At 70.5% G+C, this 56,398-nt stretch carries 49 protein-coding genes (2 of these 49 cut by a window edge); 23 read left to right on the forward strand and 26 right to left on the reverse strand.

Features of this window, described 5'->3' with window-relative positions; genetic code table 11:
• From ACFWXQ_RS33335 to ACFWXQ_RS33345, 3 genes are all read left to right on the forward strand, one after another.
• Nucleotides 1-235, forward strand: partial view of a response regulator transcription factor gene (locus ACFWXQ_RS33335; protein WP_383949309.1) — the final stretch only. It extends 503 nt beyond the left edge of the window; only the last 235 of its 738 coding nucleotides appear in the window; the start codon falls outside the window, past its left edge; its stop codon occupies nt 233-235.
• A 386-nt stretch (nt 236-621) separates the two neighbouring features.
• Nucleotides 622-1,686 (forward strand): ATP-binding protein, encoded by a 1,065-nt coding sequence (locus ACFWXQ_RS33340; RefSeq protein ID WP_200401516.1) that lies wholly within the window; start codon nt 622-624, stop codon nt 1,684-1,686.
• Between the two features lie 296 nt (nt 1,687-1,982).
• On the forward strand, nt 1,983-5,786 hold the full coding sequence (locus tag ACFWXQ_RS33345) for a multifunctional oxoglutarate decarboxylase/oxoglutarate dehydrogenase thiamine pyrophosphate-binding subunit/dihydrolipoyllysine-residue succinyltransferase subunit (RefSeq protein ID WP_386269823.1): 3,804 nt from the start codon (nt 1,983-1,985) through the stop codon (nt 5,784-5,786).
• 82 nt (nt 5,787-5,868) lie between these two features.
• On the opposite strand, the gene fxsT is transcribed toward ACFWXQ_RS33345, so the two are convergent.
• The 6 genes from fxsT to ACFWXQ_RS33375 form a co-directional block, all read right to left on the reverse strand.
• Nucleotides 5,869-8,886 carry an FxSxx-COOH system tetratricopeptide repeat protein gene (gene fxsT, locus ACFWXQ_RS33350; protein WP_383947902.1) on the reverse strand — a complete coding sequence of 1,006 codons (3,018 nt, stop codon included), beginning with the start codon at nt 8,884-8,886 and terminating at the stop codon, nt 5,869-5,871.
• Nucleotides 8,887-8,955: 69 nt separating this feature from the next.
• Nucleotides 8,956-10,245 carry an aKG-HExxH-type peptide beta-hydroxylase gene (locus ACFWXQ_RS33355; RefSeq protein ID WP_383947906.1) on the reverse strand — a complete coding sequence of 430 codons (1,290 nt, stop codon included), beginning with the start codon at nt 10,243-10,245 and terminating at the stop codon, nt 8,956-8,958.
• Between the two features lie 362 nt (nt 10,246-10,607).
• Complete coding sequence (locus ACFWXQ_RS33360; protein WP_383947908.1) at nt 10,608-13,736, reverse strand: SAV_2336 N-terminal domain-related protein; 3,129 nt, start codon at nt 13,734-13,736, stop codon at nt 10,608-10,610.
• Between the two features lie 5 nt (nt 13,737-13,741).
• Nucleotides 13,742-14,761, reverse strand: coding sequence for an AAA family ATPase (locus tag ACFWXQ_RS33365; RefSeq protein ID WP_383947935.1), 1,020 nt, complete (start codon nt 14,759-14,761; stop codon nt 13,742-13,744).
• Between the two features lie 169 nt (nt 14,762-14,930).
• A complete protein-coding gene (locus ACFWXQ_RS33370; protein WP_383947911.1) occupies nt 14,931-17,000 on the reverse strand; it encodes a trypsin-like peptidase domain-containing protein in 2,070 nt (689 codons plus the stop codon).
• Nucleotides 16,997-17,407, reverse strand: a complete 411-nt coding sequence (locus ACFWXQ_RS33375; protein ID WP_307521506.1) for a CU044_2847 family protein — start codon at nt 17,405-17,407, stop codon at nt 16,997-16,999. Before ACFWXQ_RS33375 ends, ACFWXQ_RS33370 begins: the two co-directional genes overlap by 4 nt.
• 218 nt (nt 17,408-17,625) lie before the next feature.
• On the opposite strand from ACFWXQ_RS33375, the gene ACFWXQ_RS33380 reads away from it, so the two are divergent.
• The 3 genes from ACFWXQ_RS33380 to ACFWXQ_RS33390 all read left to right on the forward strand — a co-directional run bounded on the left by ACFWXQ_RS33380 (nt 17,626) and on the right by ACFWXQ_RS33390 (nt 20,953).
• Nucleotides 17,626-17,811: a DUF6104 family protein gene (locus ACFWXQ_RS33380; protein ID WP_267027230.1), complete on the forward strand. Its 186-nt coding sequence runs from the start codon at nt 17,626-17,628 to the stop codon at nt 17,809-17,811.
• A 903-nt stretch (nt 17,812-18,714) separates the two neighbouring features.
• Entirely contained in the window at nt 18,715-19,821 is a 1,107-nt protein-coding gene (locus tag ACFWXQ_RS33385; protein WP_383947914.1) for a hypothetical protein, read from the forward strand.
• Between the two features lies 1 nt (nt 19,822).
• Nucleotides 19,823-20,953, forward strand: a complete 1,131-nt coding sequence (locus tag ACFWXQ_RS33390; protein ID WP_383947917.1) for a helix-turn-helix transcriptional regulator — start codon at nt 19,823-19,825, stop codon at nt 20,951-20,953.
• A gap of 393 nt (nt 20,954-21,346) precedes the next feature.
• Here ACFWXQ_RS33390 and ACFWXQ_RS33395 read toward each other — a convergent pair whose 3' ends face one another.
• The 4 genes from ACFWXQ_RS33395 to ACFWXQ_RS33410 form a co-directional block, all read right to left on the reverse strand.
• Nucleotides 21,347-21,937, reverse strand: coding sequence for a Clp protease N-terminal domain-containing protein (locus ACFWXQ_RS33395; protein ID WP_383947920.1), 591 nt, complete (start codon nt 21,935-21,937; stop codon nt 21,347-21,349).
• Nucleotides 21,937-22,146 carry a helix-turn-helix domain-containing protein gene (locus ACFWXQ_RS33400; RefSeq protein ID WP_010984411.1) on the reverse strand — a complete coding sequence of 70 codons (210 nt, stop codon included), beginning with the start codon at nt 22,144-22,146 and terminating at the stop codon, nt 21,937-21,939. Before ACFWXQ_RS33400 ends, ACFWXQ_RS33395 begins: the two co-directional genes overlap by 1 nt.
• A gap of 106 nt (nt 22,147-22,252) precedes the next feature.
• A complete protein-coding gene (locus ACFWXQ_RS33405; RefSeq protein WP_362086417.1) occupies nt 22,253-23,218 on the reverse strand; it encodes a zinc-binding dehydrogenase in 966 nt (321 codons plus the stop codon).
• 439 nt (nt 23,219-23,657) lie between these two features.
• Nucleotides 23,658-24,881, reverse strand: a complete 1,224-nt coding sequence (locus ACFWXQ_RS33410; RefSeq protein ID WP_383947924.1) for an NADP-dependent malic enzyme — start codon at nt 24,879-24,881, stop codon at nt 23,658-23,660.
• Between the two features lie 670 nt (nt 24,882-25,551).
• On the opposite strand from ACFWXQ_RS33410, the gene ACFWXQ_RS33415 reads away from it, so the two are divergent.
• Genes ACFWXQ_RS33415 through ACFWXQ_RS33425 form a run of 3 tightly spaced genes read left to right on the forward strand, consistent with a single transcriptional unit; the run spans nt 25,552 to nt 28,292 of the window.
• On the forward strand, nt 25,552-26,514 hold the full coding sequence (locus tag ACFWXQ_RS33415) for an ABC transporter substrate-binding protein (protein WP_383947926.1): 963 nt from the start codon (nt 25,552-25,554) through the stop codon (nt 26,512-26,514).
• Nucleotides 26,515-26,547: 33 nt separating this feature from the next.
• The gene (locus tag ACFWXQ_RS33420; protein ID WP_383947929.1) at nt 26,548-27,492 is read left to right on the forward strand and encodes an amino acid ABC transporter permease; all 945 of its coding nucleotides are present in this window, start codon (nt 26,548-26,550) and stop codon (nt 27,490-27,492) included.
• A complete protein-coding gene (locus ACFWXQ_RS33425; protein WP_383947932.1) occupies nt 27,489-28,292 on the forward strand; it encodes an amino acid ABC transporter ATP-binding protein in 804 nt (267 codons plus the stop codon). The genes ACFWXQ_RS33420 and ACFWXQ_RS33425 overlap by 4 nt, the downstream gene beginning before the upstream one ends.
• A 608-nt stretch (nt 28,293-28,900) precedes the next feature.
• Here the strand turns inward: ACFWXQ_RS33425 and ACFWXQ_RS33430 are convergent.
• Nucleotides 28,901-29,659 carry a class I SAM-dependent methyltransferase gene (locus ACFWXQ_RS33430; protein ID WP_383949056.1) on the reverse strand — a complete coding sequence of 253 codons (759 nt, stop codon included), beginning with the start codon at nt 29,657-29,659 and terminating at the stop codon, nt 28,901-28,903.
• Nucleotides 29,660-29,757: 98 nt separating this feature from the next.
• Between ACFWXQ_RS33430 and ACFWXQ_RS33435 the strand changes: the two genes are divergently transcribed.
• Complete coding sequence (locus ACFWXQ_RS33435) at nt 29,758-30,387, forward strand: CGNR zinc finger domain-containing protein (protein ID WP_383949053.1); 630 nt, start codon at nt 29,758-29,760, stop codon at nt 30,385-30,387.
• Here ACFWXQ_RS33435 and sodX read toward each other — a convergent pair.
• Nucleotides 30,291-30,725, reverse strand: a complete 435-nt coding sequence (sodX, locus tag ACFWXQ_RS33440; RefSeq protein ID WP_200395911.1) for a nickel-type superoxide dismutase maturation protease — start codon at nt 30,723-30,725, stop codon at nt 30,291-30,293. The two genes, ACFWXQ_RS33435 and sodX, sit on opposite strands and share 97 nt — an antisense overlap.
• A gap of 144 nt (nt 30,726-30,869) precedes the next feature.
• Here sodX and sodN point away from each other — a divergent pair, with 144 nt between their 5' ends.
• Nucleotides 30,870-31,265, forward strand: coding sequence for a superoxide dismutase, Ni (sodN, locus tag ACFWXQ_RS33445; protein WP_200395912.1), 396 nt, complete (start codon nt 30,870-30,872; stop codon nt 31,263-31,265).
• Between the two features lie 187 nt (nt 31,266-31,452).
• Entirely contained in the window at nt 31,453-31,866 is a 414-nt protein-coding gene (locus tag ACFWXQ_RS33450) for a helix-turn-helix transcriptional regulator (RefSeq protein ID WP_383949048.1), read from the forward strand.
• A gap of 66 nt (nt 31,867-31,932) precedes the next feature.
• On the opposite strand, the gene ACFWXQ_RS33455 is transcribed toward ACFWXQ_RS33450, so the two are convergent.
• The 4 genes from ACFWXQ_RS33455 to ACFWXQ_RS33470 all read right to left on the reverse strand — a co-directional run bounded on the left by ACFWXQ_RS33455 (nt 31,933) and on the right by ACFWXQ_RS33470 (nt 34,619).
• Nucleotides 31,933-33,183, reverse strand: a complete 1,251-nt coding sequence (locus ACFWXQ_RS33455) for an RNA polymerase sigma factor (RefSeq protein ID WP_383949046.1) — start codon at nt 33,181-33,183, stop codon at nt 31,933-31,935.
• Nucleotides 33,180-33,593, reverse strand: a complete 414-nt coding sequence (locus ACFWXQ_RS33460) for a YciI family protein (protein WP_383949044.1) — start codon at nt 33,591-33,593, stop codon at nt 33,180-33,182. The genes ACFWXQ_RS33455 and ACFWXQ_RS33460 overlap by 4 nt, the downstream gene beginning before the upstream one ends.
• A 126-nt stretch (nt 33,594-33,719) precedes the next feature.
• Complete coding sequence (locus ACFWXQ_RS33465; RefSeq protein WP_383949041.1) at nt 33,720-33,974, reverse strand: hypothetical protein; 255 nt, start codon at nt 33,972-33,974, stop codon at nt 33,720-33,722.
• A 60-nt stretch (nt 33,975-34,034) separates the two neighbouring features.
• The gene (locus tag ACFWXQ_RS33470; RefSeq protein ID WP_383949038.1) at nt 34,035-34,619 is read right to left on the reverse strand and encodes a dihydrofolate reductase family protein; all 585 of its coding nucleotides are present in this window, start codon (nt 34,617-34,619) and stop codon (nt 34,035-34,037) included.
• Nucleotides 34,620-34,738: 119 nt separating this feature from the next.
• Between ACFWXQ_RS33470 and ACFWXQ_RS33475 the strand changes: the two genes are divergently transcribed.
• Nucleotides 34,739-35,335 carry a TetR/AcrR family transcriptional regulator gene (locus ACFWXQ_RS33475; RefSeq protein WP_383949036.1) on the forward strand — a complete coding sequence of 199 codons (597 nt, stop codon included), beginning with the start codon at nt 34,739-34,741 and terminating at the stop codon, nt 35,333-35,335.
• Between the two features lie 82 nt (nt 35,336-35,417).
• On the opposite strand, the gene ACFWXQ_RS33480 is transcribed toward ACFWXQ_RS33475, so the two are convergent.
• The 3 genes from ACFWXQ_RS33480 to ACFWXQ_RS33490 all read right to left on the reverse strand — a co-directional run bounded on the left by ACFWXQ_RS33480 (nt 35,418) and on the right by ACFWXQ_RS33490 (nt 39,307).
• A complete protein-coding gene (locus ACFWXQ_RS33480) occupies nt 35,418-36,053 on the reverse strand; it encodes a GNAT family N-acetyltransferase (protein ID WP_383949033.1) in 636 nt (211 codons plus the stop codon).
• 550 nt (nt 36,054-36,603) lie between these two features.
• A complete protein-coding gene (locus ACFWXQ_RS33485; protein WP_383949031.1) occupies nt 36,604-37,752 on the reverse strand; it encodes a family 2 encapsulin nanocompartment cargo protein polyprenyl transferase in 1,149 nt (382 codons plus the stop codon).
• Between the two features lie 148 nt (nt 37,753-37,900).
• Nucleotides 37,901-39,307 (reverse strand): family 2B encapsulin nanocompartment shell protein, encoded by a 1,407-nt coding sequence (locus ACFWXQ_RS33490; protein WP_200395921.1) that lies wholly within the window; start codon nt 39,305-39,307, stop codon nt 37,901-37,903.
• Between the two features lie 279 nt (nt 39,308-39,586).
• Here ACFWXQ_RS33490 and ACFWXQ_RS33495 point away from each other — a divergent pair, with 279 nt between their 5' ends.
• From ACFWXQ_RS33495 to ACFWXQ_RS33505, 3 genes are all read left to right on the forward strand, one after another.
• Nucleotides 39,587-39,820, forward strand: a complete 234-nt coding sequence (locus ACFWXQ_RS33495; protein WP_383949028.1) for a hypothetical protein — start codon at nt 39,587-39,589, stop codon at nt 39,818-39,820.
• A 134-nt stretch (nt 39,821-39,954) separates the two neighbouring features.
• A complete protein-coding gene (locus tag ACFWXQ_RS33500; protein ID WP_186001135.1) occupies nt 39,955-40,545 on the forward strand; it encodes an N-acetylmuramoyl-L-alanine amidase in 591 nt (196 codons plus the stop codon).
• 67 nt (nt 40,546-40,612) lie between these two features.
• The gene (locus ACFWXQ_RS33505; protein WP_383949025.1) at nt 40,613-41,554 is read left to right on the forward strand and encodes a 1-aminocyclopropane-1-carboxylate deaminase/D-cysteine desulfhydrase; all 942 of its coding nucleotides are present in this window, start codon (nt 40,613-40,615) and stop codon (nt 41,552-41,554) included.
• Between the two features lie 14 nt (nt 41,555-41,568).
• On the opposite strand, the gene ACFWXQ_RS33510 is transcribed toward ACFWXQ_RS33505, so the two are convergent.
• The gene (locus tag ACFWXQ_RS33510) at nt 41,569-43,164 is read right to left on the reverse strand and encodes a Na+/H+ antiporter (RefSeq protein ID WP_383949022.1); all 1,596 of its coding nucleotides are present in this window, start codon (nt 43,162-43,164) and stop codon (nt 41,569-41,571) included.
• Between the two features lie 61 nt (nt 43,165-43,225).
• Between ACFWXQ_RS33510 and ACFWXQ_RS33515 the strand changes: the two genes are divergently transcribed.
• From ACFWXQ_RS33515 to ACFWXQ_RS33525, 3 genes are all read left to right on the forward strand, one after another.
• On the forward strand, nt 43,226-43,486 hold the full coding sequence (locus ACFWXQ_RS33515; RefSeq protein ID WP_383949019.1) for a UBP-type zinc finger domain-containing protein: 261 nt from the start codon (nt 43,226-43,228) through the stop codon (nt 43,484-43,486).
• Nucleotides 43,487-43,737: 251 nt separating this feature from the next.
• The gene (locus ACFWXQ_RS33520; protein WP_055512819.1) at nt 43,738-44,151 is read left to right on the forward strand and encodes an anti-sigma regulatory factor; all 414 of its coding nucleotides are present in this window, start codon (nt 43,738-43,740) and stop codon (nt 44,149-44,151) included.
• Between the two features lie 17 nt (nt 44,152-44,168).
• Nucleotides 44,169-45,296 carry a SigB/SigF/SigG family RNA polymerase sigma factor gene (locus ACFWXQ_RS33525; protein WP_383949016.1) on the forward strand — a complete coding sequence of 376 codons (1,128 nt, stop codon included), beginning with the start codon at nt 44,169-44,171 and terminating at the stop codon, nt 45,294-45,296.
• Between the two features lie 132 nt (nt 45,297-45,428).
• On the opposite strand, the gene ACFWXQ_RS33530 is transcribed toward ACFWXQ_RS33525, so the two are convergent.
• Nucleotides 45,429-45,875: a hypothetical protein gene (locus ACFWXQ_RS33530; protein WP_383949013.1), complete on the reverse strand. Its 447-nt coding sequence runs from the start codon at nt 45,873-45,875 to the stop codon at nt 45,429-45,431.
• 134 nt (nt 45,876-46,009) lie between these two features.
• Between ACFWXQ_RS33530 and ACFWXQ_RS33535 the strand changes: the two genes are divergently transcribed.
• Both ACFWXQ_RS33535 and ACFWXQ_RS33540 read left to right on the forward strand, forming a co-directional pair.
• Nucleotides 46,010-46,978, forward strand: coding sequence for a diacylglycerol/lipid kinase family protein (locus ACFWXQ_RS33535; RefSeq protein ID WP_383949010.1), 969 nt, complete (start codon nt 46,010-46,012; stop codon nt 46,976-46,978).
• 318 nt (nt 46,979-47,296) lie between these two features.
• Entirely contained in the window at nt 47,297-47,554 is a 258-nt protein-coding gene (locus tag ACFWXQ_RS33540) for a WhiB family transcriptional regulator (RefSeq protein WP_016639615.1), read from the forward strand.
• Between the two features lie 258 nt (nt 47,555-47,812).
• Here ACFWXQ_RS33540 and ACFWXQ_RS33545 read toward each other — a convergent pair whose 3' ends face one another.
• Nucleotides 47,813-49,279: a sensor histidine kinase gene (locus ACFWXQ_RS33545; protein ID WP_383949059.1), complete on the reverse strand. Its 1,467-nt coding sequence runs from the start codon at nt 49,277-49,279 to the stop codon at nt 47,813-47,815.
• A gap of 410 nt (nt 49,280-49,689) precedes the next feature.
• Complete coding sequence (locus ACFWXQ_RS33550) at nt 49,690-50,322, reverse strand: TetR/AcrR family transcriptional regulator (protein WP_383949008.1); 633 nt, start codon at nt 50,320-50,322, stop codon at nt 49,690-49,692.
• Nucleotides 50,323-50,418: 96 nt separating this feature from the next.
• On the opposite strand from ACFWXQ_RS33550, the gene ACFWXQ_RS33555 reads away from it, so the two are divergent.
• Nucleotides 50,419-51,171, forward strand: a complete 753-nt coding sequence (locus ACFWXQ_RS33555) for an SDR family oxidoreductase (protein WP_383949006.1) — start codon at nt 50,419-50,421, stop codon at nt 51,169-51,171.
• Between the two features lie 292 nt (nt 51,172-51,463).
• On the opposite strand, the gene ACFWXQ_RS33560 is transcribed toward ACFWXQ_RS33555, so the two are convergent.
• Nucleotides 51,464-52,561: an SIS domain-containing protein gene (locus ACFWXQ_RS33560; RefSeq protein WP_383949003.1), complete on the reverse strand. Its 1,098-nt coding sequence runs from the start codon at nt 52,559-52,561 to the stop codon at nt 51,464-51,466.
• Nucleotides 52,562-53,111: 550 nt separating this feature from the next.
• Between ACFWXQ_RS33560 and nagB the strand changes: the two genes are divergently transcribed.
• Nucleotides 53,112-53,897, forward strand: coding sequence for a glucosamine-6-phosphate deaminase (gene nagB, locus ACFWXQ_RS33565; RefSeq protein WP_383955532.1), 786 nt, complete (start codon nt 53,112-53,114; stop codon nt 53,895-53,897).
• Between the two features lie 135 nt (nt 53,898-54,032).
• Here the strand turns inward: nagB and ACFWXQ_RS33570 are convergent, their stop codons facing one another.
• Both ACFWXQ_RS33570 and ACFWXQ_RS33575 read right to left on the reverse strand, forming a co-directional pair.
• Entirely contained in the window at nt 54,033-55,607 is a 1,575-nt protein-coding gene (locus tag ACFWXQ_RS33570) for a glycoside hydrolase family 3 protein (RefSeq protein ID WP_383955529.1), read from the reverse strand.
• 7 nt (nt 55,608-55,614) lie between these two features.
• Nucleotides 55,615-56,398: the 3' portion of a carbohydrate ABC transporter permease gene (locus tag ACFWXQ_RS33575; RefSeq protein WP_383955526.1), read on the reverse strand. The gene runs 47 nt beyond the window's last position; the window shows 784 of its 831 coding nt (coding positions 48-831); its start codon lies beyond the right edge, outside the window; the stop codon is at nt 55,615-55,617.

The following is a 56,398-nucleotide window of genomic DNA, read 5'->3' on the forward strand; positions in this document are numbered from 1 at the left end:
CTCCGAGGACGTGCATCTCACGCCCACGGAGTTCGACCTGCTGGTCTGCCTGGCGAACACGCCGCGCGCGGTGCTCTCGCGCGAGCAGCTGCTGGCCGAGGTGTGGGACTGGGCCGACGCGTCCGGCACCCGCACTGTGGACAGCCACATCAAGGCGCTGCGCCGGAAGATCGGCGCCGAGCGCATCCGTACGGTTCATGGCGTGGGCTACGCGCTGGAGACCCCGACACCCTAGAGTCGGGCACCCTGGTTGAGGGGGCGGAAGTGATGAGCAGTATCGGTGCGTGGCGCAGGAGCGTGCTGGCGGGTGCGGGTTCCCGTTCGCCGTTCGGCAGGCGACCGGGCCCGGGCAGGCGCTCGGGTACGGGTTCCCACACCGGCTCGGACTCGGGGCCGCATGCCGGCTCGGGTACGGGTGCGTTCGTCGGCCCCGGTCCGGATTCACCGCCCCATACCGGTGTCGGTAGCGGTATCAATGCCGGTACCGGTTCGGGCTCGGTGTCCGGTTTGAGCCCGGCGCCCGATTCGAGCGTGGCTTCCGGGACGGGCCCCGCCTCCGCGGCGATGCCGGCCACCGGTACCGCTTCCGCGGCCGTGTCGGCGACGGACACCTGGGGCGAGATGCGGCCCTTCTCGATCAAGACGAAGCTCGGCGCTCTGGTCGTCGTCTCGGTCTTCATCACCACCGGTCTGCTGATGATCGCGGTGCGCACCGAGACGGAGCTGCGCTTCATCACGGTCTTCTCGGTGATCGCGACCCTGCTGATCACCCAGTTCGTGGCGCACTCGCTGACGTCCCCGCTGGACGAGATGAACACCGTGGCCCGGGGCATCTCGCACGGCGACTACACCCGCCGGGTCAGGGGCGCCGACCGCCGCGACGAACTGGGCGACCTGGCCCAGACGATCAACCGCATGGCCGACGACCTGGAGGCCCAGGAGCGCCAGCGCAAGGAACTCGTGGCGAACGTCTCCCACGAGCTGCGCACCCCCATCGCCGGACTGCGCGCGGTCCTGGAGAACGTGGTGGACGGTGTCTCCGCCGCCGACCCCGAGACGATGCGTACGGCCCTGAAGCAGACGGAGCGGCTGGGGCGGCTCGTGGAGACGCTTCTCGACCTCTCCCGCCTGGACAACGGCGTCGTACCGCTGCGCAAGCGCCGCTTCGAGGTGTGGCCGTACCTGTCCGGCGTGCTGAAGGAGGCCAACATGGTCGCCTCCGCGCGCGCGGGCATCGCCTCGGGCTCCGGCAGTCACACGCGTACGGACGTCCATCTGCACCTGGACGTCTCGCCGCCCGAGCTGACCGCGCACGCGGACCCGGAGCGGATACACCAGGTCGTCGCCAACCTCATCGACAACGCGGTCAAGCACAGCCCGCCGCACGGCCGCGTCACCGTGAAGGCCAGGCGCGGCGAGGGACACGAGTCGCTGGACCTGGAGGTCCTGGACGAGGGGCCGGGCATCCCGCGCTCGGAGTGGCACCGGGTCTTCGAGCGGTTCAACCGCGGCGGCGTGGCCGCCCCGCACGGTCCCGGCAGCGACGGCGGTACGGGCCTCGGGCTCGCGATCGCCCGCTGGGCGGTGGATCTGCACGGCGGCCGGATCGGTGTGGCCGAATCCCCGCGTGGCTGCCGGATCCAGGTCACTCTTCCGGGCGTGCCTTCGCTTGACAGGTTGACGTAGGGTTCAAATCGAGAGCCCAAGATCCATGTGTGAAACGTGTGATCGGGCAGCAGGACACGTGTCATCGCGCGGTCCTCGTACGGAGGCTCGGCCTTTCGGGGCCGCAGTCCTGACCCGACGTGTCGGTTCCGCATCGGAACCTCGCTTGTTTCCCGCCATTTCCACCACCGAAACACGCTTTTCGATGTGACTTACGCGACGATGACCAGGCCCGGCCTGACCTACGCGGTCCGGGAGGCGTAGCCTTTATTCCCGCTGTCCATCACCTTGTGAAGCGGAAGAGGGCGGTTGCCGCCGTGTCGCCACAGTCCCCCAGTAACTCGAGCACCTCGACCGAGGACCAAGCCGGGAAGAACCCCGCTGCTGCGTTCGGTCCCAATGAGTGGCTCGTCGACGAGATCTATCAGCAGTACCTCCAGGACCCGAATTCGGTAGACCGAGCCTGGTGGGACTTCTTCGCCGACTACAAGCCGGGCGGCGTAGCCGCCTCGGCCCCGTCGGGTGCCGCGGCCGCGGGGGCCGCGGGTACCACCACGGTCCCTCCGGCCGCACCTGCCGCGCCCGCGGCTCCGGCCCAGGCCGCTCCGGCCCAGGCCCCGGCCGCACCCGCGGCGCCGCAGCCCGCGGCCGCCGCACCGGCGAAGCCCGCCGCCGCTCCTGCCGCGGCTCCGGCGAAGCCCGCCGCGGCCAAGCCGGCCGCCGCGAAGGCCGCACCGGCGTCGGAGGCTCCCGCGGGCCCGGAGTACGTGACGCTGCGCGGACCGAGCGCCGCGGTCGCGAAGAACATGAACGCCTCGCTGGAGCTGCCCACGGCCACGTCCGTGCGCGCGGTCCCGGTGAAGCTGCTCTTCGACAACCGCATCGTCATCAACAACCACCTGAAGCGTGCCCGGGGCGGGAAGATCTCCTTCACCCACCTCATCGGCTACGCGATGGTGCAGGCCATCAAGGCCATGCCGTCCATGAACTACTCCTTCGTGGAGAAGGACGGCAAGCCGACGCTGGTCAAGCCGGAGCACATCAACTTCGGCCTCGCCATCGACCTGGTGAAGCCCAACGGCGACCGCCAGCTGGTCGTCGCGGGCATCAAGAAGGCCGAGACGCTGAACTTCTTCGAGTTCTGGCAGGCCTACGAGGACATCGTCCGCCGCGCCCGTGACGGCAAGCTGACGATGGACGACTTCACGGGCGTGACCGTGTCGTTGACCAACCCGGGCGGCCTCGGCACCGTCCACTCGGTCCCGCGTCTGATGCCCGGTCAGTCGGTCATCATGGGCGTCGGCTCGATGGACTACCCGGCGGAGTTCCAGGGCACGTCCCAGGACACCCTGAACAAGCTCGGCATCTCGAAGGTCATGACGCTCACGTCGACCTACGACCACCGGGTGATCCAGGGCGCCGCGTCGGGCGAGTTCCTGCGCATCGTCGCGAACTACCTCCTCGGCGAGAACGGCTTCTACGACGAGATCTTCGAGGCCCTGCGCATTCCGTACGAGCCGGTCCGCTGGCTCAAGGACATCGACGCCTCGCACGACGACGACGTCACGAAGGCCGCGCGTGTCTTCGAGCTGATCCACTCCTACCGGGTCCGCGGCCACGTCATGGCCGACACCGACCCGCTGGAGTACAAGCAGCGCAAGCACCCCGACCTGGACATCACCGAGCACGGGCTCACCCTGTGGGACCTGGAGCGCGAGTTCGCGGTCGGCGGCTTCGCCGGCAAGTCGATGATGAAGCTGCGCGACATCCTCGGCGTCCTGCGCGACTCGTACTGCCGCACCACCGGTGTCGAGTTCATGCACATCCAGGACCCGAAGCAGCGCAAGTGGATCCAGGACCGCATCGAGCGCTCGAACACCAAGCCGGAGCGCGAGGAGCAGCTGCGCATCCTGCGCCGGCTGAACGCGGCGGAGGCCTTCGAGACCTTCCTGCAGACGAAGTACGTCGGCCAGAAGCGCTTCTCCCTGGAGGGCGGCGAGTCCGTCATCCCGCTGCTCGACGCGGTCCTCGACAGCGCGGCGGAGTCCCGCCTCGACGAGGTCGTCATCGGCATGGCCCACCGCGGCCGCCTGAACGTCCTGGCGAACATCGTCGGCAAGTCGTACGCGCAGATCTTCCGCGAGTTCGAGGGCAACCTCGACCCGAAGTCGATGCACGGCTCCGGTGACGTGAAGTACCACCTGGGCGCCGAGGGCGTGTTCACCGGTCTGGACGGCGAGCAGATCAAGGTCTCGCTGGCCGCCAACCCCTCGCACCTGGAGGCGGTCGACCCGGTCCTGGAGGGTGTCGTCCGCGCCAAGCAGGACGTCATCAACAAGGGCGGCACGGACTTCACGGTCCTGCCCGTCGCCCTGCACGGCGACGCGGCCTTCGCGGGCCAGGGCGTGGTCGCGGAGACCCTGAACATGTCGCAGCTGCGGGGTTACCGCACCGGCGGCACGGTCCACGTGGTCATCAACAACCAGGTCGGTTTCACGGCGGCGCCCGAGTCCTCGCGCTCCTCCATGTACTCGACCGACGTGGCCCGCATGATCGAGGCCCCGATCTTCCACGTGAACGGCGACGACCCGGAGGCCGTGGTCCGCGTCGCGCGGCTGGCCTTCGAGTTCCGTCAGGCGTTCAACAAGGACGTGGTGATCGACCTCATCTGCTACCGCCGCCGCGGTCACAACGAGTCGGACAACCCGGCCTTCACCCAGCCGCTGATGTACGACCTGATCGACAAGAAGCGCTCGGTGCGCAAGCTCTACACCGAGTCGCTGATCGGCCGGGGCGACATCACCCTGGAAGAGGCCGAGCAGGCCCTCCAGGACTACCAGGGCCAGCTGGAGAAGGTCTTCACGGAGGTCCGCGAGGCGGCGAACGCGCCGGCCGAGGCCCATGTCCCGGACGCGCAGCCCGAGTTCCCGGTGACCGTCACCACGGCGGTCTCCCAGGAGGTCGTCAAGCGGATCGCCGAGTCCCAGGTCAACATCCCCGAGCGCGTCACCGTCCACCCGCGTCTGCTGCCGCAGTTGCAGCGCCGCGCGGCGATGGTCGAGGACGGCACGATCGACTGGGGCATGGGCGAGACGCTGGCCATCGGCTCCCTGCTCCTTGAGGGCACCCCGGTGCGCCTCTCGGGCCAGGACTCCCGCCGCGGCACCTTCGGCCAGCGCCACGCGGTGCTGATCGACCGGGAGACGGGCGAGGACTTCACCCCGCTCCAGTACATGTCCGAGGACCAGGCCCGCTACAACATCTACGACTCGCTGCTCAGCGAGTACGCGGCGATGGGCTTCGAGTACGGCTACTCGCTCGCGCGGCCGGAGTCCCTGGTCATGTGGGAGGCGCAGTTCGGCGACTTCGTCAACGGCGCCCAGACGGTCGTGGACGAGTTCATCTCGTCGGCGGAGCAGAAGTGGGGCCAGACGTCGGGCGTCACCCTCCTGCTCCCCCACGGCTACGAGGGCCAGGGCCCGGACCACTCGTCCGCGCGCCCGGAGCGCTTCCTCCAGATCTGCGCGCAGAACAACATGACGGTCGCGATGCCGACCCTCCCGTCGAACTACTTCCACCTCCTGCGGTGGCAGGTGCACAACCCGCACCACAAGCCGCTGGTGGTCTTCACCCCGAAGTCGATGCTCCGCCTCAAGGCGGCCGCGTCGAAGGCGGAGGAGTTCACGACGGGCGGCTTCCGCCCGGTCATCGGCGACGCGTCCGTGGACCCGTCGGCGGTCCGCAAGGTCGTCTTCACGGCGGGCAAGGTCTACTACGACCTCGACGGGGAGCGCATCAAGCGCGGCTCCACGGACACGGCCATCATCCGCATCGAGCGCCTGTACCCGCTCCCGGGTGCCGAGCTCCAGGCGGAGATCGCCAAGTACCCGAACGCCGAGAAGTACCTGTGGGCCCAGGAGGAGCCAGCGAACCAGGGTGCCTGGCCGTTCATCGCCCTCAACCTGATCGACCACCTGGACCTGGCGGTCGGCGCGGACGTTCCTCACGGGGAGCGGCTGCGGCGGATCTCCCGCCCGGCGTCCTCTTCACCGGCCGTGGGCTCGGCGAAGCGGCACCAGGCTGAGCAGGAGCAGTTGGTGCGGGAGGTGTTCGAGGCCTGACGGCTTCGCCACCGCGCAAGCACAAGGCCCGGCCCCGAGTCTGAGGACTCGGGGCCGGGCCCTTTTCCGTTGTCCGCCGTCCTCAGCCGAGATACGCCTCGAAGTCCCAGTAGGGCCGGGTGCGCTGGCGGGCCGAGATGGTGTGGGGGTGCTGGGCGCCCAGGGTGCGGGTGAGGGAGAGCAGGCCGTCCTCCTCCAGCTTCCCCGCCTCCTCCTGCTCCCGTGCCGCACGCAGATCCGCGGAGAGCGCCACCTGGCAGGAGAGGGTGAGCGGGTGCTCCTCGCCGAGCGAGTGCCGGGCGCGGCGGAGGGTGTCGCGGCTCAGCTCGACGGCGTCGGAGATACGGCCGTTGAAGTTGCGCGCGCTGGCCGCGTTGAGCGCACAGCCCAGCACCCAGGGGTGGTCGGGGCCGAGCGTGGCGGTGAGTCCGGCGAGCGCGGACTCGAACATCGACATGGCCTCGGCGCGTTCGCCGGCGGCCTGCATGACCAGGCCGGTGTTGGTGAGCATGCCGGTCGCGACGGGGTGTGCGGGGCCGAGGAGAGCGCGGTAGCCGGCTTCCGCCTCCGCGATCAGATCGCGTGCCTGGCTCAGGTCGCCGTGCTCCCGCAGGAAGTTGCCGTAGTTCGTCAGGAAGGACAGCGTGCGGTAGTGCTCCCGGCCGTGCAGCTGGACCAGTTGTTCCAGGAGGCTGACCATCGAAGGCCCGACGTCCTGCGTGTGGCCACCCTCGCGGCGACGGCACATGGCCAGTTGGGCGCGTGCCTCCAGGGTCTGCGGATGCTGTGCGCCGAGCACCTGCACGTGGAGCCTGACGACCGGCTCCTGGCGCGCGAGGGCGTCGCGGTAGCGGCCGAGGAGACGCAGACTGTGGGTGACCGCGTTGCCCGAGCTGAGGGTGTTGATGTGCCGGGCGCGCAGGACGCTCTCACGCCTGGCGAGGGTCTCCAGGTCGAGTTCGTACGCGTCCGTGTACCTGCCGAGGAGCCGGAGCCCGACGCCGAGATTGTGCCGGGCGACGAGGGTGGGCAGCTCGTGCTGGCCGAGCAGTCGACCCGTACCGTCAAGGACCTCGCGCTGCAGTTCGTACGCCTCCTCGTACCGACCGAGGTGGCGCAAGCTGGTGGCCACAGCACCCTTCGTGGTCAGCTCGCCGAGTTCATTGCGCTGCGGCGCGGACTGCAGCTTCTCCAGGACGCCACGGTCCAGTTCGTACGCATCGCGGAATCTGCCGCTGGCCCGCAGAATGTGGCCCTCTTGGTTGATCAGGTCGAGCATGGGCTGGGCCAGCCGGTCCATGGAACGGTCCCAGCGGTCGTGGATCCGCTGAGCCAGATCCAGTCCGGCGTTGAACTCCCCGCTGCGCAGGCAGTAGCGCAGGCAGTTGAGGACGGCCTCCTGCACCCGGGGGATGTCGCTGCCCAGCGCGCCGGACGGTTCCAGGTGCGGAAGCAACTCCGCGTATCGAGGCCAGTTCCTGCTGTCCACGGGGTTGCCCGGGTCGGCCTCCGCGAGGAGGGTGCGGACGGCACTGCGGTGGATGGCGCGGCTGTCTTCACTGGCCAGTTTGGAAACGATGTCGTGAACCAGCCGGTGCATGTGCACGGACTCCTGGTGCGGGCCCATCTCCGCGCCGGCGGGGCCGCGGGTCTCGCGGGTGAGCACCGAGTAGTTGACCAGCGTGTCCAGGGCCCGGGTCCAGGCGGGCAGGTCGGTGGCCATCCATCGCAGTTCCTCAGGGAGATCGGCCTGCGGGTAGGCGCGAATGAGGCCGAGCGGGATGCGTCCGGGTGCGAACGACGTACACAGGCTCAGCACGTCGATTGCCTGCGGCTGCGAACGACGCAGCCGGTTGAGCAGTATCGACCAAGAGGTCATGGACGACTGCGGGAAACCCTCGCCGGTGGCGGGCTCGTCGACGGTCGACAGCTTGCGTTCGCGGACCATCCGCAGATACTCGGGCACTTCCATGCCGGACTCACCGAGCCAGGAGGCGGCCTGTACGAGCGGCAGCGGAACGTCGCCGAATTCCACGGCCACCTCGTCGGCCTCCTCCGCGGTGATGTGCGGGGCGCGGCGCATGAGGTAGCCGGTGGACTCCGCGCGCAGGAAGGCGGGAATCTCGAGGATTTCCGTGTGCTCGCTCCAGCCGCGGTTGCGGGAAGTGACCAGTACGTGCCCGGGTCCCTGCGGGAGCAGCGCGTCGATGCCGTCGGTGTCGTCCCAGCCGTCGAAGATCAGCAGCCAGCGGGAGTGCGGCTCCCCGCGCCGCAGGGCGTCCCGCACGGCACGAATGCGCTCGCCCGGCTCGCTGCCGCTGCGCAGACCGAGTTCCACGGCGAGTTCGCCGAAACGGTCACGCTGGATGTTGCGGTCGTCGGAGTTGATCCACCACACCATGTCGTAGTCGGGGCTGAAGCGGTGGGCGTACTCGGCGGCCAGCTGGGTCTTGCCGATCCCGGACATGCCGAGCAGTGTGCAGGCGGCGGCACCGCGCTCGGCGTCGGCGAGACGTTGGTGGAGGTTGGTGAGGAGATCGTCGCGGCCCGTGAACCGCGGGTTGCGACGAGGGACCTCTCCCCAGATCTCGGCGCGTGTCTCCGGATAGCGGAGCCGGGTGGGTGCCGCCCTCGTTGTACGACGCCGCTCCAGGCCGAGCCGGCTCAGCAGACGTTCCTCGGCCGCTTCCTCGCTCAGGCCCCACATGCTGGCCGGTTCGAGGACCGCGGTGGCCGGAAGCAGCGGTCGGTTCGTGAGATTGACGGCGGCGAAGCGGTCCGCGTGCGCGGCGACGAAACCGCGCAGGGCGTCGTTCCACTCACCCGCGGGGCGCGGGCCGAGCTCGAAGAACCAGTCGTTGAGGACGAGAAGCACCCGTCCGCTGGACAGCAGCAGGTCACCGAGCGAGTCCTCGAGCGGGACCTCACGAGGCGGGTCCCAGCGCTGCTGGGTGGCCCGGTTGCCGTGCCGTTCCAGACACTGAGCGATCCACGCCGCCCACGAGCGGTGGTAGCCCGGGAAGACCACCAGGAAGTGCTCCGGTGCCGCTGAGCCGCGGTCTGCCGCGCTCTCCCCGCCCGACCGCCGCTGTTCCGCCATCCCAAGCTCCCTGCTCCCGCTGTGTCGCACTCATTCACGTACCGAACGCGACCGATCTTGCACCCAGTGTCACCTGCGGATCCGGGCCGCCACGCCGAGACTCGCATGATGCCTGCCCATCTCCCGGGCGAACTCCCCTCCCGCAAAGGTCAGTTCATCGGATTCAAGCAGGATGGACAAGGCCTCGCTGACTCTCCCCCGATACGACTCGAACTGCTCCGCGGCCCGCTGCCGCCACTCTCCGGGAGTGGCAGGCCCATTCCATGCCCGCCACCAGAGATCGGTGAGAGCCAAGTGCGCGTACGCCCCCTGGAAAACCCCCGGGATGGGGCGCGGGTCCGGCCGCCATCCCACGCGGTGCAGGGTGTCCCCGTCCGGACGGAACAGGGGTATGAGCTCATGGAGGGAAGCCAGCTTGTTGTGATGGGCCTCGTGCACCAGGACTTCCGTCAACTTCGGTGCATCAGAGGGCAGTTGAGCGAGTACGGCGCCGGGAGCGGCCCGGAGTGTGGCGCTCATCGCGGCACCGCCGACGCTTTCCGACAGTGCCAGAGGTACCACGGCGCGCAGCACCGCCATGGTCTCGGCAGCACGCCCGGGGTGGGTCGCCGAGAGCAGCTCATGAGCCTCGCGCCAGCGTTGCGCCCAGAGCCCGTGGGCGGAGAGCGGCCGCTCAGCCGCGGGTAACGCCGCAGGGCCGATCCCTCGTGGCAGCACCCGGTAGGGGTCCAGGTCGTCGAGTACGACCACGCTGCCGGGCAGTACACGCAACGCGGACCAGCTCGGCCCGCCACCGAGCGGGCGCGATGCACCCGGCCGGTTCCGGGCCGCAGGGCTCAGCAGTTCCACTCCATCGCCCGCTCCGTCCGTGATCCGAACCAGCCCGGCGTGGCTGCTCAGGAGGGCGCGGCCCGACAGGCAGCGGAGCATACCGAGGCCAGGCAGTGTCAAGGTGCCTGCCGGCAGTGTCAGCGTGCCGCTGACCCGGCAACCCGCGCGCACGGCGGCGGCGACAGCGACACCGCCCAGGTGGGCCAGATGCCTTTCGAAGGCGGGGCCGTCGGGCGCCGCGAGCGCCGCGGAGAGCCACGCCCCGATCATCGGGTAGTCAAGGAGGTCACGGACCGCTGCGGCATCGGTTCGCTCCGCACGTTCGAGCAGCGCCCAGTCGCTCTTGAAGCGTTGGCGCACAGCAGGGGACAGCAGGGTGCTTCGCCGTTCGACAAGGACGAGCAGCGACTTGAGAAGGAGCAGTCGACGCGCGTGGAGTCCGGCACGCAGTGCCGCCGTACCGGCCGGCGAAGGTCGGGTACTCGCCAGCTCCGTGAAGACCTCCGAGGCGATGGCCGACGGAGTCATCCCGCTTTTTCCTCACCCCGTGACGAGTCCGTGCATCCGACCGGAAACGAACGCACAGCAAGCTCTCTTCGCACCCGGGCCGGATCGCTGCCGGTGTGCCAGACGTCCCCGAACTCACCTGGATCTCGCAGTACTTGATCGACAGCAGCGACGAGCCCCGGATCATCCATGGCACGCAATGTCCGCAGGTCGACGTCGGTGAGGTCGGGCAGGGCCACCGTCCGTCCGGTGTCCCGGCCAGGGTCGGCCGCCCGATTCCTCTGCTCCCCCACCCTCGGCTCCTCCCTGCCGACGCCCGCCCCGCACGGCCGCAACGGCTGCCCAGTTCTTCCCGACGCTTGGGAATCAGAAACCCTTACCGATCAACTCCGGTCATGCGCCGCGCGGTTGAGCCGCTCCTCGGACCAGGGATACCAGGGCGGCGAGGCGCGGCTCCACTCGTCGTCCGGCAGGGGCCGCCGCCCGCTCGGCGAAGCCGTTCGCGCGGCGAGTTCCTCCGCCGCCGTGCGGGTCGACTCGACGTCGTCCCAGTCGACTTCGGTGAGCACTCCGACGAGCCGCTGCCACTGGTCGCGGGCCGCCCGGTAGGCCTCGCCGGCCGCGGCGGGGCGTCCCATGAGGGCGAGGACCGCGGCGCGGCCGTGCAGCGCGCGGGCGGCCGTCACCGAGCCGGGGTCGTCGCCGTGGGCCCGCCTGGCCTCGCCCGCCGCGGCCTCGTACGCCTGGAGCGCGTCGGCCAGGACGGGCGCCCCGGCGCGGTGCCACAGTTCCAGGCGCACCCGCCCCAACTGGAGCCAGGACTGGGCCTGTACGCCGTCGCCGGCGGCGGACCGGACCGCCTGGCCCAGCAGATGCCGGCTCTCGTACAGGTCCGGCAGGAAGCCCAGATGGCGGAACCGCTGTGCCAGCGCGCTCCCGATGAGTCCCTGGAGTCTGCCGCGCTGGTCGGACCGGGCGGGCAGGGACTTGAGGGCCTCGCGCAGGACGTTCTCGGCCCGGTCGACGATGCCGGTGCCGTCCGGACGGGAGGCGCGGCGGAGCAGTGACTCGCCCCAGACGGTGAGGAGTTCGCAGCGCCGGACACTGTCCGGCGGGGCGAGCATGGCGGCAGTCTCGTACGCCTCGTCGGCCGCCGGGTGGTCGCCCGCGGCGTCGTGGAAGGCGGCCCGGGCGGCCAGGCAGGACAGGCGCAGGGCCGGGTCGTCGGCCGCGGCGCGTTCGGCGCGTACGAGGGCGTCGTGGGCCTCGGATCCGTCGCTCCCGGCGGCGTGCAGGGCGCGGGCGAGATCCAGCAGGGCCGGGCCGCGTACGGCGTCGGAGGCGCCCTCGCTGTCCAACAGGGCGCATCCTTCGCGGAGTTCGGGGACCGCCTCGCCGGGCCGGTCGAGGTCGAGCAGCAGTCGTCCGCGGCGCAGCAGCCTCGCGCGGCGCAGGGGTGCGGGCCAGGGGCCGTCCGGGTCCGGCGGGACGTCGGGGCCGCCGAGAACGCCGAGTGCGGCGGTGAGGTGTGCGGTGTCGGCGGTGAGGCGCCACAACTCGTGCCGGGACGCGGCGAGTTCCAGCGCGGCCTCGCTGCGGTGGGGGCTGTCGGCCGGTGCCGTGCGGTGGGCGCGGGTGAACTCGGCGACGGCGGCGTTCAGGAGTTCCGCGCGGCGGTCGCCGGTGCGCGCGGCCGCGGTGCCGGCCTCCGCCCGCAGGACCCGGCCGAGGAGCAGATGGGCGCGTACGGCGTCGGGGAGGCCGGTGCCGCCCTGGCGTACGGCCGCTTCGGCCTGTTCCTTCGCGCGGCGCAGGACGGTCGGGTCGGCCAGTGCCTGCCACTGGCCGAGGAGCCGCTCGGCCTCGGCGAGGGGTACGGGCGTCTCCAGGTCGGGGAGGTAGAAGCGCAGGACGCGGGCGGGGATGCGGGCGAACAGTTCGGCCTCGACATCGCCCTGGTCGTCCTGGGGGCCCTCGCCGTCGGTGACGCCGGTCGCGGTGACGGTGGTGGCGTGGTCGGCGAGGCGGGCGGCGGCGAACGCGGCGAAGTTGCGGGTGCCCTTGCCGAAGTGGCGTTCCACGTAGGCGGAGCAGTGTTTGAGGACGAGTCCGGCGGTGTCCTGGTCGAGCGAGCCGAGCAGCAGGTCCTGGATGCGGCCCGGGTAGACGAAGCAGGGCTGTCGTTCGGTGCCGGGCAGTTGCCTGAGCAGGCCGCCCAGGAGGACTTCGGCCAGTTCCATGGGTCCGGTGTCCGGGAGCATGGCCCGCTGGACGAGTTGCATCACGGGCAGGGTGAGCGGGGCCGCGGCGAGGTACACGGCCAGCCGGACCGCGCCGGGCGAGGCGCCGGCGCGGAAGGCGCGCAGGAGTTCGTCGTCACTGCGTGGGGCGGGGGGCTGCGCGGGCAGGCTCTGCGCGGGGGCGGGGGTGGTCCAGGCGGCCCAGGCCCGTTCGCTGGTGGGGCCGGTGCCGGACAGGAGGCGGGAGAAGGCCTCGAAGGCCTCGGGGGTCGGCTGGAGCACCGGCACGGGGCGGGCTCCGGCGGCGGGCTCGTCCCAGGGTTCCTCGTCGGGCAGGAAGGTGGTGCGTCCGCCGGTCTCCGCCTGCCTGACCAGCAGGCCCGGTTCGGCGGGCAGTGCGGTGCGGCCCCAGAGCCGGGGCGGCAGCGGCTGGACGACGGCGAGCGGCGAGGTGCGGGGCCAGCCGTGCAGGAGCCGCTGTGCGCTGCCGTTCTGCCACAGGGGGCCCACGCAGTCGCTGATCACGAGGGTGAGCCAGCGGCCCGTGGGGTCGTGGAACTCGTCGGCCGAGCGCAGCCGGGTGTGGTGGCTCGGCCCGGCGGTGGTGCCGATGAGCGGGATGCCACCGTCGTCCGCGTACAGGTGGTGGACCCGGACGCTGCCGAAGGCGCCGGACTGCTGGCAGGCCTGGCGCAGTTCCTCGACCAGTTGGCCCCATACGGCCATCGCGGGGCCGGTGTCCATCAGGAGCTGGATGTCGCAGCGCCGGCGGCGGCCCGGGCGGCGGACGGGCACCAGGACTCCGCTGGCGGCCGCGTGGTCGGCGGTCGCCTCCTCGTCGATCGCTCCGTCCCGGGGCGGGGCGGCGGGCCCCCGGTAGCGGCCCAGGGCGCGCAGCGCCTGTTCGAGGCCCAGCAGGCCCGGCAGCGCGGTGGCCGCCGGGGCGCGTACCGGGAAGACCTGCCGGGCGCCGTCGGCCTGCGGACCGGCACCACCGCCCGCGGTGTGCAGGGGGACGGCGCCGAGCGAGCTGTCGGTGCCGGGTTCCCGGCCGGTCCCGGGGGTGTGGTCCGCCGGTGAGCGGATGGCCGGCCCCGTCCCGTTCTCCGGCGGGGCCGACGGGTCGGCCGGCCTCCGGTCCTGCCCGGCGCGGGGCGGCGCCGGGTCGAGCCAGCGGGACAGCCAGACGGCGTCGGCCACCTCTTCGGCGGTGGGGTCGAGACCGCCCCGGCGCAGCCGGCCGATCAGGTCCTCCAGATGCATCCCGTGCATCCGGCTCACCGCGAGCGGTCGAGTGGGTGCATGAGCAGGTCCGCGATCCGCTCGCGGGTGAGGCGCTCCGCGTGGGGGGTGTGCTGGGTGAGGAAGAGGGCGTTGAGCAGTTGGTCGGCGGCGACGACCTCGCCGGGCTCCCGGTCGAGGAAGCGGTCGATGAGGTCGCGGCCCTGCTCGACGCTCTCGCCGCCGAGGTGTGCCTCGACCATGGCGGTGAGCTGTTCCTCGCCGGGCGGTTCGAGCTCCAGCTGGATGCAGCGCCGCAGAAGGGGCGCGGGGAAGTCCCTCTCCCCGTTGGACGTCAGGATGATGAGGGGAAAGGCGGTGCAGGCGATGCGTCCGCCGTGCACGGGCACGCGGCGGCCGTCGTGGGTGAGGACCTCGACGACGGGTTCGCGGTCGGCCACGCGCTCCAGCTCGGGGATGGCGAACTCGCCCTCCTCCAGCGTGTTCAGCAGGTCGTTGGGCAGATCGAGGTCGCTCTTGTCGAGTTCGTCGATCAGCAGGACACGGGGCACCTCGGCGGGCAGCAGCGCGGTGCCGAGGGGGCCGAGTCGTACGTACGATCCGATGCCGGACGGGGCGGCCGCGGGGGCGGCGGTGGCGCCCTGGGCCCGCTCCAGCTGGACGTCCTGGAGGCGGCCGATGGCGTCGTAGCGGTACAGGCCGTCCTGGAGTGTGGTGCGGCTGACGACGGGCCAGCGCAGTACCCGGCCGAGGCCCAGCTCGTGTGCCACGGCGTAGGCGAGGGTGGACTTGCCGGTGCCCGGGTTGCCGGTGACGAGGAGGGGGCGGCGCAGATAGAGGGCCGCGTTGACGGCGTCGACCTCGGCGGGCCTGGGCGCGTAGTTCTCCACGAGGCGCCGCCGTACGCCGAGCCGGCGGGCGCTGCTGGGGTCGTCCGGTCCGGACTCGGGTCGGTCGGGTGCCGCCGCGAAGTCCCGCCAAGGGGGCGGCGGGGGTAACTGCCGCACACCGTCGTGCGGCTGACCCACCCCGCGGTAGATCCGCCAGTCGTTCACCATGGGCTCCTCCCGGCTCTGGTGATCATGCAGCGGGTCCCGGCTGTTCGATGTACGACGTTACCGCCGGTGTGCCGGGCCTGCCGAGCTTCCTGTTCGTCCGATATCGAATCCGGTATCGAATCCGGTCAACGAACATCCGTGCGAGGCAAGGGAGTTGGGAGTCGATTCACGTGTCGGGGGCTGCCATGAGGGGCGGTTGCATGGGTTCCGTTCCGTGCGGCGGACGATCCGGCGGATCGAACAGTACAGCGATGTCGCCCACGAGACCCTCCGCCGTGTCGGGATCCGACACCCGGATCCTGAGCTCGCGCACCTGCCGGTGCAGACCCTCTGCCCCGCCCGCCAGACCCAGCAACTGCCCGGCCTGCGAGTGGAATTCGCGGCATTCTCCATGGTCGTGGCCGTCCCTGCGCCACAGCACCAGGGGGTGCCCGGCGGCGAGCGCGGCCGCCATCGCGTCGAAGCCGGGACCGCTCCCGACCGGACCGCAGTGGACGGGAACGCACGCGTCGTCCATGCCCGAGAGCCGGCCGTACGCCGCCATCCTGCCCTCCGGGCGTCCCGTCGCCGGGTGCCCCTGCGCAGTCGCCTCGCCCCTCAGTGACCCGGCGGACAGCGGCCGGTTCGCCACGCCCGCCCATCTGCGGCGCCATTCGGGGCTGGGCGGCCGGGTGCCCCGCCGGCGGTCCCGGATGACGACGACCCTGCGCAGTCCCAGCGGCATGGACTGTTCGTCGAAGAGGTCGGCGTCGTCCCAGCCGTCGTCGGCGCTGAGCCGCCAGTCGTCGAGCGGTACGTCGAACAGCCGGCGCGGCAGGAACGCCTCGACCGCGGCCAGGTGTTCGCCGCGGTCGCCCAGGCGCAGGGCCTCCGCCAGCGGCTCCCTGAGGTACTGGTGCAGTTCGTCGCGGTGCACCCCCTGGTCGTTGCTGTAGAGCGGGGTGACGTCCTGGCCGTCGTAGAGGAGCTTGACGCTCAGGGGGTACCGCTCTCCGTAGACGGGCTCCCCGACGTCGACGAGGACGTCGGCCCGGGCCCGGGACGGCGTCCGGGCGACCGTGGCGGCGGCCGTCGGCGCCCGGAGGGCCTCCTCGGACAGGCGGTCCAGGAGGGCGTCGATGTCCTCCCGGATGGCCTGGCGTGCGGAGAGGGTCGCCTGCTCGGTGATCCAGGCGGTGAAGGCGCGCAGCCGGTCGCGGTCCACGTCGGCGGGGTGGTCGAGGGCGGCCTGCCTGGCCACCTTCGCCGCGTACAACAGGACGGCGTCGAGGGCCAGTTCGGGTCTGCCGCCGTGGTCGCCCGGGTCCCGCAGGCCGTGCAGGAGTCCGGCGCCCTCGCGCCAGGTGCGCGGGTCGTGCTCGATGGGCGAGCGGTAGTCCTCCTGCACCACACGGGACTTGACCTCGTGGACGAGGTGCATGACCTCGCCCGGGCCGCCGGGCGGCGGGAGATGGGCGAAGTGCCCGTAGAGACGGACGCGCAGTCCGGGGTCGAGTCCCTGGCCGCCGGGACCCCGCAGCCGGGTCTGGGCCCTGGTCCAGTCCGCGCCCGCCGACGGGTCGTTGAAGCGGCCGAGGTGGTGGAGGTCGTGCTCCCCCATGACGGTGTGCAGGATCTCGCCGCCCCGCACGTCGTACAGCTCGCGCAGCGCGGTGATCGGGACGGCGGCTCCCTCGTGCCGGCCGCGCCCCTTGTTCATGCCGATGACGGCGCCGTGCCGCAGATCGACCACGGGCCCGCCCGAGACTCCCTCGACCGGCGTCTGGCCGGTGAGGAGCAGCGCCTTGCCGTCGAGGGCCGACGCCTGTCCGATGCCGTGCCGCATACCGAGGTCGCCGGTCTGCCGTGACCAGCCGTGCAGGCTGACCGGAGCGGGGATGGTCGGCGCCCGGTCGCTCAGCCAGACGCACGGCGCCCCGTCCGCGCCCCGGACCCTGACGAGCGCGATGTCCGGGAACCGCCAGCTGCCGCGGGCCCCGTCGGGCTCCTCGGGACGCGGTTTGGCGAGCACCACCTCGCCGGTGGTCCTGCCGCCCTGCCAGGTCACGCCGACGGCGTTGCCACTTCGCCACACGGCCGCTCCCCCCTTTCCCACGACATGGGCGCAGGTCAGCAGCCAGCCGGGTGCTATGAAGAAACCGCTGCCCCAGTACTCCTCACGGTCCGGTGCATACCCGTCGCCCGGGGCCACGATGCGCGCGAGCGAGGGGCGCACCATCTCCTCAAGGGCGCTCATCCGGTGCCGGAGGCCGAGGGTCCGGGCTGCCCGTCGCCGCCGTCTCCCTGCCCCGCACCCGCCGCGCCCGCCTGCCCCGCGGGCTCGGTCCAGGTCAGCGACACGGAAAGGGAAGCCTGGCCACCGCCTCCCGCGATGGCTCCTACGATCCTGCCTGCCTGCGCCGACAGTTCGATGCCGAAGCTCACGGCCACCTCGACCGGTGCCGGGGTGTCCAGACCGGCGCGCAGGGAGCGCACGACGCCACCGACCGCGTCGGCCAGTCCGCCCGCCATGTCGACGATCCGGTCCCCGACCCCGGTGTCCTGATATCCGTCCCCGTCCAGCGCGGCCTCGTCCGCCGCACTGACCCTGGCCCATACGACGGTCCCGTCGTCGAGCCGTATCCGTTCGATCCCTCCACCCACGGCGCCCCCGTCCGTTCGCTGCCGGTTTCCCTTTGCCAACTGTGAAGCTCCCCCTACCGCAGGGAAGGAGAAGGCTAACTCCCGACCTGGGACATGTGCGAGGGGCACCTGTGCGGGGGCACCTGTTGCTGAGGGCTCCCGAAGACCGGATCCGGCGGGCAGTACATAGGCTGTGACCGGAAGCGGAACACTGACGCACGCACGCAGGAGAACCCCCCATGTATTTCACCGACCGCGGCATCGAGGAACTGGAGAAGCGGCGCGGCCAGGAAGAGGTCACCTTCGAGTGGCTCGCCGAACAACTCCGCACGTTCGTCGACCTCAACCCGGACTTCGAGATCCCAGTCGAACGCCTGGCCACCTGGCTGGCCCGCCTGGACGACGAGGACGAGGACGATGAGTAGGGCCTGGGCGGGGGTGGCGTAGGGGTTGGTCGAGCTGGGCGTAGGGCTTGGGCGAGCTTGGTGCAAGGCCTGGCCGGGGTGGCGTGAGGCCTGTTCAGGGTTGGCGTGAGGCCCGGTCGGGGTTGAAGTAGGGCCTGGGCAAGGTTCGGGCCGGGTGCTTCCGGCGCCCGCTGCGGGGCAGTCGCGTGGGCGCATGAGGTCGTACGCCAGTCCGAGCGCCCCGTGCGCCAGCAGGCGCGCCCCCGCCGCGAGCCAACCGCCGCCATGTCTCGGGGTGCGCCCCAGGCGGTGAGCTGCGCCCTCAGCGGTTGGGCCACCGCCCTGGCCGTCGGCATCCCTGGCCCGTACTCGCCCCGTGGTGGGAGACCGACCACGGCGGTTGCATCCTCGCAGCCGGTTCCGCCGCCCGGTCGGCCACGGGTGGCTCGCCAACGGCACGTCCGTGGGCGAGAGCGAGGACGAGAGCGAGGCCATGCGTGCCCTCGCTGTGCGGCTGGGCCTCGACCCGATCCCGGACCTGCAGTCCCTGACGGCCGCACGAAAACGGACCCCGCCGACCCCGACCCTCGCCCATGAGCCCGACCCCGATGCCGACGCCGGGCCCGCCTGTGCGGCCTCCCGGCCGTCTTCACGCGCGCGAGCGCCACGCCGTCCGCGCGGAACTCGCTGCCGTCGAGCGGGGATCACTCGGTCCCTGGCTGGCCGGGCCGACACCCTCAGGACGTCTGTGGAGACTCTGGCTCGTCGAGCGGCAGGTGCCCAGATTGGGGGGCTTTAGGGTAGTCAATCACCCACAGATCACCAGAACGAGTGCCTTGACTTCGCCGAAGCGCGATATATCGTGTCTATTGGAAGACGCGATATGGCGTGTCGCGTCCCGCCCCGGCCGAGGAGGTCAGCACCATGTCCGAGTGGTCCGTCACAGAGCCCGGCAAGCTCACGTTCGACGAACCGGTGTCGGCCCTCCATGTGCGCATCGCCAATGGAACGGTGAACGTCGTGGGGGTCGACGAGGGTTCCACCCGGCTCGAAGTGTCCTCGATAGAGGGACCACCTCTGGTGGTGACCCAGGAGGACGGCACGCTCACGGTCGCCTACGAGGACCTGCCCTGGAAGGGCTTCCTCAAATGGCTCGACCGCAAGGGCTGGCGCCGCAACGCGGTGGTCTCCCTGGCCGTTCCGGCACGTACACGCGTCGAGGTCGGCGTGGTCAGTGCCACCGCCGTGATCTCCGGTGTCGACGGGCGCGCGGTGGTGAAGGGCATCTCCGGCGACACGACACTCGTGGGACTCTCCGGCCCGGTGCGCGCGGACACGGTGTCGGGGAACGTGGAGGCGCAGGCCCTCACCGGCGACCTCCGGCTCAACTCCGTCTCCGGCGACCTGACCGTCATCGAGGGCTCCAGCCCCTCCGTGCGGGTCGAGTCGGTCAGCGGTTCCGTGATCGTCGACCTCGACCCGGCGGGGCGGCCCAGCGACATCAGCCTGACCAGCATCTCGGGCGAGATCGCCATCCGCCTGCCGCATCCGGCCGACGCGGAGGTCCAGGTGGACTCGGCGAGCGGCACGGTCTCCAGCGCCTTCGAGGACCTGAGGGTCGGCGGCCACTGGGGCGCCAAGAAAATCACAGGCAGGCTGGGCGCGGGGAACGGCCGGTTGAAGGCGACCACCGTCTCGGGCTCCATCGCCCTACTGCGACGGCCCCCTTCGGAGGACGAACCATGGGACGAGGGAGTGGATTTCAAGAAGGAGGCGGACTTCGGGGAGGATGAGCCGGAGGACACGGTTCCCGTTGGGGCCGGGTCCGAGCACAGCAAGGGGCACAGCGCGGTGCCCGAGGACACGGCGCCCGGCACTCACGCCGGCGCCGGACCGGGCGCCTCACCGACGGACGGCCCCGCCAAGTCCCCCACTTCGGGCGCGACCCCCGCCGCGGCCCCCGACGCCGGCCCCACCGAGCATTCCGACGCCGGCGTCACCGACGACCCGACCCACGAGAAGGGGCTCTGACATGGCTCCCGTCTTTGCCCATGGCCGCCTGCGGCTCTACCTGCTGAAGCTCCTGGACGAGGCACCGCGCCACGGCTACGAGGTGATCCGCCTCCTGGAAGAGCGCTTCCAGGGGCTGTACGCGCCGTCGGCCGGCACCGTGTACCCCCGGCTGTCCAAGCTGGAGGCCGAGGGCCTGGTCACCCACACCACCGAGGGCGGCCGGAAGGTGTACGCGATCACGGACGCGGGCCGGGCCGAGCTGGCCGACCGCAGTGGTGAACTGGTCGATCTGGAGCTGGAGATCCGCGAGTCGGTGGCCGAGCTCGCCGCGGAGATCCGTGCCGATGTGCGCGGCGCGGCGGGTGATCTGCGCCGGGAGATGCGGGCGGCGGCGAGCGAGGCACGGCGGAGTTCCACGGGAGCAGGCGCCAAGGGGGAGCGCGCCGAACACGAGGGCGCCCACGGGGACTTCACGGACTACGGCGACAAGGAGGCGTGGCGTATCGCGAAGGAGGAGATGCGCCGCGTCAAGCAGGAGTGGAAGGAGCAGGCCCGGCGCGCCAAGGACGAGAGCCGGCGGGCCCGCGAGGATGCCCAGCGGGCACGCCACCAGGCCAAGGAGGCCCAGGAGCGGGCACGGGCACAGGCCCAGGAGGAGCTCCAGCGCATCGCCAAGCGCGTCCAGGACCAGGTTCAGGACCACTTCACCCGGGGCGACTGGCCGACGGGCGTGCGCGAGGGAATCACCGAACTGGCCAAGGAATTCGGCGAGTTCGGAAAGGACTTCGGCAAGGAGTTCGGGAAGGACTTCGGCTTCGGCCGACCGGGAGCAGGAAAGGGGTCGGGGACGGGAGCAGGGGCCGGCGCTGGGGCAAGCGCCGGGGCCGGGGCAGGTGCTGGTGCGAGGGAGCCCGATTACACGGTCACCCCTGAGGACTTCCCCGCCGATTACGAACCCTCCTGGGCCCACGAGGACTCCACGGGCGACCCCGCCCGCGACCTCGACCGCCTCCTGGACCGCTTCCGCGACGACATCCGCGACGCGGCCCGCGACCACGGGGTGACGGAGGAACAACTGCGCGACGCCCGACGCCACTTGTCGACGGCGGCGGCACACATAGGGGCGGCGCTGCGGACGCCCAAGGGCTGACCGGAGGCCTGCCGGGGCGGGGGGCACCCATCGACTCCAGGGCGCCCCGCCCCGGCAGGCTCCGGCGACGGGCCCACCACCACCGGCTCCCGCGACGGGCCGGGCAGAACCGGGCTGAGCCTGACCGGGCCAACCATGGTCGTCCCGCACCGGACCCACCACGGCCAGTTCGACACCGGACGCACCACGGCCAGTTCGACGGTGGTCCCACCATGGTCAGTTCGGCGGTGGACCCACCATGGACAGTTCGGCGGTGGACCCACCATGGTCAGTTCGGCGGTGGACCCACCATGGTCAATTCGTCGGTGGACCCACGACGGTCGGCTCCAGCGCCGACCTCACCAAGCCCGGTCGGCCGGCCGACCGGCCGACCGGCCTGCCGACGACGCCCCCTCAGCCCGCCTTCGCCTCTCCCCCGCCGTACAGCACCCGCCGCAGCGACTCGTACGTCACCCCGTGGTCGGCCAGGACCTCCGCGGGGACGCCGGGGCGGGCGGTGAGGGCGAGGAGAAGGTGCTCGTCGCCGATGTACCGGTCCCGCTGGGCGAGAGCCATCCGCAGGGACTCCGTGAGAAGGTCCTTGGCCCCCTGGGCGAAGGGCCGATGCCCGCCGACGAGCCCCGACAACCAACCCCTGCCCCGCCCGGTGCCCGTCCCGCCGCGGGCCCGCAGCGCGCCCTCGCCATGGGCTTCTTCGACCCGGGAGACGATCTCCGAGACGTCGATGCCCAGCCCGGAGAGCGCGTCCGCGTCGGCGCGGGAGAGCCCGCCGCGACGCCGCGCCTCGGCCAGTGCCTGCTCGACGGACTCCTTGCGCTCCGCGAGCCCCAGTGACATGAGGGCGAACGACGCGCGGCTGGCCTCACGGTCGAGCAGGGCCAGCAGTACGTGCTGTTCCTCGACCGTCTCCGCGTGCAACCGCTCGGCGTGGTCGACCGCGCCGAGCACCACCGCCCGGGCGTCCTTGGTGAACCGTTCGAACATCACTGCCTCCCGTACTTCTTGTGCACGGCCTGCCTGCTGACACCCAGTTCCGCGGCGATCTCCTGCCACGACCAACCCTGATTGCGCGCACTGCGCACCTGAACCGCTTCGAGCTGCTCCAGCAGCCGCCGCAAGGCGGAGACGGCCCGCAGCCCGATCCGCGGATCACGGTCGCCCGCGCGCTCGGCGAGATCCGTTGCTTCGGTCATGATGTCAACTTAGATTGACACGCCCTCGATTGTCAACCACGGTTGACGCTCAAGGGCGTGCAAGACCAAGAGCGCGGGCAAGACCCGCGCCCAGCCAGGAACGGCATCAGGGGGTGTTCAGAACGACCTTGCCGAAGAGCTCACCGGACTCCATCCGCTCGAAGCCCTCGCGGGCGCGGTCCAGCGGGAGGACCTCGTCGATGACGGGACGGACACCGGTGGCGGCACAGAAGGAGAGCAGGTCCTCCAGCTCGTCCTTCGTGCCCATCGTGGAGCCGACGACCTTGAGTTCGAGGAAGAAGATCCGGGTCAGTTCGGCGTGCGAGGGGCGGTCGCCGCTGGTGGCGCCCGAGATGACCAGGGTGCCGCCGGGCTTCAGGGACTTGACCGAGTGGGACCAGGTGGCGGCGCCGACCGTCTCGATGACGGCGTCCACGCGCTGGGGCAGCCGCGCCCCGGACTCCACGGCCTCCACGGCTCCCAGTTCGAGGGCCCGCTTGCGCTTGGCCTCGTCGCGGCTGGTCGCGAAGACCCGCAGACCCGCGGCCTTCCCGAGCGCGATCGCGGCGGTGGCGACACCGCCTCCGGCGCCCTGGACGAGAACCGAGTCGCCGGGGCGTACACCGGCGTTGGTGAAGAGCATGCGGTACGCCGTCAGCCACGCGGTGGGCAGACAAGCCGCCTCTTCGAAGGAGAGCTCCTTGGGCTTGGGCAGGACGTTCCACGCGGGTACGGAGACCTGCTCGGCGAAGGTGCCCTGGTACCGCTCAGTGAGGATGGAGCGCGGTTCCTTGGGGCCGACCCCGTGTCCCGTCTGCCCGATGACAGAGTGCAGTACGACCTCGTTGCCGTCCTCGTCGACGCCGGCGGCATCGCATCCGAGGATCATCGGCAGCTTGTCCTCGGCGAGCCCCACGCCACGCAGCGACCAGAGGTCGTGGTGGTTCAGGGAGGCGGCCCTGACGTTCACGGTCGTCCAGCCGTCCCGGGCTTCGGGAGCGGGCCGCTCCCCCAACTCGAGGCCGTTCAACGGCTGGTCCCGGTCAATACGAGCAGCGTAGGCAGCGAACATGCCTCGACCCTAGGCTCCACCGCCCTCCCGACGGAACCACGTCCCCCTGTGACGCGTGTCCCGCCGGGCGGGTGGGTGATGGTTGGCACGACCGATCAGGTGCGGGTCGCTGAGGGCTGGCCGCGCAGTTCCCCGCGCCCCTGGGTGAGAGAGGGTTGGCGTGACCGGCCCAGTGCGGGTTGTCAGTGGCTGAGCGCGCAGTCCCCGCGCCCCTAAAAGCAAAAGGCCGGGCGCAACCCCCCGCTTTCAGGGGCGCGGGGAACTGCGCGACCAGCCCCCACCGACCCGCACCCACCCAGAACCCTCCAGCCCCTCCCCCACACACCACCCACCCAGCCGAACCCCCGAGCAAAAAATCTCCACGCACAAAAAATCCGGGCCCCGCCCACCAGGACGGGACCCGAACCGCACAGCCGGCCCAACAGTCGGCCGAACAGACCTACCGTCGAGCCACACCCTCAGCCCGAGCAGCCGCGGCAACCGCGGCAGTGACGGCGGGAGCAACCCGCTCGTCGAACGGCGACGGAATCACGTAGTCCGCGGCAAGGTCGTCCCCGACGACCGAAGCCAACGCCTCCGCCGCAGCGATCTTCATCCCCTCGGTGATCCGAGAGGCCCGCACCTGAAGCGCCCCGGCGAAGATCCCGGGAAACGCCAGCACGTTGTTGATCTGGTTCGGAAAGTCCGACCGCCCGGTGGCGACGACCGCCGCGTACTTGTGGGCGACATCGGGATGCACCTCGGGATCCGGGTTCGCCATGGCGAAAACGAACGCACCCTCGGCCATGGACGCCACGGCCGGCTCCGGCACCGTACCGCCGGAAACGCCGATGAAGACGTCGGCCCCGGCGAGCGCGGACTCCAGCGAGCCGGACAGCCCCGCCTTGTTGGTCATGGCGGCCAGTTCCCGCTTGACCGGCGTCAGGTCGTCCCGGTCCGTCGACACGATGCCCCTGCGGTCGGCGACCGCGACATCCCCGAGCCCCGCCTCAAGCAGGAACTTGGCGATCGCGACCCCGGCCGCACCCGCGCCCGAGATGACGGCCCGCAGCTGCCCGAGGCTCCGCCCGGTCAGCCGCGCGGCGTTCCGCAGGGCCGCCAGCGTGACGACGGCCGTGCCGTGCTGGTCGTCGTGGAAGACCGGAATGTCGAGCCGCTCCTGCAGCTGCCGCTCGATCTCGAAGCACCGGGGCGCCGAGATGTCCTCCAGGTTCACGCCGCCGAAGGACGGCGCGAGCCGCACCACGGTCTCGACGATCTCGTCGACGCCGGTGCAGGCGAGCGCGATCGGCACGGCATCGACCCCGCCGAACTGCTTGAACAGGATCGCCTTGCCCTCCATCACGGGGAGGGAGGCCTCGGGCCCGATGTCACCGAGCCCGAGCACGGCGGTGCCGTCGGTCACGACGGCGACCACGGACGACTTCCACGTGTAGTCGTGGACGAGCTCCGGCTGCTCCGCGATGGCCGTGCAGACCTTCGCGACGCCGGGCGTGTACGCCAGGGACAGGTCGTCCTTGTCACGGACGGGCACCGTGGCCTGCACGGCCATCTTGCCGCCGCGGTGCAGCGCGAATGCCGGGTCGAAGGAATCGAGGGGCTCGGCCCCTCCTTCCTGATCCGTACTGCTGTCGCTGCGAGGATTGACGATCTCCGCTGCCACTTTGTTTTACCCCTTAAGTCTTAATGGTTGAGGGTCTCCGCTCCGGGTGAGGAGCAGGCGGGCACCACATATGTCCCAGATGACGGTTACGTACGCATACGTACGGGTCATACGCGACGGGCGCGCCGCACACGCGCCCTGAGCCCCGGATGAGGGGTGTAAGGAACCTTCTTACCGGACGGACCGCATCGCAGACGAGTCCATGGCGCGAAGGTCACACACCGACGACGGAAGGCCGCACACCGGAGGACCGCGAGCCGAATACGGGCCGAATACCGGCCGGATACCGGAGAGTGAAGGTCACATACCGGTGACAGGACTCATGGTCGAATATGCCGAACGCGCCCATTTGGCGAACAATCCACCGATGCGCACCGAAGCACCGCGTACGCGGAGAAGCAGTCGCCCGTTTCGCCCAGTACACCGAAGATCTTCCGGTCGTGACGGGGGGTTTTCCGCACAAGATCCGGCTTCGACGGACCGACTCGGTCCGGTTCGGGGGTCACCCGTTATCCGATTTTGACATGGCGGGCACCCTGAAGGCGCGAGTCCGAATGGCAAGATGCCGTAATCACACGAGGTCGCGACACCCGAAGGTGTGTGTTCTCGTCGACCCATCGGCTACTGCCGACCCATCGGCAACTCCACCCACCCGCCGGAGGAACCCACCATGACCGCAAGCTCCACCCGTCGTACGACCGCCGCGCAGTCCCGGATAGCCGCGGTCGGTGCGATCGCGGTCGCAGGCGCCCTGCTGCTCACCGGCTGCGGTGACCAGACCGAGGACAAGGACAGCGGCAGCTCGAACACCGCAGACTCCAGCGCGGCCCCGCTCGCCGACCAGCTGCCCAAGGCCATCCGCGACAAGGGCGTCATCAAGGTCGGCTCGGACATCGCCTACGCGCCCGTCGAGTTCAAGGACGAATCGGGCAAGACCGTGGGCATCGACCCCGACCTCGCCGACGCCATGGGCAAGCAGCTCGGCGTGAAGTTCGAGTTCGAGAACGGCACGTTCGACACCCTGCTCACCGGCCTGCGCTCCAAGCGGTACGACATCGCGATGTCGGCGATGACGGACAGCAAGGACCGCCAGGAGGGCATCGACGCCGACACCGGCAAGAAGGTCGGCGAGGGCGTCGACTTCGTCGACTACTTCACCGCGGGCGTCTCGATCTACACCAAGAAGGGCGCCGACCAGGGCATCAAGACCTGGGACGACCTCTGCGGCAAGAAGATCGTGGTGCAGCGCAACACCGTCTCGAACGACCTGGCCAAGGCCCAGGCCAAGGAGTGTCCGGCCGGCCAGAAGCTCACCATCGAGGCCTTCGACAACGACCAGCAGGCCCAGACCCGGCTGCGCGCCGGCGGCGCCGACGCCGGTTCCTCGGACTTCCCCGTCGCGGCGTACGCGGCGAAGACCTCCGGCGGCGGCAACGACTTCGAGGTCGTCGGCGAGCAGGTCGAGGCCGCCCCGTACGGCATCGCGATCGCCAAGTCGAACACCGAGCTGCGGGACGCCCTGCAGGCCGCGCTCGACGCGATCATCAAGAACGGCGAGTACGACAAGATCATCGCAAAGTGGGGCGTCGAGGCCGGCGCCGTCAAGGAAGCCGCCATCAACGGCGGCAAGTGACCGCGTTCCCAGCGGCGCTGAAAGGCAACATCCGTGACTGTTGACATCGACAAGACGGCCGGTCCCGAAGACACTCCCCCGGGCGGACCGGAGGCCATCAAGGCCATCCCGGTCCGCCACTACGGGCGGTACATCTCGGCCGTCATCGCGATCGCGATCTTCGTCTCGATCATCTACGCGTTCGCCCAGGGCAAGATCAACTGGGACGCCATTCCGGACTACTTCTTCGACGACCGCATCATCAAGGGCGTCGGCCAGACGATGCTCCTCACCGTCCTCTCGATGGTGATCGGCATCGTGGGCGGCATCCTGCTCGCGGTGATGCGCCTGTCGAGGAACCCGGTGACCTCGTCGATCGCGTGGTTCTACATCTGGTTCTTCCGCGGCACCCCGGTCCTGGTCCAGCTCGTCGTCTGGTTCAACCTGGGCCTGGTCTTCGAGTACATCAACCTCGGTCCGATCTACAAGGACGAGTGGTCGAGCTTCATGACGCCGTTGCTGACGGCGCTCCTGGGACTCGGCCTGAACGAGGCCGCGTACATGGCGGAGATCTGCCGCGCGGGCCTCCTGTCGGTCGACGAGGGCCAGACCGAGGCCTCGCACGCCCTGGGCATGAGCCACGGCAAGACCCTGCGCCGGATCGTGATCCCGCAGGCGATGCGCGTGATCGTGCCCCCCACGGGCAACGAGGTCATCAACATGCTCAAGACGACCTCGCTGGTGTCGGTGGTCCAGTTCTCCGAACTCTTCCGGTACGCCCAGGACATCGGGCAGACCTCCGGCGCACCGGTGGAGATGTACTTCCTGGCCGCCGCCTGGTACCTGGTCCTGACCTCGGTGCTCAGCGTCGGGCAGTACTACATCGAGCGGTACTACGCCCGCGGTTCGAGCCGTTCGCTGCCGGCCACACCGTTCCAGAAGATCAAGGCGAACATGCTGTCACTGTCCAACCGCTCGGGGGGAGGGGCCAAGGCATGAGCACCGACATGACGAAGAGTGCGACCGCTGCGGGCTCCGGTACGCCCATGGTGAAGGCCGAAGGCGTCCACAAGTCGTTCGGCCCCGTCGAGGTCCTCAAGGGCATCGACCTCGAGGTGAAGCCCAGCGAGGTCTTCTGCCTCATCGGCCCCTCCGGCTCCGGCAAGTCGACGTTCCTGCGGTGCATCAACCACCTGGAGAAGGTCAACGCCGGGCGGCTGTACGTGGACGGGGAGCTGGTCGGCTATCGCCAGAAGGGCGACAAGCTGTACGAGCTCAAGGACAGCGAGGTCGCGCTGAAGCGGCGGGACATCGGCATGGTGTTCCAGCGCTTCAACCTGTTCCCGCACATGACGGCGACGGAGAACGTCATGGAGGCGCCGATCCAGGTCAAGGGCGTCAGCAAGGCGCAGGCGCGGGAGCGTGCGGCGCAGCTCCTTGAGCGGGTCGGTCTCGCCGACAAGGCGGCCAACTACCCCTCGCAGCTCTCCGGTGGCCAGCAGCAGCGGGTCGCGATCGCCCGGGCGCTTGCCATGGACCCGAAGCTGATGCTGTTCGACGAGCCGACCTCGGCCCTCGACCCTGAGCTCGTCGGCGACGTCCTCGACGTCATGCGCGACCTCGCCGAGTCCGGCATGACGATGATCGTCGTCACCCACGAGATGGGCTTCGCCCGTGAGGTCGGCGACTCGCTGGTCTTCATGGACGAGGGCGTGGTCGTCGAGTCCGGCAACCCCCGGGACGTCCTGACGAACCCGCAGCAGGAGCGAACACAATCGTTCCTGTCAAAGGTGCTTTAGCCGTCCGCCGGTTCAGCCGGTTCGGTTTGCTCAGCTGGTTCGCGGAGGGGCGGTACGGATTTCCGTACCGCCCCTCCGCGTTCGCCTGCCACCGGGCCGACAAGACGTCTGCGGGCCGGCGGGGGCTGATCGCGCAGTTCCCCGCGCCCCTGAAAGCGGGTCTACGCCCCAGCTTCCGACCCTCCCGATACTCACCTTTCAGCCAACCCAGCATTAACTTCTCAGCCCGTCCGACGCTTGAGGCAAGCCCATTCAGGCCGATCTCCACCCACCCCCGGTCAACCCACCCACCCGACCAGCCCCGCACGACCCAGCCCGCCCGGCGCTTGAGGACAAGGCCGTCCAGGCCGATCCCCGCCCACTCCCGGTCAACCCACCCACCCCCATCAGCCCCCACTCACCCCTCAGCCCGTCCGGCGCTTGAGGACAAGGCCGCCAGGCCGATCCCCGCCCACTCCCGATCAACCCACCCACCCCATCAGCCCCCACCCACCCCTCAGCCCGTCCGGCGCTTGAGGACGAGGCCGTTTAGGCCGATCAGCGGGGGTCTGGGGGCGGCAGCCCCCAGGGATGGGACGGGTAGGGGCGGCGGGGGCGAGAGAAGCCTGCTACTTGACGGCCAGGACCAGCGCGTCCGACGGGGAGCGCCAGACCGCACGGGCCTCCGCGAAGCCCTTCTCGCGCAGCACGCGCGCGTGCCACTCGACGGACGGCGTGTCACCGTCCGCATGCTCGCCGTAGATCTCGAAGCGACGAGCCGTGGGCTCGGCAAGGACAGGATCCTGCCCGGCAAGCTGCCACCAGTCCGCCCAGTCGAGAACCCCGCCGGCCTTGGCCTCGTCCATACGGCCATGCCGCTGCGCACGATCCGCCGCATTGATCCGCGGAGTCGTCTCGTCGATCATGTGGTCCGCGTTCATGAACACCCCGCCGTCGCGGACGAGTTCCGCGACCTGACCGTAGAGGACCGCGAGGGGTTCCCTGTGCAGCCAGTGGAGAGCGGTGGCCGTGAGGACGGCGTCGTACGAGTCGTACGGCAGCGTCGCCGGCCAGTCGGGGTCCTTGAGGTCGGCCGTGACGAAGGCGACCCGGTCGTCGCCCTCGAAGGTGCCCCGGGCGATGGTCAGCAGCGCGGGATCGAGGTCGACGCCGGTACTGACGGCCTTCGGGAACCTTTCGAGGAGGCGGGCCGTGATACTTCCCGTACCGCACGCGAGGTCCAGGACACGCGGCTCGGGGCCCACGAGGGCCTCGACCATGTCGAGCATGACCCGGAACCGCTCCTCACGGTCCGGCATGTACCACTCCTGCTGCCGGTCCCAGCTCTCCTGCCAGGCAGCCCAGTCGGCTCCGATGTCGGTCGTCATGGATACCCCTCTCCCCTCCAGCGTGTAATACCCTGGAAGTGCAATTAGCCATTACCTGTCCAAACCACGACGATAGAGTGCCTCCGTAAGGACTACAAGTGGAACTGGCCTATTACTCGGACTACGCCGTACGACTCGTCAACAGCGAGGAACCGGCCCGGGGCAAGGACGCGCTCACCTCGGTCGAGGCCATCCGTGACCTCTTCGGCGGCAACTCGTCGGCGGCCCGCCGCGCCACGGACGCGGACGTGACCCGCTTCCGCGGCGTACGGGCCCGGCTGCGCGCGGTCTTTGAGGCGGCCGACGGCGGCGACGAGACCCTCGCCGTGGACCTGTTGAACTCGCTGCTCCTGGAGTTCCCGGTGAGCCCGCAGATCTCCGGCCACGACTTCCGGGACGACGACGGCCGCCCGCTGTGGCACATGCACCTGGCGGACCACCCGTCGAACGCGACCGCGGGGTACGCCGCGACCGCCGCGATGGGCCTGGCCTTCCACCTCACGGAGTACGGCGTGGACCGCCTGGGCCTGTGCGAGGCAGCGCCGTGCCGCAACGCCTACCTCGACACCTCGACGAACCGCTCCCGGCGCTACTGCTCGGACCGCTGCGCGACCCGGGCGAACGTCGCCGCCTACCGGGCCCGCAAACGCCTGGAGGCGGACCGGTCGGAGAGCACCGGCCTGGCGGCCGACAGCACCCAGCGCGCCACCGCGAACGGCGAGCGCTGACCCTTCTTCGGCGGCCGGTACCGGAACCGGACCTTCCCGAGGACGAGCTCCTCGGGCACGGTCCCGTAGTCGGTACTGTCCCCACCCGCGTACGCGTTGTCGCCGAGCACCCACCAGCCTCCCTCGCGCCGCTCGGCCGCGCGCTTGACGACCAGCAGGTCCTGCTGGAACGGATGACGCAGCACGACCACGTCACCGGGCCTGACCCGGGCCCCGTACTGCACGACGAGGAGGTCCCCGTGCTGCAGTGTGGGCACCATGGACGGCCCCGTCACCTCGGCCGTACCGAAGGGCAGGGCGGCCCTTCCACGCTCGGTCTCCTGCGACAGCTCCGGCATCACCGGCACCTCCCCGGTCCATCCTCCACGAGTCCCAGTCTCACCCTGGACTTTTGTCCTAAGCCCATGGGGGCACTCGCGAAAACCCGTCCCTCACGGAGTAATGTCCCACCTGAGAAGACGATCACGAGGAAGGACAGCTCAATGCTCTCCCGCCTGTTTGCCCCCAAGGTCCAGGTCAGCGCACACTGCGACCTGCCCTGCGGTGTGTACGACCCGGCCCAGGCCCGCATCGAGGCGGAGTCGGTGAAGGCCGTGCAGGAGAAGATGGCCGCCAACGACGACCCGCACTTCCAGGCTCGCGCCACCGTCATCAAGGAGCAGCGCGCCGAGCTCGCCAAGCACCACGTCTCGGTGCTCTGGAGCGACTACTTCAAGCCCCCGCACTTCGAGAAGTACCCGGAGCTGCACCAGCTGGTCAACGACGCCCTCAAGGCCCTCTCGGCCGCCAAGGGCTCGACCGACCCGGCCACGGGCCAGAAGGCGCTGGACTACATCGCCCAGATCGACAAGATCTTCTGGGAGACCAAGAAGGCGTGACCCAACGCCTTCCGTTTTCGCGGTGGAGGGGCCCGGCCAATGCCTTGGCCGGGCCCCTTCCGCGTTCCGCTTCCCGGCCACCGGCCGGTCGGAACCCGCGCCGAGGGGGCAGCCCGACGGCCGTCCGGGCAGGTTGACCGGCCACGAGCCAGGGGCGCTGTCGGTGGGCCGTGGCATGCTGAAGGGCATGAACACGGAAGATCTGGTCCGGCTGCGCAAGGCGCGCGACCGGATGGACCGTGAGTACGCCGAGCCGCTGGACGTGCCCGCGCTCGCGCGTACGGCGCTGATGTCGGCGGGCCACTTCCAGCGCAGCTTCCGGGCGGCCTTCGGCGAGACTCCGTACGGCTATCTCATGACGCGGCGCATCGAGCGCGCGAAGGCGCTGCTGCGGCGCGGCGACCTGACCGTCACGGAGGTCTGCATAGCGGTCGGGTGTACGTCACTGGGGTCGTTCAGCTCCCGCTTCACCGAGCTGGTGGGCGAGTCCCCGAGCGCGTACCGGGCCCGGCCGCACGACGCGGGGGCCGCGATCCCGGCCTGCGTGGCGAAGATGTACACAAGACCCACACGCGTCCGGGCATCCGAGCCACCGTCCTGAGGGCCGGGGGGGGTCTGGGGGCCGAGGCAACTGCGGACCGGGGCACCCTCAGGGCAGTGGCGGGCCTCAGGTAGCCAGGCGGGACGCGCGTGCCCGTAGGTAGCGCTGTTCCGGGCGGCTGAGGGTCTTGGCGGCTGCCGACTCGTAGGCGGTGCGGGCGGCCTCGGTGTCGCCGGCCCGTTCCAGGAGGTGGGCGCGGACCGCGTCAAGGCGATGGCCCGTCGACAGCTCCCCCTCCAGGGAGGCGAGTTCGGCGAGACCGGCCTCCGGACCGTGGGCCATCGCGACGGCCACCGCGCGGTTGAGGCGTTCCACGGGACCGGGGACCAAGCGGACGAGGATGTCGTAGAGGCCGAGGATCTCCTGCCAGTCGGTGTCGTCGGGCGAGGCCGCCTCGTCGTGGACGGCGGCGATCGCGGCCCTCAACTGGTAGGGGCCCAACTGCGGTCGGGCCAGCGCCCGCGTCACGAGGGCCACACCCTCGTCGATCGCCGCCTTGTCCCACAGCGCGCGGTCCTGCTCGTCGAGCGGCACCAGTTCGCCGTGCGGTCCGGTGCGCGCGGCACGGCGGGCGTCGGTGAGGAGCATGAGCGCCAGCAGACCCGTCACCTCGCAGTGGCCGGGCAGCAGCGCGTGCACGATACGGGTCAACCGGATGGCCTCGCCCGCGAGTTCGGCCCGCTGGAGCGCAGCACCGGACGTGGCCGTGTACCCCTCGTTGAAGATGAGGTACAGGACGTGCAGGACCGCCGGCAGCCGCTCCTCCCAGTTCTCGGGGCGGCCGAAGCTCGTGCCCTTCACCTTCTGCTTGGCCCGGCTGATCCGCTGCGCCATGCTCGCCTCGGGCATCAGATGCGCACGGGCGATCTCGGCCGTCGTCAGACCGCCGACCGCCCGCAGCGTGAGCGCGATCCGCGCGGACCGGGTCAGCTCGGGGTGGCAGCAGAGGAAGAGGAGCGTGAGGGTGTCGTCCTCGGACGGCGCGCGGTCGGCGCCGGGCGGCGGGGCCGTGAAGGCGTCGCGCGGAGTGAGCGCCGCCGCCCGCTCCTCGCGCAGCCGCCGCGCCTCCTCACTGCGCAGCACGTCCGTGAGCCGCCGTGAGGCGACCTTGATCAGCCAGCCGCGCGGATTCTCGGGCACCCCGGCCTCGGGCCACTGCCCGGCCGCCGCGAGAAGCGCCTCCTGTACGGCGTCCTCGGCGGCGTCGAAGTGTCCGTACCGGCGCACGAGCGCGCCGAGGACCTGCGGCGCGTGGCGGCGCAGCAGGTCCTCGACCTCGGTCGTACGTCCCGAGGGGTGTCTGGGGGGACGGCTCACACGTCCCCGCTGCCGTCGGGGATCGCGCGGATGACCAACGGGTACTGCTTCGTGCCCTCGGGGACGGGGCATTCGAGGACCCGCGCGGCGATCTCCGTGACCCGCTCCAGGCTGGCGCAGTCCAGGACCCAGTACCCGGCGAGTACTTCCTTGGTCTCGCTGTACGGCCCGTCGGTGATCACGGGCTTCCCGTCCGGGCCCCGCTCGACGAACCGGGCCTTCGCAGGCTCCGACAGACCGTTGGCGTCGACGATCTCCCCGGTCTCGGCGAGGTCGTTGTTGATCGCGCCCATGTGCGCGTACATGGTCTGGATGTCCTGCTCGGTCCAGGTGGGCGCGTCGGCGGAGCCCTTGCCGCTCTGCGCCGCGTAGTCGGCCTGCGTGCCCTGGATCATCACGAGGTACTTCATGAGTCCGCTCCTTCGGTTCGGGCCGCCCGCAGTGGGTGGCTCTCACAGGGGACGTCGGAGCCGGGCCGCGGTTCTCTACAGGCGCGCGAAAAAAACTTTCCCGCAATTTCTCGCGGACCGCCGCAGTCAGGAATCCCGCTCCACGGACGCCTGGTCCGCAGCCGCCTGGCCGGCGACCGCCTGCGGTGCCTCGGGCGGTCCGGGCTCGCTCGCCAGAACGCGCTCCGACTCGGCTTCGGCCTTCTCGTACTCCGCGCACGTGGAGTTCCGGCAGGGGCCCGCGCTCCACAGGGGCACGAAGACCCCGAGGGTCTTGCGCCGACGAACGACCGTGTCCACGGCCTGCTTGCAGACCGGACAGACGTACTCATCGCTGGTCATGTCCCCAGGGTATTGCGGGAGGGCGCGCCCCGACAGGCGGGCGACGAACCCGCCCCGGAATCAGCCCTTCCTGCTGTACGTCCGCACGATCGCTCCGTTCTTGAACGTGCGCACCTCGCCGAGCGTGAACTCGCCGATGGCGAACCCGGAGCCGAACATCGGCATGCCGGAGCCGAGCACGATCGGGTACGTCTTGACGACGATCTCGTCGATCTCGTCGACCAGCTCGCCCGCGAGCCGGGAGCCGCCGCACAGGTAGACACCGAGTTCGCCGTCCTCCGCCTTGAGTTCGCGGACCTTGCCGACCAGGTCGTCGGAGATGATCTCGACGTGCGGGTCGGGCGACTCCTTCAGGCTGCGCGAGGCGACGTACTCGCGCATATGGGCGTACGGGCTGGTGACGCCGATCTCCAGCGCGATGTCGTAGCTGGCACGGCCCTGGATGATCGTGTCGAACTTCTGGTTCGCCAGGTGGTCCGTGCCCGTCGCTTGACGGCCGTGGGTCGGCAACGTCTCCGGGTATTCGGTCCTGAGGAAGTCGAAGAACTCCTCGTCGACCATCTCCACCATCATCTGTGCGTCGCCGCTCGGGTCGCCGATGAAGCCGTCGATCGAACAGGCGATGAAATACGTGAGCTTTCGCAAGCCGGTCTCTTTCCGTAGGATGCGTTAACCACTCCATTCATAGTGCTTCACCTGTAGTGGTTGCAAGGGGATTTCCGAGGATCTCCCGTACGGGACTGAAGTAGGAGAGGGGATTCCGCATGGCGAGCAATCCGGAGCGCCGGGCCGCCCTGGTCGACGCCGGTGTGGAGGTGCTGGCGCGCGAGGGGGCGCGCGGGCTGACGTTCCGCGCGGTGGACGGTGAGGCCGGGGTGCCGGTGGGCACGGCCTCGAACTACTTCAGCGGCCGCGACGACCTGCTCCGCCAGATCGACGCCCACCTCCACGAACGCCTCGCCCCGGACCCCGAGGTCCTGGCCGAACTCATGAAGGCCCCCAAGGACCGCGCCCTGGTCACGGCGTTCATGCACGACCTCATGGCCCGCGCCCAGCGCGACCGCACGGGCTATCTGGCCCTGCTGGAGATGCGCCTGGAGGCCACGCGGCGCCCCGAACTCCGCGCCTCCTACACGAAGACGATCCGCGCCGACCTCGAATACGGCATGGAGTTCCACCGCGGGGCAGGCCTCCCCGGCGGCGACGAGACGGTGACGGTCCTCTACCTCGCCATGCTCGGCCTGATCCTGGAACACCTGACCCTGCCGGGCGTCCTGGAGGGCGTACTCCCGGGAGTGACCGTCCCGGACGGCCTGGTGGAACGAATCGTGGCGACGATCGTGCCGGCCGGGGGCGACTAGGGCCTGCCCGACGGCTGGGCGGACGGGGGCGCCCCATCAGGGGCGCGGGGAACTGCGCGACCAGCCCCCACCGGCCCGCAGACTACAAACCGACAGCCCCGCGCTGCGGTTCACGCAGCGGTTCACCCAGCGGTTCACGCCACATGGGCCACATCAGCGGCCCGGCCGGAAGCTCAAGCGCGCTCCCCGTGAATTCGAACCCGAGCCGCTCATAGAGCCCCCGGCTGCGCGCACTGCTCGCCTCCAGATACGCGGCGACACCTTCACCGTCACACCGGTCCAGCACATGCTGGACAAGCGCCGAACCGAGCCCCTCCCCCTGCCGGCCCGGTGCGACGGCGATCATCCAGAGGTACTCGTGGGCCTGCCCCTCCGGGTGGATCCCGGCGGTCAACCGGCCTATCAGCTCGACCCGTTCGTTCTCGGGATCGACGTCCTCGCGCAGTTGGGCGGGCCCGTCCTCGTCGTCCTCCTCGGCAGGCTCCGCGGGCATCGAAAGCCACAGCGCGCAGGCCGAACCGTCCTCCGTGACGTCCACGTACCCCTCGGCGAGCACGCCGTCGACGAAGGCCCCCATCAGCAGCGGGTGCGTCCGCCGCCGGTGTTCCGCGTCGGGGAAGATCCAGCTGCTCACCGGGTCGTTCTGAAAGGCCTCGTCGAGCAGTCGTGTCACGGCCTCCCGATCATCCTCGCCCGCTCTTCGGATCGCCACGCCCATAGCCCGCCCCTTTGGCTCAACTGCCCATGCCCACTCGGCCGTTGCAGCCTAGCGATCACTTCGGCAGAAGGCGACGGGCCCCGCACACCGTGGGGATGCGCGGGGCCCGCCGGAACCGGAACCCCTCCGCCTCACCGCGTTGTCAGGCACCGCGCGGCGAAGAGGGCCCCGGAGTCTCGTACCCATTACGGCCGACGAACGCCGCACCGCTCAGGGTGGAGTGGCAAAAGTGAAGCAAGGGTGGAAGTGAGTCGGAGACAGGCGGCGTTGAGACGGGCCGGACGGGAAGTGGGCCGAGCCGGGAACGCCCCCTGTCCCCCGTCCCTGCTCTGCCCCACCCCCACCCCCGCCCTCACTCCGGCCCCCGACGCCGTGCAGCTTCGGCTGCCGCGTCCCCGCGGGCACCGCACGGCATCGGCCCCTGGTCTCTACATACGCGCCGCCCTTCGATCACCCGTCACTCGTCGCACCCGACCTAGCCGTCCTGCCCGTCTCACTGGTCGCTCCAATCGCTCCCGATCGCCCACCGCCTACGGCCTACGGCCCGAACTCACGTGCTCCGCCGCGTCACGAACTCCGCCAGTGACAGAAGCCCTCCCGCCGCCTCCGGATCCGGGACGGCCCGGGACAGGTGCTGCAGGGACCTGGCCATCCGGTCGGCGGCCTGGACCTGGGCCCAGTCGCGCCCGCCCGCCCGCTCGACGGCGAGGACCGTACGCTCCAGGTCGCCGTCGCGGTACGGAGCCCGGTACAGCTCGGCCAGTTCGGCCGCGGCCGGTGTGCCGGAGGCGAGCGCGGCGACCACGGGGAGGGACTTCTTGCGGGCCATGAGGTCCGCCCCGGCCGGCTTGCCGGTGCGGCTCGGGTCCCCCCAGATGCCGATCACGTCGTCGATGAGCTGGAAGGCGAGCCCGGCCTCCCGCCCGAACGCGTCGAGGGCGTCGATGTCCTCCTCTCCGGCCCCCGCGTACAGCGCCCCGAGCGCGCACGCGCAGCCGAGCAGCGCCCCCGTCTTGGCCTCGGCCATGGCGAGCACCTCGTCGAGCGTGACGTCGTCGGGACCGCGACGCTCCATCGCGGTGTCCGTGTGCTGGCCCGCGCACAGTTCGACGACGCAGCTCGCGAGCCGCGCGGCCGCCGCCGAGGACGCAGGATGCGGATCCTCGGCGAGCAACTGGTGGGCCAGCGCCTGCAGGGAGTCCCCGGCGAGAACCGCGTCGGCGTCCCCGAACACCGCCCACGCCGTCGGCCGGTGCCTGCGGGTCGTGTCCCGGTCCATCACGTCGTCGTGCAGCAGGGTGAAGTTGTGCACCAGCTCCACCGCGGCGGCCGCCCGTACGGCCGTCTCCTGCTGTCCGCCGAGCGCCCTGACCGCGGCCAGCACGAGCGCGGGCCGGATCGCCTTGCCCGAGTTCCCCGCCGCCGGGCTGCCGTCCGCGTGCTCCCACCCGAAGTGGTAGAGCGCGATACGACGCAACGGGCCTGGCAACGACTCGACGGCCCGGCGCAGTTCGGGGTCGACCGACGCACGGGACCGCTCCAGGATCCCAGTGGCCTCCTGCCCGTCGGGCGAACCCCGCCGCCCGACGGGCACGCCACCAGGCACCGGCCCTCCCCGCGCTTCCGGTTCTTCGGCTTCTTCCGGTCCTCCTACGGCCGGTAGCGGGCTCTGTTGCGTCTCCGTCATGAGCCCACCCATGGATCCGCCTCGCAGAGTGCGCGGACAGTGGCCGTGGCGGTTCCGCCGGCGACGGGCTCGTACCCCCTCGGTCCTCCGACGACAGGCGCGTACTCCCTCGGTCCGCCCCCACCGGCGGACGGGGACACGGCGCGCGCCGTACGGGACGTCACCTCCAGCGGCCGATCTCGACGTTCTCCAGGACCCCGAGCGCGTCGGGCACCAGGACCGCGGCCGAGTAGTACGTCGTCACCAGGTACGACATGATCGCCTGCTCGCTGATGCCCATGAACCGCACGGACAGGCTCGGCTCGATCTCGTCCGGGATGCCGGCCTGCTGGAGCCCGATGACGCCCTGGTCGGCCTCGCCCGTACGCATGGCGATGATCGAGGTCGTGCGGGCCTCGGTGACCGGGATCTTGTTGCACGGGAAGATCGGCACGCCGCGCCAGGTGGGAATGCGGTTGCCGCCCATGTCGATGGTCTCCGGGACGAGCCCCCGCTTGTTGAGCTCGCGGCCGAACGCGGAGATCGCGCGCGGGTGGGCGAGCAGCAGCCTGGTGCCGCGCCGCCTGGTGAGCAGCTCGTCCAGGTCGTCCGGGCTGGGTACGCCGTCGTGCGGCTGCAGCCGCTGGTCGTACTCGCAGTTGTTGAGCAGCCCGAACTCCCGGTTGTTGATGAGCTCGTGCTCCTGGCGCTCCTTCAACGCCTCGACCGTGAGCCGCAACTGCTGCTCGGTCTGGTTCATCGGCTGGTTGTAGAGGTCGGCCACGCGCGTGTGGATGCGCAGCACGGTCTGGGCGACGCTGAGTTCGTACTCGCGCGGTGCCGCGTCGTAGTCGACGTACGTCCCCGGGATGGCCGGCTCTCCGGTGTGGCCGGCGGCGAGGTCGATCTCCTTCTCGCCGTAGTTGTTGGCGCGCTGCGTGGGAATCGCGCGCAGTTGTTGCAGGTGCTCGCGCAGGGATTCGGAGCGCTCGGCGATCTGGTCGAGGTCCTGGCGGGGCAGCGCGAGGACCGTACAGGCCGTGACCGCGCGGGCCGTGTACTCCCAGATGGCCTCCGGATCGATGATCGCCTGCTCACCGAAGTAGGCGCCGTCGGCGAGGACGCCCAGGACCGCGTCGTCCCCGTACGGACCCGTGCCGATCTTCTCGACCTTGCCGTGTGCGAGCAGGAACACCTCGTCGGCCTGGCTGCCGAAGGAGGCGAGGACGTCACCCGGGTCGAACTCCCGCTGCTGGCAGCGCTGGGCGAGCTCGGCGAGCACCTCCGGGTCCTCGTACGTGCGCAGTGCCGGCAGTTCGCCGAGCTCCGCGGGAATGACCTGGACCCGGTCACCGGTCTTCACGAACGTCACGCGACCGTCGCCCACCGAGTAGCTGAGCCTGCGGTTCACGCGGTATGTGCCGCCCTGCACGTTCACCCACGGCAGCATGCGCAGCAGCCATCGTGAGCTGATCTCCTGCATCTGCGGTGCGGACTTGGTGGTGGTGGCCAGGTTCCGCGCCGCGGATGTGCCGAGACTCTTCTGCGGCTGATCCTGGTCCGCGCGGATCTCTTCGCCTACCGACATGAAATTGCCCTCCCCATCGTGCAATGAGCTGCGCCGAGAACACTTCCATCACGGACCGTGCCGGTGCTATTACACGAAAGAGCGGGAATGGATCTTCGAAAGCCGGGCATAACGGAGGGTCCCGTCCAGGCCGACAGATCCTGGCGACCGCCCGCCCGGCGCCGTGGATCTTCCCAATCACTTCCCGATCACTTCCCGAACGGGAACTTCAAGATCGGGCCGCCCGTTGAACCGGCAAAACGGACGAACGACTACGGACGAACGACTGAGGAGAAGGCAATGGCAGGCTTCCTGGACCGCGCCAAGGAACAAGCACAGCGCGGCCTCACGCAGGGCAAGCAGAAGCTCGACGACGTCCAGGCACAGCGGGCGGGCGCCGATCTGTTGAAGAGCCTGGGCGCGGCCTACCTCGCGGAGCGGCGCGGCAGCGGCTCTCCGCAGGCCACACAGCAGGCCCTCCAGGCCGTGGAGAGCCACATCGCGACGCACGGGGACGGTTTTCTGCGCGCCTGAGGTCCGCCCGTGCCGCTGACCGGATCGGCTCGCACGCCGTGCGAAGAAGTGGCTCCGACCGGAGAGATCCGGGTACAAGCTGCGGTACGAGACGGCCGCATTGGGTGGCCGTCGCGGCCTGTAAGGAGGCGGTCATGGCCCCACCCATGTCCGCGGGCAGCTTTCTGAGCCGGCTCAAGGCGGAAGGGCTCACCGTCGTCGAGGTCGGCGACTGGGAGCATCACAACCGCAATCACAAGGGCCCGTGGGGCCCGGTCCACGGCGTGATGATCCACCACACGGTGACATCGGGAAGTCAGCGCACGGTGGAGATCTGCCGTGACGGCTACAGCGGCCTGCCCGGCCCGCTGTGCCACGGTGTCATCACCAAGGACGGCAGAGTCCACCTCGTCGGCTACGGCCGTTCCAACCACGCGGGTCTGGGCGACGACGACGTCCTGCGCGCGGTCATCGCGGAGAAGGCCCTCCCGCCGGACAACGAGGCGAACACCGACGGCAACCGCCACTTCTACGGCTTCGAGTGCGAGAACCTCGGCGACGGCGAGGACCCCTGGCCCGAGGCTCAGCTCGACGCCATCGAGCGCGCCGCGGCGGCGGTCTGCCGCCACCACGGCTGGACGGCACGCTCGGTCATCGGCCACCTGGAATGGCAGCCGGGCAAGATCGACCCCCGCGGCTTCACGATGGCGGCCATGCGAGATCGCATCCACGAACGACTGAAGTAGCGCCGTCGTGGCGGGCCCGCGCCGCCGTGCCCCTGCCCCGCTCGGACGCGTGTCCGACAATGGGTGCGTGATCAGCCCCGAGACCCCCGAAGCACTCGGCCTGGGCGCCCTGCGGCCGCGGCTGCCGTCCCCGGTGCGGGAGGCCGTGGACGAGCGGTTCGCGCGGCGCGGAGTCCGGCTGCTGCTCAAGCGGGACGATCTGATCCACCCGGAGCTGGTCGGCAACAAGTGGCGCAAGCTGGCCCCGAACCTGCGGGCGGCGGCGGGCCGCACGGTCCTCACCTTCGGCGGCGCGTACTCGAACCATCTTCGGGCCACCGCCGCCGCGGGCCGCCTCCTGGGTCTGCCCACCATCGGCGTGGTCCGCGGCCAGGAGCTCGCCGACCGCCCGCTCAACCCGTCCCTGGCCCAGTGCGCGGCCGACGGCATGCGATTCCACTTCGTCGACAGATCGACGTACCGCCGCAAGAGCGAGCCGAAGACCCTGGTCACGCTCCTTCGCTCGTGCGCCGCCGAGGACGCATACGTGATCCCGGAGGGCGGCAGCAACTCCCTTGCCGTCCTGGGCTGCCGGGCCCTCGGCGAGGAGCTGCGGGACCACGGCGGTATCGACGTGGCCGCGGTGGCCTGCGGCACGGGCGGCACCTTCGCGGGCCTGGCCGCCGGCCTCGGCCCGGGCGGGCGCGCCCTCGGCATACCCGTCCTCAAGGGCGGCTTCCTCGACGCGGAGATACGTACGCTCCAGGACGAGGCCTTCGGCGGCCCGTGCGGCGACTGGTGGCTCGACGACCGCTTCCACCTCGGCGGTTACGCCCGTACGCCACCCGAACTCGAAGCGTTCGCCGCCGACTTCGAACAGCGCCACGGCCTGCCGGTGGAGCGTCTCTATGTCGCCAAGTTGCTGTACGGACTTGTCGCCCTCGCCGAGGAAAACGCGTTCCCGCGCGGGACGACGATCGCGGCGGTCGTCACCGGCAGTCCGCATCCCCGGCCCGCCGACCGGTTCTAGGCGCACTCCAGGCCCTACGTAGCCTCACGGAACGCCGCCGCCTCCTCCAGGTCCAGGCGTCGAAGCAGCGTCCGGAGCATCTCGTCGTCGATGTAACGGCCGTCCCGGAGTCTCACGAACATCTCCCGCTCGGCGGCGATCATCTCGCGCGACAGCCGCCGGTACGTGTCGTCGGCGGTCTCCCCGGTCACGGGGTTCACCGTCCCGAGCCGCTCCCACACGGCGTTGCGGCGACGCTCCAGGACCGAGCGGAGCCGGTCTGCGAGCGGCGGCGGCAGCGCGTTGCGCTCGTCGTCGAGGAGTTCGTCCAGGCGGCGCTCCGCGGTCCGGGACGCCTGTGCCTGGGCGTTCGCCTCCGCGAGCGTCTCGGCCTGCTGGTCCCGCTCGGGCAGCTTCAGCAGACGGACCAGCGGGGGCAGTGTCAGCCCCTGCACGACCAGCGTGCCGATCACTGTCGTGAAGGTCAGGAAGAGGATCAGATTGCGGCCCGGGAAGTCCTCCCCGCCCTCCGCGGTGAGCGGGATCGAGAAGGCGATGGCGAGCGAGACCACGCCTCTCATCCCGGCCCAGCTGATGATGAAGGGCCCCTTCCAGGTGGGGTTGTCCTCCCGTTCCCGGATCCGTTTGGACAGGATGCGGGGCAGGAAGGTCGCCGGATACACCCACACGAAGCGGGACACGACGACGACCAGGAAGACGGCCACCGCGTACCAGGCGGCGCTCACTCCCTCGTACTCGTCGAGGCCCTTGAGGACGATCGGGAGTTGCAGGCCGATGAGCGCGAAGACCGCCGACTCCAGGATGAACGCGACCATCTTCCAGACCGCCTCCTCCTGGAGCCGGGTCGCGAAGTCGACCTCCCAGTTGCGGTGCCCCAGGTAGAGCGCGACGACGACCACGGCGAGCACTCCGGAGGCGTGCACCTGCTCGGCGACGGCGTACGCGAAGAACGGGATCAGCAGCGACAGGGAGTTCTGGAGCAGCGCCTCCTTCAGGTGCGTGCGCAGCCAGTGGAGCGGCATCATCAGGACGACTCCGATCCCGACGCCGCCGATCGCGGCGAGCAGGAACTCGCCGATGCCGCCCGCCCAGGTCGCGCCCTCGCCGACGGCTGCGGCGACCGCCACCCGGTAGGCGGTGATCGCGGTCGCGTCGTTCACCAGGGACTCGCCCTGCAGGATCGTGGTGACCCTGGAGGGCAGCCCGACCCGGCGCGCCACCGCCGTGGCCGCCACCGCGTCCGGCGGCGCCACGACCGCGCCGAGCACCAGTGCCGCCGTCAGCGACAGGTCCGGCACGATCATGTAGGCGGCCCAGCCGACGACGAGTGTCGCAAAGAGCACGTACCCGACGGACAGCAGCGCGACCGGCCTGAGTTGCGCCCGCAGATCGAGGTACGAGCTGTCCGTGGCCGCCGTGTAGAGCAGCGGAGGCAGCACGAGCGGGAGCACCACGTGGGGGTCGAGGGTGTATTCGGGGACCCCGGGCAGGTACGAGACGATCAGGCCCGCGGTGACCAGCAGCAGCGGCGCGGGCACCGGGGTACGGCGGGCCGCGCCGGCGACCACGGCGCTGCCGGCGACCAGCAGCAGGAGGGGCATCACATGCATCGGCTTCGGCCCACCTTCGTTTCCGCGCGGATTCCCGCACGCCCGACGTAATCTGGCAATCATGAAACAGTGCACGCACGCCGACGCGCTGCCGGATCCGGAACCCAAGCCGCTGAGCGAGACCTGCCTGGAGTGTCTGGCCGCCGGCTCGCACCCCGTGCAGTTGCGACTGTGTCTCATCTGCGGAGACGTGGGCTGCTGCGACTCGTCGCCGCTGCGGCACGCGACGGAGCACTTCAAGAAGACGGGACACCCGATCATGCGCACGTTCGAGCCCGGAGAGAACTGGCGCTGGTGCTTCGTCGACCACGTACTCGTGTGACGAGGGATCCGGACGGTTCGACCCTCTGACCGTTGGGTACGTCAACCCGGCGCGCGCTCTTCCCAATTGGGCCCGCAGACCCCTAGCCACTGTGCGTATCCATAGGTTTACTATGAGTGACAGCAAGGGGTTGGGGTCCCGGGGACAGGAAACCTGAGAGCGCGATAGCGTCACCGCTGAACCACGTTGCGCGTTACCCCGGGGGGCGACCCTCGGCCCCCGAAAGAGCTTGTACCACCTTGGAGGTGAGGGTGTCCCAGATCGCAGGCGAGCCCGCGACCCAGGACTTCGTGGAAGTCCGGCTGCCGGCTGCGGGTGCCTACCTGTCGGTGCTGCGCACGGCCACAGCCGGCCTCGCGGCGCGTTTGGACTTCACCCTCGACGAGATCGAGGACTTGCGCATCGCCGTGGACGAGGCGTGCGCGATCCTGTTGCAACAGGCGGTGCCGGGCTCCGTGCTCAGCTGTGTCTTCCGCCTGATCGACGACTCGCTCGAGGTGACCGTCTCGGCCCCGACCACCGATGGCCATGCCCCCGCGCGGGACACCTTCGCCTGGACCGTGCTGTCGGCCCTCGCCGGCAAGGTGTCCTCCTCGGTGGCCGACGACAAAACCGTTTCGATCAGCCTCTACAAACAGCGCGGCGCGGGACCCGGGCCGGCGTGAGGAACGGGGACGGGCCGGTGCGGGACGAAGAGCGCGGCACACGGGAACTTCCCGGCAAGGGCGAGGACGGCCCGACCGGGCCTCGGCCTCTGGCGGAAGGTGTCGACGGCATCCCCGAGCAGCAGGCCCGGCCGCATCCGGAGGACGACGCCTCCTCGGCGGCCGAAGCGTCTCGGCGGGAAGAGCCGGTCGACAAGGACGGGCGCGAGGCGCTGTCCGACAGTGACGGGCGACAGGATCCAGACGTTGCCGCGCAGTGGGGGTCCCCCCGGACGGAGTCTGGGGGGACGTCCTCGGAAGGGCGGCGGCGGGTGACGGGCGGGATCATGAGCGAGCAGCACGAGCACGAACGAAATGCCGACAGCGGCGCGTCGGGTACGCATCACGACCCCCACGACCGCAGCGGGGCGCGGGCCAGGTTCATCGAGCTGCGCAAGCTGGATCCCAGCAGCCCGGAGTACGCGGAGCTGCGCAACCGGCTGGTCCGGATGCACCTGCCGCTCGTGGAGCACCTAGCGCGCCGCTTCCGCAACCGCGGTGAGCCGCTGGACGACCTCACGCAGGTCGCCACCATCGGCCTGATCAAGTCGGTCGACCGCTTCGACCCGGAGCGCGGCGTCGAGTTCTCGACGTACGCGACTCCGACGGTGGTCGGTGAGATCAAGCGGCACTTCCGTGACAAGGGCTGGGCGGTGCGTGTGCCGCGCCGGCTGCAGGAGCTGCGGCTGGCTCTCACCACGGCGACCGCGGAGCTGTCACAGCTGCACGGCCGCTCGCCCACGGTCCACGAGCTGGCCGAGAAGCTGGGCATCTCGGAGGAGGAGGTCCTGGAGGGCCTGGAGTCGGCCAACGCGTACTCCACGCTGTCCCTGGACGTCCCCGACACCGACGACGAGTCCCCGGCGGTCGCGGACACTCTGGGCGCCGAGGACGAGGCCCTGGAGGGCGTCGAGTACCGCGAGTCCCTCAAGCCTCTCCTTGAGGACCTCCCACCGCGCGAGAAGCGGATTCTCCTGCTTCGCTTCTTCGCCAACATGACCCAGTCCCAGATCGCCCAGGAGGTGGGCATCTCCCAGATGCACGTCTCCCGCCTGCTGGCCCGCACCCTGGCCCAGCTCCGCGAAAAGCTCCTGGTGGAGGAGTAACAGACCGCGCCCCTCGGTAGGGGCGCGGGCACCATACGGTTTTCTTTCAGGGCTTTCAGGGGCGCGGCGAACTGCGCGACCAGCCACGGCGGACCCTCACACGCAGTACGCCCTCAGCACACCCCGGACTGCTTAACGCTCCCGTACCCCGCCCGGCCCGGTGATCCCCAGGGCCCTGGTCGTCTCCGGATTCACGATCAGCACCAGCGCGGCGACAGCCACCACCGCCAGGGCGATCCCCCCGGGAATGGCGAGACTGTCGGCCTGAAGCAGGTTGTACGCGACGGGCAGCGCCATGATCTGCGTGATGATCGCCGGCCCCCGGCTCCACCCGCGCCGCAGCAACAGCCCGCGCGCGGCCAGCAGCGGAAGCAGCGCGAGCACGATCAGCGTCACGCCTCCCGTGACGGCCTGACTGCGGTCGTCCGGGTGCCCCGTGAGACCCATCACAAGCATGTAGCCGCCGCCGACCACAAGAGCGAGCCCCTCCAGCGCGGCGAGCGCCGCCGCGACGGTCAGCCGCGTGGGACGGGGTTCGGCGTCGGAGGTGTCCGGGGTCGACTTCTGCTCAGAACTCACCCCTGAAGAGTAGCCCTCACCCCGTACCCGCCAACGGCCCCGGGCACCCCCGGTAACCCGCCGTGTGCTGCCCCTCACACCTGATCCTCACCTCGGTATGGGCCGAGTACCACGCGGTAGGTACGCTGCATCGCATGCGTGCACTTCTCGTGGTCAATCCGGCAGCAACCACCACAAGCGCGCGCACGCGTGACGTCTTGATCCACGCACTGGCGAGCGAGATGAAGCTCGAAGCGGTCACCACCGAGTACCGCGGGCACGCCAGGGACCTCGGCCGGCAGGCCGCGGACAGCGAGGACATAGACCTGGTCGTGGCCCTCGGCGGCGACGGCACGGTCAACGAGGTCGTGAACGGTCTGCTGCACGGCGGCCCCGACCCCGACCGGCTGCCGGGCCTCGCCGTCGTCCCCGGCGGCTCCACCAATGTCTTCGCGCGCGCCCTGGGCCTGCCGAACGAGCCCGTGGAGGCCACCGGCGCCCTCCTCGACGCGTTGCGCGAGGGCCGGCAGCGCACGGTGGGCCTCGGCCTCGCCGCGGGCACCCCGGGCAGCGAGGACGAAGGCGTCCCCGCCCGCTGGTTCACCTTCAACGCGGGCCTCGGCTTCGACGCCGGCGTGGTCGGCCGCGTCGAACAGCATCGCGAGCGCGGCAAGCGTTCCACGCACTCCCTCTACCTGCGCCAGGCGATGCGCCAGTTCTTCGGGGAGACCCACCGCCGCCACGGCACGATCACACTGGAGCGGCCGGACGCGGACCCGGTGACCGATTTGGTGCTGTCGATAGTCTGCAACACCTCTCCGTGGACGTATCTGGGCAATCGCCCGGTGTACGCGTCACCTAAGGCCTCGTTCGATACCGGGCTCGACGTACTCGGTCTCAGCCGCATGTCGACGACCGCGGTTGCCCGGTATGGCACCCAGTTGCTCACTTCGTCCCCCGAGCGCGGACCCCATGGGAAGCATGCGGTGTCCCTGCACGACCTGACCGACTTCACCTTGCATTCGAAGGTCCCACTCCCCCTCCAGATGGACGGCGACCACCTCGGACTGCGTACGAGCGTGACGTTCACAGGCGTTCGTCGTGCACTGCGTGTGATTGTGTGAGCGGAACGGGCTAAAGTCCTTCCACTCGAACGTTTAGGCCAGGATCCACCCCATGGAAGTACGGCTGTGACCTAGTCGACACCGAGGAATCAAAAAAAACTTTCCGGTAGGGGTTGTATCCGCCGCTGAGGTTTGCGAGTCTCTTTGTGGCGCTCGGGACGGGCCGCAACATCGCCCCCACAGAGCGCCGGAACCCCTCCTCAATTCACAGGACCACACCAGTCCGTCTGGTAGTCGGCCCTTCACTTGTTGAGGGATTCGTGAAAGCGTTCACATTCACAAGCAACGTGCATGTAATACCAAGGAGAGGTAGCAGCCATGGACTGGCGTCACAACGCCGTTTGCCGCGAGGAAGACCCCGAGCTCTTCTTCCCCATCGGCAACACCGGTCCTGCGCTGCTGCAGATCGAGGAAGCCAAGGCCGTCTGTCGTCGCTGCCCCGTCATGGAGCAGTGCCTGCAGTGGGCGCTCGAGTCCGGCCAGGACTCCGGCGTCTGGGGTGGTCTCAGCGAGGACGAGCGCCGCGCCATGAAGCGCCGCGCCGCCCGCAACCGGGCCCGCCAGGCATCCGCCTGACAACCCACCCCACACGGCCCTGAGCTTGGCGGCGCGTACAGCGAGTACGCTTCTCCCGCCCCCGAGCCGCAGCGCGCAGTACCCCCCGATGCGCAGATAGCAACTAGCACGATGAGCCCCGGACCGGAAAACGGTCCGGGGCTCATTGCTGTTTGCGGCCGCGTCTTCGTGGGGTGCCCCGCGACCGCGGGGCATGCCCGGAAGCTCGTGACGATTACGCAGCGTATCCGTGGAGTAATGGTGCGGATTGCCGGTGCTTCACTTGTGGGGCACCACCGGAATGTCCAGGACGACCTGGGTCCCGCGCTCGGGGGCGCGGACCATGTCGAAGGTGCCGCCCAACTCCCCCTCCACCAGCGTCCGTACGATCTGCAGACCCAGATTGCCCGAGCGGTGCGGGTCGAAGCCCTCGGGAAGACCGATGCCGTCGTCCTGGACGGTGACCAGGAGGCGGGCCTCCTTGGTGCTGCCGCCGCGGACCGCCGACACCTCGACCGTGCCGCGGTCGCCCTCGCGGAAGCCGTGCTCCAGCGCGTTCTGCAGGATCTCCGTGAGGACCATGGAGAGCGGGGTCGCGACCTCGGCGTCGAGTATGCCGAAGCGTCCGGTGCGCCGGCCGACGACCTTGCCCGGGGAGATCTCGGCGACCATGGCGAGCACCCGGTCGGCGATCTCGTCGAACTCCACGCGCTCGTCCAGGTTCTGGGAGAGCGTCTCGTGCACGATGGCGATCGACCCGACACGGCGCACGGCCTCTTCGAGCGCCTCACGGCCCCGGTCGGACTCGATACGGCGGGCCTGGAGGCGGAGCAGCGCCGCGACCGTCTGGAGGTTGTTCTTCACCCGGTGGTGGATCTCCCGGATGGTCGCGTCCTTGGTGATCAACTCGCGCTCGCGGCGCCGCAGTTCGGTCACATCGCGCAGGAGTACGAGCGAACCCACCCGCGTGCCCTTGGGTTTGAGCGGGATGGCGCGCAGCTGGATCACGCCGTCGGCACTCTCGATCTCGAACTCGCGGGGCGCCCAGCCGCTGGCGACCTTGGCCAGCGCCTCGTCCACCGGGCCACGGGACGGGGCGAGTTCGGCCGTGGTCTTGCCGAGGTGGTGGCCGACCAGGTCGGCGGCGAGGCCGAGACGGTGGTACGCCGACAGCGCGTTCGGTGACGCGTACTGGACGACGCCCTCCGCGTCCAGCCTGATCAGGCCGTCGCCCACCCGCGGCGAGGCGTCCATGTCGACCTGCTGGTCGGGGAACGGGAAGGAGCCCGCCGCGATCATCTGTGCGAGGTCGGACGCGCTCTGCAGATAGGTGAGTTCGAGCCGCGAGGGGGTGCGCACGGTGAGGAGATTGGTGTTGCGGGCGATGACGCCCAGCACGCGGCCCTCCCTGCGCACGGGGATCGACTCGACCCGTACGGGAACCTCCTCGCGCCACTCCGGGTCGCCCTCGCGCACGATCCGGCCCTCGTCCAGTGCCGCGTCCAGCATGGGGCGGCGGCCGCGCGGGACGAGGTGGCCGACCATGTCGTCCTGATACGAGGTGGGGCCGGTGTTGGGCCTCATCTGGGCGACCGAGACATAGCGGGTGCCGTCACGGGTGGGAACCCACAGGACGAGGTCCGCGAAGGAGAGGTCGGAGAGCAGCTGCCACTCCGAGACCAGCAGGTGCAGCCACTCGAGGTCGGAGTCACCGAGGGCGGTGTGCTGGCGGACGAGGTCGTTCATGGAGGGCACGTGTGCGAGCGTACCCGCCGGGTGCGACATGCTCCGAAATCGGCCATCCGCGCGGGCCCGGAAACACCCGCGGGCCGCGGCGCCTGAGAGGGACCCTCAACCCTCCCGGCACCGCAGCCCGGAGCAACATCGGCCGCGGGCTGTGCGGTCCCGGTCGGCCGAAGGATGAGGATCCGGTGCAGTCAGGGCAGAGAGCGCCGGCTCCTCGGTCCGTCTTCCTGTGCGGGGAAGACGGAGGCTTGGTCATTCGGACGGCTTGATCATCAAGTTGCATTCTCAAGCTTTGTACGATTGTGGACTAGACCACTCTCGACTGTCCATGCGTTGGCGGATGTTTGTTGTTGTCTCTTTATCCAACAACTCACGTCCTACATCCACCACGCAGCCTATCCCCGAGCGGTTCACGAGCGGGGCCAGATTCGCATGGCGAGTTCGGCGAGCGCCTCCAGCTCTTCCTTGCTCGCGCCGTCACGGGCCTGCTGGGACATGCCCTGGATCATGGCTCCGGTGTGCCGGGCCAGGCCTGCCGCGTCGATGTCCGCGGGCAGCTCACCTGCGGCGACGCCGGACCTGATGCGGCTCTCGATGGCGGCGATGTTCGCGTTGCGCCGCTCACGGAGGGATTCCTCCACCTCCGGGGTGGTGCAGTTGGTGGCCGCGTGGACGATCAGGCAGCCGTGCGGGCGGCCTGGCTCGGTGTACTCGGCTGCCGCCTCGCGCAGCATCCGCTCGACCGCGGCCCAGACCGTCGGCTCCTCGGCGAAGGCCCGGTCGCCGAACGAGCCGTACCGCTCGCCGTACTCCCGTACGACCTCGTCGAAGAGCGACCGCTTGTCGCCGAAGGCCGCGTAGAGGCTGGGGGCGCCGATGCCCATGACCTGGGTGAGGTCGGAGACGGAGGTCGCCTCGTACCCGTGCTCCCAGAAGGCGAGGATCGCCTTCTCCAGCGCGGTCTCGCGGTCGAAGGAGCGGGGGCGGCCGCGAGGCTTCGAGGCCCGGGCGGCGGCGTCCTTGATGTTGTGGCTGCTCACCATGGAGTGAATTGTATAGCGGGTGCTAGAGAAATGTCCCCGGCTCGTTGTACGGTCTTTTTGTAGCGACCACTAGGCAAATGGGAAGGGGGCGCCGGCATGGGCGTGCTCACGGGCAGGACGGCACTCGTCACGGGGGCGAGCAGGGGTATCGGACGCGGGATCGCCGAGCGGCTCGGACGCGACGGGGCGCGGGTCGGGGTGCACTACGGCAGGAGCGAGGCGGCCGCGAAGGAGACGGTGGCGACGATCGAGGCGGCCGGCGGCTCGGCGTTCGCGATCCGTGCGGAGCTCGGGCTGCCGGGGGACGCGGCGGCCCTGTGGGAGGAGTTCGACCGGCACGCGGACGGGGTGGACATCCTGGTGAACAACGCCGGGATCGGTTCGACGCCACCGATCGAGGAGATCGACGAGGAGACGTACGACCAGGTCTTCGCGGTGAATGTGAAGGCGCCGTTCTTCGTCGTCCGGCACGGCCTGGGGCGCCTGCGCGACGGCGGCCGGGTCGTCAACATCTCCTCGGGGCTGGCACGGACCGCGGTCTTCCCCCACCTGATCGCCTACGCAATGACGAAGGGCGCCCTGGACGTCTTCTCCCGGGACCTGTCCAAGGTGCTGGGCGCCCGTGGCATCACCGTGAACTCGCTGGCGCCGGGCATCGTCGACACCGACAACACGGCCGAGCTGCTCCATGGGAGTACCGACGGGTGGGCGAACGCCGCGGCGATATCGGCGCTCGGCCGGGTGGGCGAGACCGCCGACATCGCCGACGTGGTGGCGTTCCTCGCCTCGGACCAGGGGCGGTGGGTGACGGGGCACTGGATGGATGCGATGGGGGGTTCGCTGACCTGAGCCGTCGGTTGCCCGGGCGCCCCGAGTCCGGCGAGGCGCCTTCGCAACGGGGGGGGCGCCCTCGGGATGGAGGAGCCCCTTTGGATCGGTGGGGAGGCTCCGGATCGGCGGGATGCCCCCCGGATCGATGGGACGGCTTCGGTTCGGTGGGGCGGCTTCGGTTCAGCGGGGCGACTCGGGTTCGGCGGGAGGGCTCTGGTTCAGCGGGAGGCTCGGGTTCGGCGGGACGGCTCCGGTTCAGCGGGAAGCTCGGGATCGACGGGACGGCTCCGGATCAGTGGGAGGCTCGGGATCAGCGTGTCTCCGTGACCTTCGCGAGGGCGCGGGGTGCGTCCGGGTCCTGGCCGCGGGCGATGGTGACCTCGTAGGCGAGGAGTTGGAGCGGGAGGATCTCCAGGATCGGCTGGACCTCCTCGGCCACGCCCTCGGTAGGCAGGACGAAGCCGGCGGAGGCCTGTTCGACCTGGAGGCGGGGGCCGATGACGACGAGGTCGGCGCCGCGTCCGCGCAGTCGGTCGAGCACGGGCTGGAGTGCCGCGCCGCCCTTGCCGTCGGTGACGACCGCGATGACCGGGGAGATGTTGTCGACCATGGCAAGCGGGCCGTGCAGCAGGTCCGCACCGGAGTAGGAGAGGGCGGGGATGTAGCTGGTCTCCATGAGCTTGAGGGCGGCTTCCTTGGCGGTGGGGTAGCCGTAGCCGCGGGAGGTGATCACCATGCGCTCGGCGAAGCGGTAGCGCGAGGCGAGGGTGCGGATCTCGTCCTGGCGGGCGAGCAGTTGCTCGGCGAGATCGGGGAGCACCTTGGCCTGGGCTCCGTCGCCGCCGCGCAGTCCTTCGACGAAGAGATAGAGCGCGAGGAGGGAGGCAGTATAGGTCTTGGTGGCGGGGAGTGCCTTCTCCAGCCCAGCCATGATGTCGAGGTGGTACTCGGCGACGGCGGCCAGGGGTGAGTCCGGGTTGTTGGTCACCGCGAGCGTGATGGCGCCGGCCTCACGGGCGGCCCGGGTCGAGGCCACCAGATCCGGGGAGCCGCCGGACTGGCTGACCGTGACCACCAGGACGTCGGTGAGGTCGGGGCGGGCGCCGTAGGCCGTCGTGGTCGACATGGAGGCGAGGCCGCACGGCAGGCCGAGGCGGATCTCCAGGAGGTACTTGGCGTAGAGGGCCGCGTTGTCGGAGGTGCCCCGGGCGGTGAGCAGCACGAAGCGGGGTTTGCGGGCGGCCACCCGCTGGGCCACGTCCTGGATGCGCGGGGCGCCCTCTTCCAGGATCCGCCGCAGGACGGCGGGCTGCTCGGCCATCTCGCGGGCCATGATCCGGCCCGGGCGGTCGGACTCGGCGGGTACCGGCTGCGCGTCGGGCTGGGGGTCCGGCGGGGTGGCGGTCATGGCGTTTCCTCCTGGGGCTGTTGCGTGGCGGGCGGAGCTGCGTCCGCGGGAGGGGTGGCGGAGCTTGACTGCGCGGGCGCAGGTTCCATTCCACTCCCCCACGGCGAGCGGCGCCCGCTCGGGGTGGGGTGCGGCGGCCGGAGTGTCAGCGAGGCGCCGCCGGCCCGGGGGCAGTTGCCGTCGGCCCGGGGGTGGTCGGGCGCCGTCGGCCCGGGGGAGGCAGGCGTCGCCAGCCCGGGGGGGGGGGGGCGGCCAAGCGCCGTCGGTCGGCGGCGGTCAGGTGCCGTCGACCAGGGGGGCGGTCGGGCGCCGCCGGCCGGGGGGCGGTCGGGTGCCTTCGGCCGGGGTACCACGCGGGGCGCGGCCCGTCGGCGCGCCTATCGCGTGCGGTCATGGCCGGAACCGCTCTCGTGCCGTTGTCCGGGTGCTCCGAGCCGGGGCGGCGGCCGAGGGGCAGCTGAGGGGCGACCGGGGAGGGCCGTGCTGCTAGATTGGTCTATACCACATGTTCGGTTGTGTCCCCTTCACCTTTCAGAACGGCAGGCCCAGCGTGGAAGTTGTCATCGTTTCGGACGCCAAGGCGGGTGGCGAGCTCATTGCCGAGGCCATGGCGGAGCTGCTCCGGCACAAGCCAGACGCGCTGCTCGGGGTGGCCACCGGCTCGACGCCGCTGCCCATCTACCAGGCGCTGGCGGCGAAGGTGGATTCCGGTGCCGTGGACGCCTCGCGGGCGCGGGTCGCACAGCTCGACGAGTACGTGGGACTGCCGGCCGAGCATCCCGAGTCGTACCGGTCGGTGCTGCGGCGCGAGGTGCTGGAGCCGTTGGGGCTGGACGTCGACGCGTTCATAGGACCCGACGGGACCGCCGAGGACGTGCGGGCCGCGTGCGAGGCGTACGACAAGGCGCTCGCCGAGGCGGGCGGTGTCGATCTCCAGCTCCTCGGGATCGGGACCGACGGGCACATCGGGTTCAACGAGCCGTGCTCGTCGCTCGCCTCGCGTACGCGGATCAAGACCCTGACCGAGCAGACGCGGGTGGACAACGCCCGGTTCTTCGAGGGCGACATCGAGCAGGTGCCGCATCACGTGATCACCCAGGGGATCGGGACGATTCTGGAGGCACGGCATCTGGTGCTGCTCGCCACGGGTGAGGGCAAGGCCGATGCCGTGGCGGCGACCGTCGAGGGGCCCGTCGCCGCGGTGTGCCCGGCGTCGGCGCTCCAGTTGCATCCGCATGCCACGGTCGTCGTGGACGAGGCGGCCGCGTCCAAGTTGAAGCTCGCGGACTACTTCCGGCACACGTTCGCCAACAAGCCGGACTGGCAGGGCATTTAGGCGATTCGCTTAACGAAACGAATGCGTGTGGATGCGCGCGAACACGAAGGTGCCGGGTCCGCTCGTGGTGGACCCGGCATCTTCGTTCGCGGGGTGCCCCGGGCCTTCGTTCCGTCGGCTCGGGCCCCGGCGGGCTCATGCCCCGGCGATGGCCTCCGCCGCCGCGAGGCCGCAGACGCGGGCCGCGCCGTGGGTGGCGATGTGGAGGGCGCCACGGGGCGGTGACTGCGGCACGCCCATCTCGACCACGACGGTGTCGGGGCGGGCGGCGAGCAGGATGTCGAGGGCCTCGGCCATCCAGGTGTGGCGGTGGGCGTCGCGGACCACCGCGACCACGCGGCGGGAGCCGGCCGCCGCGAGGGCCTCGGCCCCGGCGCGCTCCCCCGTGAAGCTCCCGGTCTCCGTGCCCGGCAGCATGCGCCGCAGTTCGGCGGCGACGCCCCAGGGGGTCTCGTCACCGACGGCGATGTTGGCGACGGGGGTGAGGGCGGCGACGTACGGAGCCTCGGTGACCGGTGCGAAGTGCGCTCCGCGCGTGACCGTCAGCGCCCGCCGGGCCGCCACCAGTCCGACGTCGGTCCTCGCGTCGGACCCCACTGCGGAGCCCGCTGCCGCCCCGACCTCGGGCCCCGCTGCGGAACCTACTGACGAAGGTGATGGCGAACGTGTTGACGAACGTGTTGAAGGCGTCGGCTGTGTCGACGCCGTCCAGGACGCCAGTGCTCTGACCCGGGCCGCCGCGTCCGCCAGGCGTTCCTCGGGGAGTTCGCCCGCGCGGACGGCCGCGACCAAGGCGTCGCGCAGGCGCAGGACCGTCGGCTCGTCGGAGAGTCCGCCGCCCACGCAGATGGCGTCGGCGCCGGCGGCGATCGCGAGGACGCTGCCCCGTTCGATGCCGTAGGTCGCCGAGATGGCCTGCATCTCGATGCCGTCGGTGACGATGAGGCCGTCGTAGCCCAGTTCCTCGCGGAGCAGGCCGGTGAGGATGCGGCGCGAGAGGGTCGCGGGGTGGACGGGGTCCAGGGCCGGGACCAGGATGTGCGCGCTCATCACGGCACGCGTGCCCGCCTCGATGGCCGCGCGGAACGGCACCAGTTCCCGGGACTCCAGGACCGAGAGGTCCGCGTCGATGCGCGGCATCGCGTGGTGCGAGTCGACCGCCGTGTCGCCGTGGCCCGGGAAGTGCTTGGTGCAGGCGGCGACTCCGGCGGACTGCAGCCCGGAGACGTACGCGGCCGTGTGCCGGGCCACCAGTGAGGTGTCGGCGCCGAAGGACCGTACGCCGATGACGGGGTTGTCGAAGTTGGAGTTGATGTCGGCGGACGGCGCCCAGTTGAGGTTCACGCCGGAGGCGGCCAGCCGGCGGCCCAGCTCGTGGGCGACCGCCTCGGTCAGCTCGATGTCGTCGACCGCGCCCAGCGCGTGGTTGCCGGGGAAGGAGGACCCCGTACGCACCTCCAGGCGGGTGACGTCACCGCCCTCCTCGTCGATGGCGACCAGCACGTCGTCGCGTTCCGCGCGCAACTGGGCCGTCAGGGCGGCCACTTGGGCGGGGGTGGCGATGTTGCGGCCGAACAGGCCGACGGAGGCGAGGCCTTCGCCCAGCCGCCGCAGCAGCCAGGAGGGAGCCGAGGTCCCGGTGAATCCGGGCTGCAGGACGGCAAGGGCGTCACGGGTCAGCGTGTCCGTGCCGGAGGCGATGGTGGTCATCGGGGGGCTATCCCTTCACCGCGCCGGAGGTGAGTCCGCTGACGGCCTTGCGCTGGAGGTAGACGAAGAGGGCCAGGATCGGGACGGCGAAGAGCGAGGCCGCGGCCATGGTGGCCCCCCAGTCGTCACCGAACGTCGACTCGAAGCTGGAGAGCCACAGCGGGAGCGTCTGCTTCTCGGCGTCCTTGTTGAGGATCAGGACCAGCGGGAACTCGTTCCATGCCGTGATGAAGCCGAAGAGCGAGGTCGCCATCAGTCCCGGGGCGAGCAGCGGGAAGATGACCTTCACGAAGGCCTGCTTGCGGGTGCAGCCGTCCACCATCGCCGACTCCTCCAGCTCCTTCGGCACGGCGGCGACGTAACCGCGCAGCGTCAGGATCGTGAAGGGCAGCACCATGATCATGTAGAAGACGGTGAGCGGCACGAGGCTGTTGAGCAGGTCCGCGTCGCGCACGATGATGTAGATCGCGATGACCATGACCTCCCAGGGGGCCATCTGCGCGATCATGAAGGTCAGCAGGAAGCCGCGGCGGCCCCTGAACCGCATGCGCGCCAGCGCGAAGGACGCGAGCAGCGCGATGACGAGGGAGAAGACCACCGCGAGGACGGTCACCGTCAGGGAGTTGCCGACGAGCGTCCAGAAGTGGTCGGCGTCGAGCGCCGTCCGGAAGTGGTCGAAGGTGATGTCCGTCGGCACGAAGACCGGGTCGTCCGCGATGATGTCGCCGGTCGGCTTCAGAGCGGTCGCGAACATCCAGTAGACGGGGAACGTGAAGACGACGAAGAGGACG

This window comes from Streptomyces sp. NPDC058697 (assembly GCF_042715345.1).
GTDB classification, from domain to species: Bacteria; Actinomycetota; Actinomycetes; order Streptomycetales; family Streptomycetaceae; genus Streptomyces; species Streptomyces liliifuscus.

Coding starts and splice junctions, on each gene's coding strand:
- ACFWXQ_RS33515 (WP_383949019.1), top strand. CDS start 43,226: ATGAAACAGTGCACGCACGCCGACGCGCTGCCGGATCCGGAACCCAAG.
- ACFWXQ_RS33385 (WP_383947914.1), top strand. CDS start 18,715: ATGTCCGAGTGGTCCGTCACAGAGCCCGGCAAGCTCACGTTCGACGAA.
- ACFWXQ_RS33450 (WP_383949048.1), top strand. CDS start 31,453: ATGAACACGGAAGATCTGGTCCGGCTGCGCAAGGCGCGCGACCGGATG.
- ACFWXQ_RS33395 (WP_383947920.1), bottom strand. CDS start 21,937: ATGTTCGAACGGTTCACCAAGGACGCCCGGGCGGTGGTGCTCGGCGCG.
- ACFWXQ_RS33570 (WP_383955529.1), bottom strand. CDS start 55,607: ATGACCACCATCGCCTCCGGCACGGACACGCTGACCCGTGACGCCCTT.
- sodN (WP_200395912.1), top strand. CDS start 30,870: ATGCTCTCCCGCCTGTTTGCCCCCAAGGTCCAGGTCAGCGCACACTGC.
- ACFWXQ_RS33550 (WP_383949008.1), bottom strand. CDS start 50,322: ATGGTGAGCAGCCACAACATCAAGGACGCCGCCGCCCGGGCCTCGAAG.
- ACFWXQ_RS33400 (WP_010984411.1), bottom strand. CDS start 22,146: ATGACCGAAGCAACGGATCTCGCCGAGCGCGCGGGCGACCGTGATCCG.
- ACFWXQ_RS33425 (WP_383947932.1), top strand. CDS start 27,489: ATGAGCACCGACATGACGAAGAGTGCGACCGCTGCGGGCTCCGGTACG.
- ACFWXQ_RS33560 (WP_383949003.1), bottom strand. CDS start 52,561: ATGACCGCCACCCCGCCGGACCCCCAGCCCGACGCGCAGCCGGTACCC.
- ACFWXQ_RS33535 (WP_383949010.1), top strand. CDS start 46,010: ATGCGTGCACTTCTCGTGGTCAATCCGGCAGCAACCACCACAAGCGCG.
- ACFWXQ_RS33500 (WP_186001135.1), top strand. CDS start 39,955: ATGGCCCCACCCATGTCCGCGGGCAGCTTTCTGAGCCGGCTCAAGGCG.
- ACFWXQ_RS33380 (WP_267027230.1), top strand. CDS start 17,626: ATGTATTTCACCGACCGCGGCATCGAGGAACTGGAGAAGCGGCGCGGC.
- ACFWXQ_RS33355 (WP_383947906.1), bottom strand. CDS start 10,245: ATGACTCCGTCGGCCATCGCCTCGGAGGTCTTCACGGAGCTGGCGAGT.
- ACFWXQ_RS33510 (WP_383949022.1), bottom strand. CDS start 43,164: ATGCATGTGATGCCCCTCCTGCTGCTGGTCGCCGGCAGCGCCGTGGTC.
- fxsT (WP_383947902.1), bottom strand. CDS start 8,886: ATGGCGGAACAGCGGCGGTCGGGCGGGGAGAGCGCGGCAGACCGCGGC.
- ACFWXQ_RS33540 (WP_016639615.1), top strand. CDS start 47,297: ATGGACTGGCGTCACAACGCCGTTTGCCGCGAGGAAGACCCCGAGCTC.
- ACFWXQ_RS33370 (WP_383947911.1), bottom strand. CDS start 17,000: ATGAGCGCCCTTGAGGAGATGGTGCGCCCCTCGCTCGCGCGCATCGTG.
- ACFWXQ_RS33545 (WP_383949059.1), bottom strand. CDS start 49,279: ATGAACGACCTCGTCCGCCAGCACACCGCCCTCGGTGACTCCGACCTC.
- ACFWXQ_RS33495 (WP_383949028.1), top strand. CDS start 39,587: ATGGCAGGCTTCCTGGACCGCGCCAAGGAACAAGCACAGCGCGGCCTC.
- ACFWXQ_RS33460 (WP_383949044.1), bottom strand. CDS start 33,593: ATGAAGTACCTCGTGATGATCCAGGGCACGCAGGCCGACTACGCGGCG.
- ACFWXQ_RS33485 (WP_383949031.1), bottom strand. CDS start 37,752: ATGGGTGGGCTCATGACGGAGACGCAACAGAGCCCGCTACCGGCCGTA.
- ACFWXQ_RS33475 (WP_383949036.1), top strand. CDS start 34,739: ATGGCGAGCAATCCGGAGCGCCGGGCCGCCCTGGTCGACGCCGGTGTG.
- sodX (WP_200395911.1), bottom strand. CDS start 30,725: ATGCCGGAGCTGTCGCAGGAGACCGAGCGTGGAAGGGCCGCCCTGCCC.
- ACFWXQ_RS33405 (WP_362086417.1), bottom strand. CDS start 23,218: ATGTTCGCTGCCTACGCTGCTCGTATTGACCGGGACCAGCCGTTGAAC.
- ACFWXQ_RS33480 (WP_383949033.1), bottom strand. CDS start 36,053: ATGGGCGTGGCGATCCGAAGAGCGGGCGAGGATGATCGGGAGGCCGTG.
- ACFWXQ_RS33465 (WP_383949041.1), bottom strand. CDS start 33,974: ATGACCAGCGATGAGTACGTCTGTCCGGTCTGCAAGCAGGCCGTGGAC.
- ACFWXQ_RS33430 (WP_383949056.1), bottom strand. CDS start 29,659: ATGACGACCGACATCGGAGCCGACTGGGCTGCCTGGCAGGAGAGCTGG.
- ACFWXQ_RS33415 (WP_383947926.1), top strand. CDS start 25,552: ATGACCGCAAGCTCCACCCGTCGTACGACCGCCGCGCAGTCCCGGATA.
- ACFWXQ_RS33360 (WP_383947908.1), bottom strand. CDS start 13,736: ATGCACGGGATGCATCTGGAGGACCTGATCGGCCGGCTGCGCCGGGGC.
- ACFWXQ_RS33390 (WP_383947917.1), top strand. CDS start 19,823: ATGGCTCCCGTCTTTGCCCATGGCCGCCTGCGGCTCTACCTGCTGAAG.
- ACFWXQ_RS33490 (WP_200395921.1), bottom strand. CDS start 39,307: ATGTCGGTAGGCGAAGAGATCCGCGCGGACCAGGATCAGCCGCAGAAG.
- ACFWXQ_RS33340 (WP_200401516.1), top strand. CDS start 622: ATGCGGCCCTTCTCGATCAAGACGAAGCTCGGCGCTCTGGTCGTCGTC.
- ACFWXQ_RS33555 (WP_383949006.1), top strand. CDS start 50,419: ATGGGCGTGCTCACGGGCAGGACGGCACTCGTCACGGGGGCGAGCAGG.